The organism is Streptomyces racemochromogenes, assembly GCF_044129415.1.
Classification (GTDB): Bacteria; Actinomycetota; Actinomycetes; order Streptomycetales; family Streptomycetaceae; genus Streptomyces; species Streptomyces racemochromogenes_A.
This window is the reverse complement of sequence record NZ_JBBDHD010000026.1, coordinates 1-57,671: the sequence shown is the minus strand read 5'-3', so window position 1 is coordinate 57,671 and position 57,671 is coordinate 1. Positions and strand designations below refer to the sequence as shown.

The window sequence follows — 57,671 nt, the reverse complement described above, 5'->3', positions numbered from 1 at the left end:
CACGCTGAGGCCGGCGTCGCAGCGGAGCAACTGCAGGTCCACGGGCCCGTCGTAGGGAAAGAGGACGTCAAGGTCCTGACCCAGTGCCGACGCGATCCCCGGGAGCTTCTCCCCCTTGGGGAACTCCTCGCCGCTTTCCCATCGCGCCACGGTGGGGCCGCGGACGCCTACCTTCGCGCCCAACTCCTTCTGGCTGAGCTCCTTGCCCCGTCTGACAGCTCGCACTCGGCTGCCGTCGAATTGACGTGGCACATGTACTCCTGCGACTTGGCGGTCTAGACCTCGGCTGGCGATGAGAGAACCCTAACGGAAACCGGCTTGATCGATCCATGCATCTAACGTACGTTTCTGTATCGCGCACCTGATGGTGGGGCTCTGCTCGCGCGTCGATCCTATGCCCTGTGGTTAGTCCATCGCTGAACTACCCGCCCTGTACAAGGCGGGTCCACCGGACCCGGTCAAGCAACGGCCCAGGAACCTGGAAGGATCCCACCGATGATCCAGTCTCACCCAGAGGTGTCCAACTCTGGCGAGTTCAAAGGTTTCAACGAAGCCCGGCGCATCATGTGGTGCTACGAGGCTCGCGCCCGCGTCTCCGAGCGGTTCGAGGAGACGAGCTTCCTCGCTGATGTCAACGTCGCAGCGGTCCACGTCGACAACACCACTCGGGCAGATCGCGTGTTCCTCGTGGCGTTCGACGAGGCCGGCCGGCAGGTCGGCGTCGACACGCTCTACGTCGACGGACCGAACCAACACCTGGACGTTGCTTCCGAGTTCGACCATGACTTCACCGGGATGGACGTCGTGCCGGACTCGCAGCTTGACCAGGCCATCTCTCGGGAGAACGGCTGGGTCGTCAACCTGAAGGTGCTGCGCGCGTACGAGCCCGTGGCCGATCGTCGGGCCACGCAGCGCGCGGTGTTCCTGGTGCACCTGCAGGACATGATGAAGAACGGCGAGGTCCGCGGATTCCTGTTTGGTCGCGGTGAGTCCGATGAGGCTGATGCGGCGTGAGGGATCACGATCCCGTCCATCGGGCGACCCCGCCGGTCAGGCTGCCGGCGGGGTCGCCCGATCCCTGTCGCCGTCAAGGCGCTGCGATCTCGCGACGAGGGGGATCGGCACAGCTGATCCGCGCGTCGAACCCGGGTCGAGTACAGGAATGCCGTGGGCCGGCTCACGCGGGTCCGTGAAGAGACGACGACGCCCTGATGGCACTGTCGCGTCGTCATGCCGGTGGGAGGAGCAACGAGGCCCACGCGTCGATGAAGTCCGGATCCGGGATCTTGTTCGCCTCGATCAGAATGCTGATCGGAACCCCCGTCGCCTCTGAGATCGCGGCGAGCGTATCGCTTGGCGCGACGGTGTCCGGCTTCGACTTCGGCGCGGGCTGGGCCGGTGTGTTCGATCCGTTGGGCTCGTCCTCGCCGCCGCGACCGGGCCTCGAAGCCGGACTCGCCCCGCTCTCGTCCTGCTTCCCCGTGGCGCCCTCGCTCGGCTGCTGGGCGCTGCTGCCTCCGGCGTACTTCTCGTCGGAGTTCCCCGGTACCTCGGCCGGGGCGTGATTGCCCCGCAGTGTCCGGCTGAAGCCGCCGTCGGAAGTCGCGAGCTGCGTCAGGCTCCAGCCGGCGAAGAGCGCCGCTCCGCCCGCCATGACGCCGACCGCGATCAGCGGCCCGTTGCCGAAGCCCATCGGGCCGGTGCGACTCCCGGCGGTTGTTCTCGTCTGTGCCGTCGGCTTCGACGCCGGCCCCTCCGGCCCCTGAACCGTAGCCGCCATCCCTGTCCCCACTCCTCTATGAATAGCATGCCGAGTCACTCGCGTGTAACATTAACACTCTAATCATAGTCTAATCCATGTCGATGCAATAAGGAATTGAATGGTAGTGCGAGCCCTGTCCGAGGGAGTCGCCAAGGGCTCCTCGAACCATCGATCGCCAGGCCGAACGCCCGACCACGCCGTCAAGTGCGAGCCGTCGTGACTGTCCATGAATCGGAGCCCGTGCCCCAGTCCGCACCGTGCGGGACTTGAGCACGAGCTGCTCCTTCTCCTGCCTGGCTCGCCTCTCAGGGATGGAGTGAGCCATCATTCGACGTCCATGCAGACTCGACGATGACCCTCGTATGCGAGTCGACAACGAGTCAATCCAGACTGACTATAATGAAGGTATGACTCGCAACGACAAGGCCCACGGCGGCAGCAGTCCCGGCGCCGAGCTCCCGAAGTTCTCTGTCAATGTCGTCCCGACAGACCAGCTCAGGCGCGAGGACCTCGCCACGGTCCTGAACCTCTATCGCCGCGGCCAGGTCACGCCGCTGATCTTCGGAGACGGCAACAAGCCCGAGGCCGCGATCATCCCCTTCGCGGCGTTCGTGCGCCTCATGAAGTACGACCACGCGGCGCACGTCCACGCTGAGGCTGATTTCCAGGCCGAGCTCTCCCATCGCATCCAGGAGTCCGACGCCTCCGGCGAGGCGGGCATGACCGTCGAGGAGCTGGCCGAGAGCCTCGGCCCGCTCGGTCAGCAGTGGGCGGATGACCATCGTGCTGCCCAGCAGAACAAGCGTCATGAGTGAGCGTCGGCCTGTCATCCGCATCCTGCCGACCGCCGGTCTCAAGCAGGACCTCCAGACTCTCCACGACGCTGCGCTGAGGAAACCTCAAGGACCGGAGGGCCGACTCCTGCGCGTGGCTCTCAACCAGCTGGCCCGGATCCAGCAAGGCGCGCCGGGCACGCACCCGCTGGGGTACATGCCCAGTTATCCCGATCTCTCCGATTGTGAGACCACGTACGTCGGCGCAGATCCGAATGCGAAGCCCTCGCACCGGATCGTCTGGCGGGAGCGCGCGCCCCAGGGCCCGGGCGAGCCCGTCATCCGCGAGATCATCGCCCTGGGTGAACGCGCGAACGGGCAGGCCTACTACATGGCCGGCCAGCGTCTGGGCCGCCCTGTGGGCTTCACTCTCGCCGAGCTGGCCGCGCAGCGCGAGCCGATTGCGAGTCCCTCGCGACCCAGGCAGCGCTTGACCGGCAGTTTCGACACGCCATCCATGAACGAGCCTGACCACCAGTTCGAGTGACCTCCACTCATCTCATCCAGGAAGAAAATCCCGTGATGCCTGCAGGTATCACGGGTGTTTTCTTCTCTGCCGGCATCCCCGACCTTCTCTGAGTCCGTGCTGAGGCGTCGTACCGAAGCGCACCTTGTGACCCTTGTGTTCCTGCAGCTAGAAGCGGCCGAAGCTCGTGAGTGTGACCGCCTCACCGCCCCTGACCGCTCCAGTGCCGTTGCCGATCCGGCTAGATTTCCAGATCTGGCTCGATGCCCTCCCGGTCGCCCTTGGGCTCATAGACGACCGACTCGATGATGTTCCGCGTGTTCGGATCGCGGCGCTGGTTCAGGACCTTGTCGTGAGACTCCTCGAACCGCTGCTGCGCCGCCACGCGGTGGGCCGCATCGAGCTTCGCGCCGATGTTGCGCTCTCCGAACTCCATCATCGAACTCAGTGCCGACGTCGCGCCCTGCCGGAGCGCGCTGACGTGCGGCTTGTTCTGCGCCCGCTGCTGCTCCCATCGGCTCCGATCCTCCGGTGTGACGTAGCCGAACATCCGCGCGAAGCGCGATCCGAACCTGACCTGCTGTCCCTCGTTCTGTTCCTGGTTCAAGCCCTTCCTCCTGCTCCTCGTTCGTGTTCTGGGATCGCGCTCAGGTTCGCTGGAAGTCCTCGGAGTCGGCCTCGGCGTTCGGGCCGTCGTTCTGCGGGCCGGCCTCCTGCTCGGCCGACGGACCCGTAGGGCGCGACCGCGGCCTGAGCCGCTGCTCCTCGAAGAAGGCCCCGGGGTCGTAGACCGCCGTCTGCAGTGTTCGCTGCCAGTTCTCTCCGAGGCTCCGCTTCAGCTCCGCCTCCAGATCCGGGTACTTCTCGTTCACTGCCTCCATCGCGTCGACATAGGCGTTGGAGTAGACCCGCTGCTGCTCCTCGGGTGGCAGGCCGTCGATGTCCATGCTCGCGATCATCACCTCGGACTGGTCCAGGCGGTGCTGGAGCGTGGTGGGCAGCCCGCTGGTGTCCAGACCCTGTTTCTGCGCCGCGAAGCCGACCAGGTAGCCGAGCATGTTGCCTCCGTAGGCCTCTTTGTCGCCGCGGCCCAGCGCGTCGAGAAGCGAGGTCTTCATCGTCTCGGCGAGCTGAACCTGGTGGGCGTCCGCGTCCATGGGCCGGCGGAGTGTGAACATCCCGTCCTCGGGCAGACGCCGGCCCAACTGGTCGTGGAACTCCCCGCTCCAAACCGTGTGGACCCGGTCGGAGCCCGCGATCCGCGCCTCGTGTGCGGGGGCCTTGACGATCCGTCCGTGGGCCACGCCGTTGAACATGGTGCGCAGCTCGGGCTCGTACTCCATCCGCTCGCCGATGATCTTTCGGGCGCGCTGGACGACCTCCCGGCGCTCCAGGCCGTCTTCGCTGATCTGCTCGTACAGGCGCTTGCGCAGCGCCCGGTGGCTCTCGCGGATCAGGCCGACGTCCGCGCCCGGCTCACGCATCTTCCAGAAGGCGTTCTCCATGAGAGCGACCTCGGTCATGGCTGCCGAGTCCGTAGTGAACATCTCCCGGTGGCCGCGCTCACGATGCTGCATGGCGTCCAAGCGCGTGCGCCACTTCTTCGACAGGTGGTCACGCGGATCCGTGCTGCCGATCAGGCGCTCGCGCCGGGCCCCGCTCGGCAGGTCCTTGAAGATCCTCTGCCGGTGCGTGACGCCGCTCTCGGCAAAGGCCACCATGCCACGGGTCCGGGTGTCGATGCGCTCCTGGATCTTGTCCTTGAGGGGTTGGAGGTAGCTGTCCATCTCCTTCTTGAAATCCGGGGCGAGCATCCGCATCGTCATCACCATGCCGACCGTCTGGATGATCGAGTTGGCATTCACTCCGCGCGAGAGCGGCTTGAGACAGGACTGCATCATCATCTGCATGTAGACGTGGTGCATGACGCCGAGATCCTGCGTCCGCTCCTCGTCGGTGAAGCCGGGCACCAACAGCTTCGAGTCACGCAGCGAGGCCATGTACTTCTCGCAGGCCAGCCGCGTCTCCGCCCTGAGTTTGAGCAACTGCTCGCGCTGATCCAGGGTCTCGCTCTCGTCCTCGGCCCGGTCGACGTCGATCCCGTGCACGCGGTCACGGTCGGCCATCCGCTTCCGGGTCTTCTCACCGAAGAATGCGCGGGCACGGTCCCGGAGCCGCTCACGCCAGGCGCGCGCACCGTCCGCGTCCTGCGGCCCCGGCTCGTCGATCACCTCGGTGTCGATCGGCTCGTCCGAGCGCGAGTCCCAGCGGGCGTAGGTGTTGCCCCGCGGCGCACCGGTCCGAAGCCGATCGTCGCCAACCGGAAGCACCTTGGTCGCGCGCCGGCGGCCCGCGGGTCCTGTTCCCAGTTCCTTGTGCTGTGCCATCTCAGTACCCCATCCCGTAGTCGTCGTCGACTTCGGGCTGATCGATCTCGATGCTCGGCGTGTAGACCGGGCGCCTCGCGCCCACGACCACCGCATGCGCGGAGCGGCGCTGCGGGCCGCGGGTGCGGGATGCCGCCGCGTCCGGAGAGATCACGTCGCGCTTGACCACCGAGTCATCGACGGCCATCACGGCGTGGTCCAGGCCGTGCCTCTCGGTGGAGCCCAGCCGATCGAGCTGCCACGACATCCGCACCCGAGCCTTCAGAGCCGCCGAGGACGCGAACTGCTCGTTCTTCTCACCGTCGTAGACGCTCTCACGGTTTTTGGCCGCCTCGACCAGATCGGCGAACGTGCCGACGTAGGCCATCCGGTCCATCAGGGTCCCCCGCAGCGACAGGTCTTCTTCCAGGTTGCGGATGAGCCCGGTCGCCGGGTCCTCCAGCGCACTGGCCACGCGGGCCACGTACTCCGGGTTGACCCTGACTCCGAAGCCGTCCTTGGATTCGTAGAACTCGATGAACTGCTTCTCCCACTCCTCGGCCGTGGCCTGGACGGGCTCACCGTCCATGAACGCCGTGCGCCATTGGCCCGGGCCGACACGTTCGATGCTGCGGCCCCTCCAGAGATCACGGCCGGGGCCCTGGAGCATCGCGTATTTGTGCCGGGCCTCGGCAGCGTCGTGCTTCGCCTGCAGGATCGACTGGGTCACCGGGTAGGTGACCTCCAGGACGGCCTTGAGATCCTCGCCGCGCAGCGCGCGCACGGCGCGCTGGCTGAACGAGCCACCCAGGCCGGTGCCGTGGGTCTTGATCGCCGTGGCGAACATCGAGGCTTCCTGGTCGGATTGGGTGATGCCGGGCGTGCCCTGTGCATCGCCCAGGTTCCGGGCGTAGTCCTCCAGCTTCTTCTCGCTCCCCTTCGCGCCGGTCTTGACGCAGACCTCGCGCACGCTCTGCAGGTGTGCCTCGCGATCCGAGAACGTCAGAGCCGCACCGAACTCGCCACGCTGCGCCCGGCGGTACAGCCCGCTCAGCTCCTCCGTCACCGTCTGCTGGGCGAGCCTGATGTCCTGCGGTGAATCCGAACCCGTGATTGCCCGCAGCCGGAGCCGGTTGGCCTCGCTCCGCGAACTCTCCAACTCATGAGCCATTCGTGCGTTCTTGGAGAGCGCGACCTGTGTGTCCAGCGACACCTGCATGGCCAGCGGGTGTGAACCATCGCCCTTGACCACTCCGGTGTCCAACAGGTTGGCCGGCACCGAGAGCTTTGCCAGGGCTTCAGCCTTGGCCGCTTCGCTGTGCAGCTTCACCACGGCGACGGCATCACCGTCGAAATCGCCGTCAAAGCAAGCGTCCATTACCGGGTTGATCGCCGCGCCGGTGAGCCGGTCGTCGATGGCGACCCGCATGTAGCGCACACCGGCGTCACGGAGCACCGGGTCACGCCACACCAGCGCGTGGTCGCCTTCGGTGAGCCCCAACTTCGCAGCCTTGACCGAGCTGAGCGCGACTTGGTCGACGTCCAGCCGAGGGTCTGCGGTCCACACCATCGTCGCCGAGTCGGTGAGCCGTGAGGACATCAGCCCGGTCTTGAAGATGTTGCTCGTGCCCGTCAGCACTCGGTTCTGGACGTCGGTCGTGATCGCTTCGAAGGCACGCTGAGCGCGCGAGACCGATTCGCTCATGCCGCGACGCACCTCGGCGCGCTTCTCGGCGGACAGACCCTGGCCGTCCAGCTGCTCGGCCATGTAGCGGTAGCGGCAGGCCTCCACGAAGACGTCCTGGTAGCTGCGGGTGTAGTCGTGCGTGACGGAGGACCCATCCTCGAACTCCTGACCACTACGCAGATGCGAGGACATCACCGGCAGCTTCCACGAGCTCGTGCTCGCCGTCTCGGTCTGCTCGCCGGTCGGATACGTGAGCGGAAACGGGATCTCCATGTCGCCACCGCGGTCGCCGATGAGGTCGCCGAAGGACTTGCGCATCGCCATGGTGTTCAGTCCCGGGAGCTGGCCCGCCTTGCGCGGCTGCGTGCGCAGCAAGTCCGGCATCGGGATGAACCGACGCTCGGTTCGCTCGTCGAGGCCCTCGGCCTGGCCGATCACGCGCAGCGTGCCGTCAGCGTCCATGTCCATGCCGGATACCAGCAGGTACTCGCGCAGGCTCGACTCGGCGCCGCTGTTGTGGCCGTAGAACTCGCGCATGATCGCCGGACAGTCCTGAGACTGCAGCGCCCACGCCAGTTGAGCGGAGGCCTTACGGCCCTTGCCGGCACGCACCTGCTCGTCGTCGTAGATCTTCGTCTTCTCGTCGACGGCCATATGGGTGACCACGAAGCGCATCTCGCCCAGGGCACTCGGCCGCAGTTCTCCGTTGGGCGAGCGCAGATCGGAGACGTTCCCGCTCATCAGCTCGCGCGCCGAGCCCGCGTTGCGCCGGGAGATGAGGCTGAACGGGCTCATCACCACGTCCAGATCCGGGTTGGCCCGGAACCAGTTGACCTCTTCGACAACGGCCTGCTGCCGCGCGTCGTGCAGAGGCATGTCCCGGTCGACGATCAGCGAGATCACGCCCTTGTTGCCGTGCAGATCCGAGATCTTGTCGCCCACGACGAGAGCGCGCTCCCGACCGCCGGCCCCGCGGATGCGGTGGCGCCCGGCGAATTCCTTCGACACCACGATCGGGTCGTCAGCCGTCCAGCCGCCGAAGGTCATCAGCGCCGTCTTCGCCGGCGCGGTGACCTCAGAGGACTGCATGATCGTCGAGGCCGTCATCTGCTGACGGTCGAACGGGTCGTACCGCAGCGTCTCCAGCTCGGGGAGAGCCATGAGCGGCGCACGCCGTCCGGCCACGCTCTCGTCGCCCGGCACGATCCGACCATCGCTGTCGACCTGGGCCTGAGTGGTCAGGTACCGCACGATGCCCTGGTTGGTCCCGCCTCCGGTCATCACCGGGTCGAAGTAGCCGCTGGGCGCTGCCACGTTGTTCCGGTCCTTGCCGGTGAGCACCGCCATGTTCCGCCCGCCGGTGAGCCGCCAGGCGTCGAAGTGGTTGTCATCAGCCGGGTCGGTTCGGTCGCGCTGGGCCCTGTACTCGGCGTAGACGGTCGAGCCGGCCTTGACCTCGTTGGAGTAGCGCACACGGCGCGCCTCGGTCTGCAGGATCGCTGCCGCCCACTCGTCCAGGTGTGCCCTGATCTCGCCGGTGGACTCGTCCCGCCGGTACGTGGTGGCGCGCTCGATGTAGTCGATGGGGTGCTTGGTGCCGTAAAGCTGTGAGTAGACCGAGTTGAGCGAGGAGGGCTCGCCGGTCTCGCTCCGCCCGGTGATGACGTCACCGGCGATCTGGTACTGGATGCGCTCGTGCATGAGCTGCTCGTAGCCGCGCAGGCGCGTGCGCTCCTCGACCGAGGTCGGAGCCTCGCCCGGAGTCTGGGCCGTGATCGTGGCCTCGTAGCCGGGCACGATCAGGGCGTTCTGCCCGCCGGCGAAGGCGGTGGTGATCTCGCCGTACTCGCCGACATCGAACACCTGGCCGATCTCGCCCGAGATCGGAGTTCCCTTGCCGTCACGGCGAAGCTTCTCGCCACTCCAGCGAATGACGCCGTGATCGTCGACCAGGATCTCGGCGACTGTCGCCGCGTTGCGCTCGATGCTCTCGCGCACCGTGACCCCGATACGCCGCATGAACGCGGATTCGTGATCGGCGATCGGCACCGAACGCTCGGCGTTGAAGCGGACGAGCCGGTCCTTGAACCGGGTCGTCTGGAAGGTCGAGCCCATCATCTCGTCAGGGGAGATCTCGCAACGACGAAGCGCTGAGGCGAGGTTGTCGAGGTTCGACCACTGCCCGGTGGGGCTGGTCATGTATCGCGCCACCCGCTCCGGGTTGAAGCGCTGGTCGACCCACTCGCCGTCGAGGTCGTGGGGCTGCGCCTCCCAGGTCCCGATGAGTTCGAAGGGAACGTCCTCAGCGTGCTGCCGGACCTTCCCGACGGCGGTGCCACCGTAGACAAGGTTGCCCATCTCGGGCGCCTCCTCGGCCTGCAGCTCGCCGATCCCCTCCAGCCGTTGCTGGTACATCTCTTCGGTCGCACCCGGGCGCAGCAGTTCGCTGTGCGCGCCTGTGAGCACGTCCCAGTACGAGCGCTGGATCGCAGCGACCTCGGAGTCAGCCGAGTACTCCGGCGGTTCGATCGCATCCAGCTGTCCGCCGGTTCGCTCCAGCTCCGACTCGGCACGGGCAATGAGTTCCTCGACGCCGAGGGCTGCCCGCAGGTTCTCCCGAGCGCTCTCGACGGCGGTCTTCGCATAGGCCGCGGCCGACTCGGCGTCGAGGAAGAAGGCCGGCAGTGAGCGGTTCTTCGCGTCCCGGCGCAGCATCACCTTCGAGCCGGGCCGAGGGCCGGACTCACCGGGGGCCACGTAGTCGCCGACCACGAACATCGACTCACGGTCAAGGTGGTAGCTGTCGGGCACATCCACCACCATGCGGCCACGGCCGGGCTCCTGGTGCGTCGCGCCGGTCTCGCCGGCGGCGCGCCCCGGAAGATCCGTACGCTCGACGCGATGTCCCTGGGCGAAGCGCAGGAGCTGGACGGCCTCCGCCGGCGAGGGAGAGTAGACCGCCATGCCGCCGGGAACCCGGTGGTTCGTCGAGTAGCGCAGCACGGTGCCGTTGTCGTATATCCGAGCTCCGGCGTACTCCTCCTGGCGTGTGTCGATGAGGCGGATCTCCATGCCGGTCCCAGCGATCTTCGCCTTGATCTGACCTGGCTCGCGGTCGCGCATCACCGCGTAGGACACGCCCTGGGCCTTCAGCTCTTCGAGCAGTGCTGCCGAGCGCGCCACGGCGCGCCGGGACATGAAGCGGTTGCCGTCGACGCGGTTCGTCTGCGGGTTCCGGCCGCCGTCGATGACCCACTCGCGCACCTGGGCGTACTCCTGCCGGCTCATCTTGTCCATGAGCGCGGTGAGTCCCGCGGCGTCGTCGTTCGTCATCGCGCGGCCTGCCTCGAACGGCCGGCCGTTGCCGTCGATGCACCAGAGCACCATGTTTCCGCGCCGCGGGTCGGCCAGGGTCTCCACCTCGCCGCCGGCCACGCGTCCGATCGTCTCGTCCGGCAGGTACAGCAGCGCGGTTCCGGCGCGCTTCACGGTCGCGCGTTCGGACCAGTCGGGGTCATAGGGGCTGATCGGCAGCCGGGCCGACTGGGAGTCGACCTGGGCACCGACACCGGTGACGCGGGTGAACTCCCGCTGCAACTGCTGATAGCGCTCGTTCCGGGGGGAATGATCACCGAACTGCGGCTCGTAGTCGGACACCCTCTCCGCGAACGCCTGGTCGATGGCGGAGAGGCAGTCCGCGATGCCCAGCCGGGGGTCGGCCAGTGCGGTGCCCCGCCGGCCGAGGATGTCGTCGACTCGGACGCGGATCGCCTTGGCCTGAGAGATTGGAATGACCTGTCCGGCCTGCACCCGGGCCTGCTCGACTGCCTTGTAGTAGACGTACTCGTAGAAGTACTTCCGCAGTCCGCGTGCCTTCTTCATAGTCAATCAGCTTCCTGTGGACGCTCCGGCTTGCATAGAGCTTACATCGCCTATCGAAAGAGAGTGGGAAGCTATTCGACAGGTCAGTGCCGGGGCTGTCCATCTTGGGGGAGAGAGGGCCTCGGCACTGGTTGTGATCCTTGTCCGACCCCCAGCGGCCACCGGCTACTTCGAGTTCATCTCGATGGCCATCGCCCTGTCGAACCGGCCGTCGGCCAGCACCTCCCAGCTCGGCAGCGAGGCCAAGTACTGGTAGAAGGCCGAGTGGACCTTCACCGTCGCCAGCGACTTCAGGTCCTCCTCGGTGACGTCCTCCTCCGCGAACACCCGCGAGTCCACGTCCTTCACGTGACCGTTGATCCGGCGGGCGGCCTCGGCGTATGCGTCGGAGCGGATCCGGCTGATGTAGATCTGAGACCCATCGGCGCTGCGCAGTTCGCCGCCGCCGCCGACCGAGAAGTGCTCGCGATCCTGTTCCAACTCGGTCTGCGCGGACTTGTAGGCCTCAGCGATCTCGATGTCCAGGCTTTTGACCTTTGCCGAGCCGTCGGGATTGACCAGCATCTCCTTGCTGATCGTCCCCTCCGCGTAGAGCAGACGCTGCCGCTCGACGCTGACCGCCTGACTCTCGGCGACTGCGACACCGACCTCGACGTTCTCAATGAACTGGTCCTCGTCGAACATGCTCATCCCCTCGTACTCGTCGGGGTCGACGACCACCGGAGCGTTGGGGTCATGGCCCTCGTCCACCGTGGTCATCGTCGTGATGACCTCCATGACTTCGTCGGCGTAGACATCCGGGTCCAGGCGCTCGATGTCGACCTCCCGGTAGCCGTAGATCTCCTTGTACTGCGCCTTCGCGTCCGCGGCCTTGACCGCCTGCCGCATGCGCTTCTCCAGCATCTTCACGAAGTCCGGCTGGTTCATCCGCACGTCGAAGTCCACGGCACTGGACAGCGTCGGGATCGTCTGCAGTGAGTACGTGTGCCCCGGGTGCCTGATCGTGTCCCTCAGTAGCCGGACCGACATCGGCAGGATCGTCTGGTTGCGGTTCCAGATCGGCGCATCGCCGGCCCGGAACACGATCGAGTTGCGCGGCGAGAGGAAGGCCATGTCGTTGTAGCTGATCAGCGGCTCTTCCTTGGTGCTCATCGTGTAGGAGACCCGGCCCTCGGTCTTGCCGCCGATGACCTTGTCGAGATCCTGGCTGATCTGCTTGCTGTCCCTGTACGAGCGGTGAGTCTTGCCGCTCATCTTCTCCAGCGTCTCGATCATCGAGTCGTCCGTGGATTTCAAGAAGACGATGTTCGAGGTGTTGCCCTGCACGATCTTGTCGACGCTCTCGCCGTAGACGTCTCGCAGTTGCTGCAGGGTCTGCAGGATGAGCGTGAACTGCTGCTCCTGGCCCAGGCCGATGGAGAGCATCGTCGCGAAGCCGTCGATGCCCTTGCCCTCCGACTGCAGGTTGCCGAGCTCGTCGAGCATGAACCGCGTGCGGTAGAGCGGCTTCTGGTTCGACTTCGTCATGTACGACTGGTCGGCGCTCACGTCGAACAGCTGCTTGACCAGAATCAGGATCAGTTTCGCGTACTTCATCAGGTGAGGCGGAGTCACCAGGAACAGCGCCTTCGGGGACTCCGAGTAGCGAGACAGTTTCTGCGTGATCGCCCGTGCCTGATACGAGACCTTCTCCGGGTTGCCGCCGCCGGAGAAGTCGAGTCGCGTGTCCGGGTAGAGCGTGTCCCCGGCCTGGAAGGACAGGATCTTCCCGTCCCGAGTGCCACCCTCACGCACCGGCTTCAGCTCGCGCATCACGCCGTTCTTCACGATCTTCTTGCCCGTCACCGGCTCGACCACGTAGTGCCGGCCATTGAGCGAGACCTGGTGGGTCTTCGTGAAGCTGAAGTAGAAGGTGCGCAGCAGCATCTTCGTCTGTGGGTTGACCAGCTCCAGCTTGAGCCAGGCTTCGGCGCCGGGGAACCTGCCCTTGAAGTTGTACCGGGCCCAACCTTCGCGGCCGACGATCTCCTCGTGCTCGAAGTCCTTGCCGAGGTTCCTGGTGAACATCGGGTCCGCGTAGGCGGACCACACGGCCTGTTGACCGACGAGGTGATCGCGCTTGACGTAGTTCGGCGCGAAGCGCACGCCGAGCCGACGCGGGAAGCTCAGGCCGGCCAGGTCGGTGTTCTGCGACGGCTTGCCCGAGGTCAGCGTCGAGATCGTGGGGTCGGTGAAGAACGACATGGCGGTGATCGCGATGCCGTACACAGAGGCGAGCATCTTCTCTGCGCCTGCCATCGAGCGCAGCGCGTTGTGGGCGTTGCCCACCATCGTGCGCATGTTGTTGCGGGGCAGCGCTTCGCTCGCGTTGAAGTACAGGCTGAGCATGTCCTGATCGGCCTTGCCTTCCCACATGAAGGCCCGGGACGCAGCCTTCTCCTGCTCCTCGGCCAGGGCGTCCGCGTCGTTCTCGAACTCGCCTGCCTTGACCCGCTTTTCCAGTTCGGCCTCAGGGTTTTTGATCTTCTTCGAGCTCATCTGCACAAAGAGCTGGTAGCAGTTGTAGAGCGTGACCTTGCCCCAGAGGTCATCGAGCTTCTGCTCAAGCAGCGCCGGGTCCATGTTCAGCACGGCTGCGGCGCTGCGCAGCTCCCGTTCCTCTTCGAGGTAGAAGTCGATGAGTCCGTAGGCCGCGCGCTTGAAGGCGTTGTTGGCGGCATTGGGCCAGACCGGGTCCTCGCCGCCGTCGAGCGGAAAGAAGATCCCGGCGATGTTCTCCACATACAGTGCGCACTTGGTGAAGTTGCCTTCACGCGCTGCGTCGGCCGCCAGCCCCAGGGGGTTGTAGATGTCGGTCTTCATGGAGTTGATCAGGTTGAACTGCACCGGTTCGAACCCCCGCGTGACCAGGGGCACGTAGTTCTTCACCAGCAGCTCGCCCTTGGGGTCGTTGATGACCATGTTCGAGGGCTTCTTCTCGCGCGACCACATGTCGATGACCGGCTCGATGTACGTCTGGCCCTTACCCGCTCGGGTGATGGCCAGCACCATGGTGTTCACCGGCGCGGTATCGACTACGTACGCCCCGGCAGGGCGCTGGACCTCGTACTCCGGGAACGTCCAGTCCTCCTTGATCAGGGCAGCGACGGTCTTGTGCGTGCTCGATCCGAAGCCGAGTTTGTCCCGGTTCTTGCCGTCAGGGTTGTACGGGATGCGTGTGGCGTCGTACTTCTGCCGCAGGGTCTTGTCATCGGGGAGGCCGGAAGCCTCGAACAGCTCGTCGCCGAAGACTTCGTCGATGATCGGCAGGGTCCGCGTCAGCGGACTGCCTTCGTCGTCGTCCATGACCTCGCCGGCGTAATAGACGAGGTTCCCCTCCTCATCGGTGACGTCCTCCTTGGCGCGCTGGGCGACCTCGACGGTGCCCAGACCCTTCTGCCTGAGCATCATGTGGCTGAGCATCGAGCTGACCTGCACGCTGGAGTGAGCACCGGCGTCAGGGAACCAGTCGTAGTTCTGCTGGATCTCTTCCGGCAGAGCGATGTGCTGGTCGTTCTGGTACTGGTTGATGTCGCTCGTGGTGTTCATCAGGTTGGCCGCGGCGACCCTCCGCGAGAACCACGTGCCGATGGCCAGGGCGACCATCAGACCCGAGCCCAGCGTGATGAAAAGCTTGAACCCCGAGACCTCGGCCAGCTGCTCTCCGACCGTCGTCGCGCTCTTCTTGGGCTCAGCCGGCCTGCCGCCGCCGAGCTTGCCGTCCTTCGCCGCGGTAAACCAGACGGGGACCGGAACAGCCTCAGCGCTGGGGTGACACTTCGCCTTCACGTCCGGGTTGCCGTCCTGGGTCAGGGGTCGGTAACACTTCACGACCGAACCGCCCGCACCCGTCATGGTGTCCTGAACGTAGTACGCACTCGGCGTGCCGCTGCCGCTGCCGGACACACCCGAGCCCACGAACACGCCCACCGAGAGCACCGCCGCGGCGATGAACGAGTAGAGGACCCAGGCAACCACCGTCACCAGCACTCCGGTAATCACCGCGACGACGATGCCCGGTCTGGTCGACCTCAGGGTCAGGAACTTGCTGCGGTCCAACTGCTGGTTGTCGTGGACGTCTCGGTTCGTCAGCGTCTCGCCGGGCTCCCGCGCCGAGATCTTCTCCCAGCTGCTCGCCTTCGGCCGTGCCGCCTTCCGTCTGTTCGTGGCCATCGTGATTCCTTACTCTCGACCCTCGCCCATTTCGCTGTCCCGCTGTCCGTTGCGCCCGGCTGCGCAGACGACGACGGCGCATGGGGAACGCCCCCCGTGCGCCGTCAGATCACCCCGTCGGTCATGACCGGATCGCTCAACGGATGTAGAGCACCCCGACGATGAAGCCGGCCACACCCATCAGGAGCGAGAGCGTGACGATCATGACGACGAGGATCTTGTTCGAGCGGCTCTGCATCTCGGAAGCCCGCGCCAGCTCGTTGGCGTAGGCCTCCTTGTCGGCCTGCATCTCCGTCAGACGGGCTTCGTACCGCCTGGCCGCCGAATCCTCGACCGTCGTCAGCTGCTTGAGCAGGTCGGTGACCCGCGTCACCTGGAAGTTGGTCTTCTCCTTCTCCAGGTTGAGGTTGTGCTGCCACTCGGCGTCCCGAGTCGCCATCTGCGTGATGGCGTCCTTGCGGTTGCGTTCGAGCTCGTCCTCCATTCGGCGGATCCGGTCGGCGTGCTCAGAGCGCATCGATTCCAGGAGGTCCTGCTGTTCCCGGCGCAGGATGCCGATCTCGTCCGTGGTCCGCTGGTGCTCGGCCAGCGCCTCAAACTGGGCGATGTCCGCCTTGCGGTTGTCGTCGACGATTCGCTGGATCTCGGACTTCCACCGGCTCAGGCGCTCTTCCTCGGCCGCCAGGTACTCCGACTGCCGCTCGGCCAGCACCTCGAATATCCGCGTCTGCCCGGTCTGCATCTTCAGCGTCGCGTCCGACCGCCGGACCCGCAGGATTTCCTGCTGGTTGTGCGCGTGGGTGTCCTCGATGTCCCGCTCGATCCGGGCAACGGAGTCGATCTGCTCGCGCTCCATCCGTGAGCGGTTGCGCTCCTTGTACTGCAGCTCCGCCGCAAGCGCCGCCTGCTGGGCCACCTTGGCGGCCTGCGCCTCATAGTCCTTGGCGATCTCCGCCCGGCGGGCCCGGGCCTTTTCCTCCCTCTCTGCCTGCCGCTGCTGGTGCTCAGCCTCAGCCGCGTCCTTCAACAGCTTGTACCGGGAGCCCTCGCGGTCGGTGGCCACCGCACGGATGACCTGCTCGGTGTGCGCCGACATGAGGTTGACGTAGAGCGCACGCAGCTCGACCTCGTGCGCGGAACGGAGCTGCGTCAAGTCCGCGTTGGCCTGCCGGTTGAGCTGGGCGACCTGGTCGCCGAGCCACTCGGTCGCTCCCTCGGGCACGGCGATCTGTACGACCGGTGCGCCGATGGCGAAGGTCGCGTCGAACTCGTCGAGCCGGACGTCCAAGTCCAGCTCCTCGGAGAGGAACCGGCGGGCGATGACGTCGCGTACCTGGGCCTGATCCGCCAGCGGCACGGCGTCGCCGGCTTCCTGGCGGTCGCCCTCGATGTCGTAGCCGGCGTCGGTCTCGTCGAAGCCCTCGTAGCCGGTCACCTCGTCGCCGTCGTAGTCCGGCTCCGACTCGACCGAAACGGTGCCCACGTCGTCCGCGTCGAACACGGGTGCGTCCACCCGTTCATCGTCGTCGACGACGTCGCTGAAACGCGGCGCGTCGTCCAGGTCCTCCTCAGGCCCACCGTCACCGGGGATCTCATCGAAGATCGCATCCCCCTCGTCCTCATCGAGGAGCGCCGGGGTGGAATCGGCGGTCCCAGCCTCGGCGACCAGGCCGCTGTGTTCTTCCCACGCCTTCTTACCCACGGCTTCTTCGAGGGGTGTGATACCTGCGGCGACGAAGCGCGCCTGGGCGAAGGTCGCATCGTTCACCAGATCGACGAGCAGATCGCCGCCGGGCTGCTGCCACACGACGGCCCAGGCGTAGGTGGCACCGGTGAGCAGCGAGTACTCCTCCATGCGCGCGAGAGTCTCGTCGGTGGGGATGATGCCGAAGACCTCCTCTTCGAGCATCTCTGCCGTGGCCACCGTGCGGATCTGGTCGGAGGTGATGAGCTCGATGATCGAGCCCTTCGCCTCGTCCCGGCCGTGCCGCATGCTCAAGCCGCCGATCTCCTCGGCAGCAAGCACGAGCATCACCCAGGCCGTGCCGCTGGGAAAGACGAACGGAGTGTTCGACCGCAGCAACTCGACCGCTGCCGGGATCGCCGTCTCTCTCACCACGGAGGCCAGAAGCTCATTGGGCTTCTTCTTCCGTTCCTTCTTCTGACGGACCGCCGCCGCTCCCAGAATGCCCATCGATGCCGATCCCCTCGCCGAAAGAACACAGTCCGCCTGGTTTACGAGCATCCTATCGCCGCCTTGTCGAGGTAAGCAACTATAGGGCGTCTAATGGCTATTGACTTGCCAGTCGACTGGGCCGTGCCGGCCTTTACCGACTCATCGCACCGCACTGACCTCGATGTAGGCATCGGAACTCAGCAGGTTCTTGTCGTCGCTGACCAAGTCGCCGACGACGTCGATGCGGATCCGTCGCTCCGAGGGGTGCTCGTTGAGGAAGGTCGCCACCGCGGTCGTGACCTCGTCGGTCAGCCTCGCCACGGCCGCACGCGCGCCGCCGGCATCGGAGTCGGTGTCACCCTTGTCCTCGATGAGGTACTGCAGCACCCTCGCATCGACATCGACCCGCACGTTGTGCTTGATGAACACCTCCTGCACCATCTGCCGAAGCTTCTTCCGCACGATCTTCTGCTGCGTCGCCAGCGACAGCGGCTGGAAGGGTACGATCGCGTCGATGCGGCCCAGCAGCTCGGGCGGGAACCGGTTGTCGCCCGTCGTCGAGGAGATGGAGCGGCGGATCAGCTTCTCGTACTCCCTCAGCTGTTTGCCCGAGCCGGTGTCGTCGGCGGCGTACTGCGAGATGCTCTTGTAGATCTCCGTGCCGGCGTTCGTCGTCAGAACGATGTACGTGTTGAGGAAGCTCACTTCGCGGTTGTTGTCGTCGTTGAGCCGGCCGTCGTCGAGCACCTGCAGGAGCACGCGCGTGACCATCGCCGAGGCCTTCTCGACCTCGTCGAAAAGCAGCACGGCGTGGGATAGGTCCCACACCCGCTTGGTGAGTTCGGAGCGGAAGGCCGCGAATGACGAGTCCTCGGCGTACTCCGTCATGTCGAAACGGATCAGGTGCCGCTGGTCATCGCCGAACAGCAGCTTCGCCAGCTGCTTGGTGAGTTCGGTCTTGCCGACGCCGGTGGAGCCCGTGAACAGCAGGCTCGCCATGGGCTTTCCCTTGTCGTTGAGGTCCGCCACCGCCAGCTGTAGGCGACGCGCCACCGCGCCGGTCGCCCATTCCTGGCTGAACACCTTCTCGTCCAGCTGCTTCTTGATCTTCGCGCCGTCGACCTTGAAGGCCACGTTGACGTTCAGGGTCTCCATGAGCACGTCCGAGAGCAGGTCCCGGTCCATCGGCCGGTGCGTCAGGCGAGACCAGCCGACCATGGAGTCGAGCACGAGGATCGACTTGCGCGGTTGAGCGCTGGCCGGCATGTAGCGCTGGGTGTACTCGTAGATCTGCCGGAAGATGTGGTCGTCGTAGAACTCGTCGGCCACCCCATATCGTTCCGCCATGCCCTGCAGGATCTTGATGGTCGTCGACTGGTCGGGCGGGTTCAGGTTGATGCGTTGCAGTCGCTCGACGAGCGGCTGGTTCGGCGAGATGTGCTTGTGGAACTCCTCGTAGGTTGTCGCCGCGATGATCCTGATGCCGCGGGTTCCCGATGCGGCGAGGACCGGCTTGATCGCCTCGACTGCGGCGTCGGAGAGCTGGGCGACCTGATGGAACTCGTCGATGAAGAGGACCAGTTCGTGCTTCTCGTTTCTGACGAAGTCCTCCGCCTCGTCGAAGAAGCCCTTGAGGATCGCGGCCATGTTCTCGGCGGTGCCCGCCTCGGAGATCATGCGCGCGGGGTCCACTTCCAGGTAGAGGCGGTCCTTGTCCACCAGCATCGTGGCCTGGACCAGGGCCGTCTTGCCTGTGCCGGCCTCGGCCAACAGGAGCGCGTTGCACAGCTCGGGACGGCTCAGCGAGGCCAGCAGCTGTGTCGTCTCGTGCTCGCGGCCGACGATGTCGCGCTCGGCCTTCTTCAGTGGCTCCGAGAGTGTGGACAGGAGCCGGTAGCGCTCGTTGAGGTGCACCTCTTGAAACATGCCGCACAAGACCTCTCGACAGGGCTGGCGTTTCGACTGCGAAATCAGTCAAAACCTATCATGAGCCGCACTCGATAGGGCGCTCAATAGGGGCCGAGAAGAGCTTGTGAGGGCATTCGGATGTGGGGCTTGGAAGGCGGCCGCGCGATCAGTGCTCGACCTCTCGTGGTCGTAGGTCGCGAAAGGCCCCTGGATGTCATTCCAGGGGCCCTTCGAGGGCTTGACTCGGCCTCGCCCTTGGTCTCAGCCGATTGTCGGCTGGTCGACCTCGACCTCGGTTGCCTGCTCCCGCCCGGTCTCGGGAGCCGAAGTCCGAGCCTGTGACTCCCTGGCCGCGGCCTGGGCCTCGCGGGCTGCGCGCATGGAGGCCGACTGGCGGTCCAGCGTTCTGCTGTCGACCATGAACTCGGATGCCTCGACGGACTTGGTGTTGACCACCAGGCCGGTGCCGCGCGTCGCGGGCATCACATTGCCCTTGAAGCCGTAGATGGTGCCGATCTCGTTGCCGTCCTTGTCCAGGATCGGCTCGGTGTTCGGCCCCGCGGCCTCGGCGATCTCCTCCATCTGACGGGTGGAGTACGGGGCGCCGTTGGTGTAGCGGACCTTGCCGTCCTCGCCCTGAACCCGATCGGACTTCAGATGCAGGTTCGTCTGCTTCGGGCCGCGCAGGTCTCGCGCGTCAAGCTGGACGTCGGCGTACTGGGACGTGCGATCCCTGGTGAAGCCCTTCTTGTAGGCTATCGCGATGAGGTTGACTCCGGTCATCGCGCCCGGGCCCTTGAGAAGTGCCATGATCTCTTCCCTCCACTTGTCCCCACTGTGATCAGCTCGTCTGTCAGGGCTCAAAAGCGGTTGAGATGGACGGCTGATGCGAGTCGAATGCCATCTCGGTGTCTGCTGTGGCCACAGCCTGATCGACTCGGGCCTGGACCTGCACGACCAGACCGGCGTCCAGTGAGGAAGCCTTGGTCCGCCGCATTCCCTCGGCCTGTTCGCGCCCGGCGCGCAGCTCCGCGATGCTGGAACGCAACATGAGCGAGCCGGATCGCCGGCCCGTCTGCTGGGATGTCAGCTCCCGGGACACCCGTGTCATCGCCGCGACATCGTTCACCGGCAGATCGGCAATTGCCTCTGCCTGACCGGACTGGTCCAGGTAGTCCATCGCCGCGAGCAGCAGCCGTCGGCGATCCCTGGCTGTCTCGACGAAGGCCTGGTGTGCGCGCGGCCCGATGCGGACGTCGGTGACGAAGTCGTAGCCCAGGTGATGTAGATCCAAGCCCTTGACCTCGTCGAAGTCATACGTGGTACCGGCGACCACCGTGAAGTCCGTGCTGACCGCGTCCGTCTCCGTACCCGCCCGATGCTCGGCGCTCGACCCCACGCGCAGCACCAGGCCGGAGGAAGCGAGATCGGCCCGGAGGCCGTGCAACTTCCGGTCATAGGACTGCTTCATCGTCCGAATGCGCGCGTCCAGCACCGCCCAGCCGCGCATGCCCTCGGTCAGGAGCCTGCCGCCGGGCTGACCGTAGATCGTCCGGCCCAGATTCTCGGCCTCCTCGGAGTCTTTCATCCGCTGCAGAGAGGCATCCGCGCGCAGGGCCATGAGCGAGAGCAGCCGCCGGCCGTAAGCCGCCACGTCCTGCTGCTGCTCGTACCATGCGCCCGCACCCCCGACAAAGGGCAGGAAGTGCCGGTACTTGCTCATCAGCCTCCAGTGGTAGCCCTCCTCGAAGCGATAGAAGTCGTAGAGCGGGCGCGAATCCTCGGCGGCCACACCGGCCTTCTCGGCCCGTTCCCACTGGTGGGTGAGATCGCGGTAGACCCCGACCTTCTCCCGGTGATGCCGTAGACGTGAGGCGTAGCTGCGCAGCCGGAAGCCGAAGGAGACCAGATCGGCTTCCGTGTTCTCGTGGTCCCCCTGACGATCTGCAGCCAGCGCCGCCATCTGCCGGTAGTCCATCCCCATGACTTCGAGCATCGGCGTGCGCACTCGCAGTTCCGACTCCGGCATGGCCCGAAGCATCCGGTAGATGCCGTTGACGGCGCGCTCCGTGATCTGCGTACGTCCCTGCTCGACCAGCTGCTGCCATTCCTCCGTGCTCAGAGACTCCTTCGCGCGGCGCTCGTTGGCGTAGTCGACGATGCGCTCCATGGCCGCGGGCATCGGGGACCCGGCACGTTCCAGCTGCTCCTTCACGAGTTCGGTCACCAGCTGGTTCGCCTTGCGCATGCGAGCGTCGTCCGAGCCGGCGCGCCAAAGCGTTCGGTCCCCAGGCAGGCAGGCGACCAGAAACTGCGGCAGGGACTCGGCACGGATTCGCTCGTGCGCCCACCGCTTGATGAAGGTGGTGACGTTGCGCCGCTCGTAGCCGACGGCGCTGGAGAGGTGAGCGACCGCCTGCTTCTCGTGGAGCCAGGCATCGACGCCGCGGCGGAGCCGGGACTTGTGCCGGTCCAGTAGCTTGCCGCGCTGCGTGCCGTTCTTCGTCACCTGGCCCCGGCCGCCGTCGACCATGGCCAGGTGGCAGTGCACGTGCTCGGTGTCGACCTGGATGACCCCCACGTACCGCAGGTCGTCGAAGCCGCTGGTGCCCGAGCCCATCCGCTCCAGGCCGTACATGATCGCCATGCGCAGCTTCATCTGATCGATGTGGCCGCGGTAGTCACCGCGGGCTTCGCAGCGGAAGTCAACGTCGATGATCTTCTGCTTCCGCAGGTACTCCTCGTCGAAAGACAGCACGGTCTTCAACACGGTGTGCCCCGCGTCGAAGTGGTGCTGGATGTCCTTGCCGGCCGCCTTGAGCTGTTCGTCCGAGAGCGAGACCGAGCCGTAGCCGAAGGCCACGCCGCCGTCGCCTTGCGCCTGGCGCATCTCGTGCTTCGTCGCACCCCGCGAGATGCCGACGCGCTCGACGGCGGACTCCCGCGCCGTGTAGCGCAGGATGAAGTCGTCGGTGCGCAGACGCTGGATCGGAGCCAGGGACTCCGTCGCCTGCGCGCGGGCCATGTAGCGGGTGACGTAGTCGCCCGGCGTCGCGCCGCGCGATCCCTTGCCGCCGGGCAGCGGCACGCTGAACTCATTCACGATCACGATGTCCTGCTTCAGGCCCATCGTCGCTCTCCTTCCTGTCTCGCCACCGATGCACTACGGGCCCCGCCTGCTGTCAGCCGGCTCCCCGGGCCGCGCACGTCATGCCGGATCCGTCCTCAGGAGCCCAAGCTCTGCTCGTCGTCAACACCGAAGTCCAGATCGGCCGCACGCTGGGCCACCTGGAGCTTGCGCTCGTCCAGGCTCGGGGCGGGCTCGACCTCATGTCGGCGTGCCTCCTCCTCCAGGTCGGGATCGAGGTTCAGGTCGCGTTGCGCCTCACGGGTCGGGACCGAGGAAGCGGACGGCTCCCCCTGCTCTTCAGCCTTGTGCAGTGGTGCAGCCACGCGCTCCCGGTAGAGGTTCTCCGTGGTGCCCTCGGTGCTCGCACGCTCGGTCTGGTACTGCTCCCGTTCGGCGGCGATCTCCGCCTCGATCTGCCGCAAGCGTGCGTTCATGCCGTCAGCCACCGGCGCTGCCTCGGGCGCGGGCGCTCCGACGACCTGCTTGGTCTCGGTGTCCAGGCCCAGCTCGTCCTCGGTGAACAGCGGGTTGATCGCGTCCGAGCGTGACTTCAGCCCCCGTGCGTCGACTACGGCCTCGGCCCGCGGGACGCCGTCCTTGGACTGGTCGGCGAAGTAGCCGGCGAGGTCGTAGCCGCTGGACTCAAGATCGATCTCCAAGCCCCCGATGCCGTGGATCCGGGTGAAGACCACGGGCACATCGCCTTCGGTCTGCACCTCCGACGGAGCGAGGACGAGCACGTCCGCCGTGGCCGGCAGCTCCCACTCGATCCCGGTGACCTGCTCGGGCACGGTGAAGCCACTCGTGAAGTATCCCTTGCCGGCCAGCACCACCAGCTGCTGGTCGTCGAACTCGTAGAAGGCGTCCACCTTCTCGCCCTGGCCGGGGGAGTAGATCACCTGGGATATACCGAACGGCAGGGCCTTCGCAGGGGTGACCGAGCGCAGCTCGCCCGTCATGTGCAGATAAGGACGGTAGTTTTCCTCCCGGCCCCGATGCTTGAGGTCGAGCGATTCGACCATGACGCCGAGCTCGGCGACCACCCCCTCCAGCCGGTACGTCTCCACTCCTCGTTCACGCAGGACACGGTGGGCCCATACGTCGTTCATCGTCAGTCCGGCGGTGCGCATCACTTGCTCCTCTTGCGGTTGGTCCTGCTCTGGTTGGGGGTCCTGGTCGTGGCCTCCGGTGTGACGTCGGTCCCGGTCGCTTCGGCCCGGGCGTCCTGGATCTTCGCGATCATCCGTGTTGCCCAGCGCCACATGCCGCGCATCACGACGATCTCGCCCGCGACGAGCAGTGCGACCAGGAAGAGGAGCGGCATCAGCCACATGGCGATGGTTCCATCCGCGCTGAGCGCAACCCGGGATGCGCCCGACTGCCGGTGCAGCCATGCGCCCAGCAGCGGGATGATGACCACGGCCGTGATGCATGCCAGCAGGTAGTCGGCGAGAAGGACGACGGCCCGGAAGAACCCCGCCCACACCACGACGGAGAACCCACCGGCCTGATTCCTCGGAGCCAGGCGCCGCCATCCGGTGCGAGGCTTCGCAGCCGTGGGCTCCTTCTCAGGCTTGGCCGTGGTCTTCCTCGCCGCCGAGGCCGTGCTCGTCGGGACAGTCGTCTCGGTCTTCTCCAGGGCCTGAGTCGACATGTTCGTGTCCTTACGTCTCGTAGGGGGCTTCTGGGGTGCGTGCCGAAACGGTGGGTGCTTCGCTCACCGTTTCGGCTTGGGGGAGGACTGTTCCCCGCCGGCCCCGACGAGGGCGTCGCGGGTCTTGCCGGAGGCCCGATAGGCGTCCAGCGATGTCGCCGTGCCGTCCTGAGAGGTGGAGTAAGTGAGGACCACGAACTCGCTCTTGGCGGCGCTGCCCTTGTCCGGCCCGACGCGAACCGGATCCAGACGGGCCACCCCCGTGTAGGAGTAGTTCAGGCCCTGCACTCGACTCACATGAACGTCCAGATCGGCAAGCGCGTACGTCGTCCCGGTGCCCTTCGTCGCTCCGGTCGCAGCCATCCACTCCGGCACGAACTCGGTCAGTACCCGGGACTCGTGGTCGAGGAAGCCGTAGCGCGCGTCGAGTAGCGCCTGCTGCTCCTTGACGGTCCGGCTCGACGCCGAGCTGTCCGTGAGGCCGAGCAGAAGGGACCGGCCCGTCGTCCTGTCACGGTTCACCCGCTCGATGTCCACGCCCGGCAACCGGGCCAGCAGCGCCGTGTGCCGTGCTGCGAGCTCGGTCCGGGCGTCGCGGAGGTCGCCTTCGAGTTTCTGGACGACCGCGTTGTCCCGGGTGTCCGAGACCGCCGGACCGTCGCTGAGCAGGCCGGCTCCGAGTGTGACCACCGAGAGCGCGAGCAGCGCCCCGGTGCCGCCGAGCAGGATCCTCCCGGCGTGCAGGCGCAACCTGTCGTTGACCTCCTCCTTCACGGTGCCCGCACCTCCTGCTCCAGAGCCTTGCCCGTGACCGTCGTACCGGTCCGGATGTTCACGAACGCGTTGCGGACCACGTCGTAGTCGGCGCGGGCCCAGGCCAGCACCGCCGGCTTTTCGCCCGCCCCGGTCCTGGTCTCCATCGCCAGCCAGGTCACCGCAACGGTGCCGTCGTCGTTGACCAGATAGGGCACCTGGCCGGCCCACTCGAAGCCCGAGTCGAAGCTCATGGGGATCCCGACGCCGGCTGGCACGTCCTTGTCGCCGGCGAGCAGGTACCACGGACCCAGGTCTTCCTGGTGTACCGAGGGGGCGAAGTAGGGGAGGAGATTGCGTAGCGTCGACTGAGACGTCGCCGCGTCGAGCTTGCCGCCGTCTGCCGCCACCTTGGGCGTCAGGTAGCGGTAGTCGTTCTGCAGCTTCGCGACTTGACCAGCCGCCCTCAGGGCCGCGGTCAGACCACGCTCGGCGTCGTCGGCCTTCGGTAGCGCCGCGGTCTTCGCCTCGGTGATCCTGAGCTGCTCCCGCAGGGAGGACACCTCCGGTACAGCCGTACCGCGCACCGCGCTCTGGCCGTCGGACATTCCTGCGGAGAGGAGGAAGCACAGCAGCGCGCCGACACCCATGCCCAGACCGGCCGCAACGGTGCGCTTGCGCAGGCTGCCCGTGGGCTCCATGCGCTCAGCAGTGTCCGCTCCCTCCTGCGAGGACCTGGACGTCGCGACGAAGCGCGTCTTGCGTACCGCGGACCCGCCCGACTCATCGGTCTGTGTCGACGCCATTGTTCCTCAACTCGCCGTTTCACTCAAATGCCAGTCCAACTCTATCAGTGAAGCGAGTCGAAAGGGCGTCTGAGTCATTTGGAATGGCGAGTCTCGCCGCTCGCCGGCACGCCGGAGAGGTTCGTGACCTTGCCCTGGGCGTCGACCGTGACGAAGAGGAGCGCGCGCCGGTACGCCGTGACACTGGCTTTGCTCGCCTTGTTCTGGGACGTCGCGTCGGAGGTGACCTCGACGTCGGCAAGGACGGCGTAGGTGTAGACGCCCGCCTTGGCGTCGATGACCTCCACGTCCGGATCCGCGCCGAGGGCCGAGTTCAGGCCAACCGCGTCGATGTAGTGGTAACGCCGCCCTTGGGAGTCCTCGTTGAACCTCGACGGGGGCATGAACGACTTCAGGAACATCTCGTTCTCGGTGAGGTCGAACCGACTCTTCAGCCTCTCGCGCGCAGCCTCGTAGCTCTGCCCCGAGTCCCACGTGAAGACCATCGAGAGCAGCGACTTGATGCGCTCACGGTCGGTGCTCAGTCGACTCCGGCTGACACCCAGGGCCGCCATGACGTCCGCGTTCACCTGCTCGGCGTCACTCTTCCGGACAGCCGCCAGATGTCCCTCGACAGCGTTGATCCGGGCTTCCTGCTCAACCAGGGCCGTGTGCCGGCTGCTCCAGGTCACTCCGCCCACCGTCGCGACCACCGTGAGGACCGCTGCCGTCCCCAGGACCGAGAGGTTGCGCCGGAGGAATCCCCGCCGCGCGGGTGCTGCCGTCTGCTCCGTCATCGCTTCCCGCCCGCCTCCTGTGTGCCCGTGCCGCTGAGTTCGGGTACTCCGGACCCGGCCGGCATCCTGACCGCCGGGTTCTCGTGCGGAGCCCCGGCGGCGGTTACCACGAGGGCCACGTGGTCGAAGGCCCCCGCCGTGCCATTGCGTACGTAACGCGCGCTCGCCCAGGCGAGCACCTCGCCGCTCGTCGTGTCCCGGCACAGCCAGATGACTTTTGCCTGGTTCGTCGCGCCGGAGCCGCCCTTCACGCTCAGATCGGGCATCACCGTCTCGACCTTCCATGCGTACGTGCTCGGGGCAGCTGCCTTGTCGCCGTCGTAGCGGATGTACCAGGCGTGGCGCGGATCGATCTCGGTGGTCGCGTCGAACGGCGTCAGCGACGACGTGCCGTACGCCTCCTTGTCACTGACGAGGAAGGAGTTCTTGCCGAACAGCGGCGCCAAGTCCCGTCGGTGCTCGACGATTTCCAGCGTGGCCTGGTTCGGAGCCCCGTTCTTCGAGCTGGGCTGGACATCGGCCTGGTGGTACAACTCGGCGAAGGTCTGCTCACCCGCCGCGACCTTCTTCGCGTCGGCGGCCGCCGCCTCGGCGAGCTGTGACAACTGCGCGCCGATGTCCGCCTTCGCGGGCTTGGACCGGGCATCGTCCAACTGTTGCGTGAGCTGGAGGATCCGGGCCTTGTTGTCCGCTGTGGTCGTCTTGAAGCTCTCACCGGTCACGCCCGCAGTGATGACCAGGGCGAGGATCCCGGCACTCATCACCGCGGTGACGCCGCGGCGGAGTAGGCGCGCCTTGTCCGCCGGGACGCGGGCCTGCCCCTTCTCTCGCCGGCGCATCATCCAGCCCGCGAAACGCTCTTCGAGCTCGACTCCGGTGACCTTTGTGTGCGTCTTCGATACCGCGGGCTTCTCCCTGGGCGTCGACTCGCTCTCCTGCTCCGATCCGATGCCCTCGGACTCGACAGGGGTTGTCGTCACGGAACGCTCCTCACTCCGGGTTGTTCTCGTAAACGAGTGAAGCCTATATCAAAAGCCATTCATGGCCGAGTGTGGATTCATTCAGTAAGAGATGCCGCGCATCAGGCCGTTTTGATCTTGTCGGAGGTGAGCATCGCATCCGACATGTCCACGAACTTCCAGCCTGCGGCAGCCAGCCGCGCCGCGCTGTCGACGCGGACCCGGCCCATGAAGGCGCAGTAGCCGGCCTCACCGAGGATGACCTTGTCCCCCTGGACGCCGAGCACCACGAGGGTGTGGCCGACGGAAGTGGATCCCGGCCCGGACCCGACCGAGTAGGGGACGGGGGTCGACTGCATCGTCTTGCCGGTCTCCCTGGCGATCGTGTAGGCCGTCTCCTTGCCATCACCGGCCGGGTAGGCCTGGAACGTCGTGTATTTGTTCACGAAGTAGGTCGAGAAGCTGACGCAGTTCATCGCGTGGTTGTCGCCGCAGGAACCGGGGCCGCCGCCAGGGCCGTACCGGTCGTCGAGGAACTTGTCGCCCTCCTTGTTGAAGAGGTCGACGAGGGCCTGGGCCTCCTCCTGCGTCATCCCGCCGTCCTTCGGAGAGACGGAACCGCGGGCCGTGGAGGCGCAGTTTCCCAGGATCGTGTCGATCCCGTTCGATATGTTGTCGATGATCCCGCCGACGATGTCCTCGACGCCACCGACGACCGAGCTGTCGACCGACCAGCCGCTCATCTTGCCGAACCACATCTCGGCGTTGTCGCCTCGTACAGCGAGCCCGGCCGCGCCGTCGGCGGAGCGCTCCCAGTTCGCGTGAAAGTGCAGCGCCGCCGTACGCGGCGAGCCCTGCGACTTCCTGAGCATGTCCTTGAAGACCGCAACGTCGCCCGGGTTGTCACCATCGGCCATGAAGGCCAACTGGGCCTTGATCGTGAACCAGTCGACGCCCTTGCGCTGCGCGTACTGGCGCAGCAGCGTGTTGCGGCCGAACGTCCACTGCCCAAGGCCGATACCGTTGTCCGTGTTCTGCGCGGCGCCGGCCTTCGCGGCGGTCATGGCATACGTCCCCGTCGGAAAGTTCTGCACACTCGTCGGGTCGATCCCGGACTCCTGCGACCAGTTCCCGAGGATGCCCGCGATGTTCGCCTTCGGCATCCCCCAGTGGCTGAGTACCGAGTAGATCTCCTTGGCGTTCTTCTCCACGTTCGCCGGGACTGTGGCACCGGAACCGTTGCCGACGTTGTCCGCGTTGACGACGCACGCCGCCCTGTTCGCGTTGATGCTGCCCTCGGTCAACGCCGTCGAGTTGAGGACACCGGTCAGGACCGTGCCCAGCAGGGCCACGGTGGCGGTCAGGGCGACCGCACCCGACAGCGCTGCCGCTACAGGGGCCATCGTCGCAGTGACGGTGATGCCCAGGGCCGCGCCGACCCCCTTGGCCAGGAAGCTGCCGATCGCTATGAACGGTGCGGCGATCGCATGACCAACCGCCTTGAGGATGTTGACAAAGAGAATCCACAGCAGCTTCCCGGCGTTGACGGCCATCGCCATGGCTGCGAAGAACATGGACTTGAGCCAGTTCAGTAAGGCCATGGCCATGACCAGGCCCATGGCCGGCGGAGCAGCGGACGCACCACCGCCGATGGCGACGCCCTTGGCCGCCTTCGCGCCCAGGCCCCCGTCGTCCTTCGTCGCACCGCGCTCGTAGCCCGTGCCGCCGGCACCCAGCTCGCGCTGGTCGGCCGGCTTGGCGTCCGGGCTGCCGCCGGTGGCCTTGGACACGCCTTTGACCGTGTCCTGGGCACCCTCGACAGCGAGGTTCTTCGCTGCACCAACGGCGGCTCCCGGAAGCCCGCCGGCCTGTGCGCCGGCCACGGCACCGGAGACAGCAGCTCCCGCGTAACGCCCGGCGTTACGACGGGCCGCGCTGCTGCCGTCTCCTTCGATCGCCTTCTGGGTCGCGCCTCCGGCCAGGTTCCCGGCGACGCCGTTCATACCCTGCTTGATCGTCGCCCCGGCGTTCGCGGCCCCGGCTGTCTTGCCTGCGGTGTCTGCACTGTCCGGTACCTTCGACCCGGCCTCCGCCATCTTCGGTCGCGCGGTGTTCGCCGTGCCGGATGGGTCAGAAGGACCGGAAGGACGAGAAGGGCCGGAAGGAACAGGAGGACCGGAAGGGTCAGAAGGGCCGGGAGGACCGGAGGGACCGGAAGGACGGGAAGGACGGGAAGGACGGGAAGGACGGGAAGGACGGGAAGGACGGGAAGGACGGGAAGGACGGGAAGGATCAGCCTCCCGCCCCGGGAGCTGCTTGGGCACGGCGGTCTTGCCCCCAGGAGGCTTCTCGATGCCCTCCGTTCGGGTGGGCGCCGCCGCCTCCGTCCCGCTGTTCCGGCGCAGGGGCGCCGCCGAATCGAGGCTCTTGGTACCGCGACCCTGCCGGGGCATCCTCTGACTCGCCGACGTGTCCGGCTGGTCCTTCGTCGTCCCCGTCTCGGAGCTCCGATTCGGCTGGTCGGCGGCCATGCTGTTTTCCTTTCCGGCTCAATCCAGGTAGCAGGATCCGACACTTCTCCGCCGCACTCAGTGGAGCGTGGTGAGGAAGTCTTTGTCGTCACGAACGGTGCTGTTGGACTGCACGTCCCGCAGACTCACGTCCAGTCGGAGCAGGTCGAGTGAGAGGTCCGACTGGTACTTGGACTTGTTCGCTGAGTAGGTTTGATACGCATGTGAAAGGTTGTTCATGATGTTCATGAGCGGGCGCATCGTCACGTCGGAGGACTGGTAGTCCTTGGTGAGGCTGGTGCCGTCCGAGAGAATCCACTGCATGTCCGAGATCTGCTGAATCGTCGGATCTGATCCCTCGTCACGCTTCTTGGCGAACACCTGGGCGTAGCTCTGTCCGGCCGGCGCCAGGGCATGGAGGTAGCCGTCGTAGACGTTGCCTGTACGCCAGTTGAGGCCGAAGCCGCCGCGGGTGACGTGCTTGGTCTGCAGCGCCAGCGTCGAGACACCATCCTTCGCCTCGGCTGCGGAGACCCCCGTGATCTTGTCGGTGGCGATCGAGGCCGGAACGGCCGGCGGACGCAGGAACAACCCGTCGATCTTCGTCGTCTGCAGGTCGGACGTATAAGACCGAATCTGCGTCAGATTCGCGCGCATCTCGACGAGCTTCTGGTCCAGGGCCTTCCTGGCCTCGGTCTCCTTCTTCTTGAGCGCGACCCCGTAGTAGGCCTGCGCGGGATCGAAGGTCGGAGCGTTGAGCGCCGCGATCTTCTGGACCCCGGACGCACCGGGGTTGAAGAAGACCCGCCACTGGTCGTACTTGGTGAAGGTCTCGTCACCGGCCAGCTTGCCGCTGGCCTGCTTCGGCTGGGTTCCGGGCGCGGTGAGTTCGGCATTCGCCCGGACCGTCAGATTCAACACCTGACGGTCGAAGGGCCGGTCGGCGTTCAGGAGGACCCCGATGTAGCCGGTCGAGCCGAAGGCGTAGAGGGATCCCTTGATCCCGCTGGTGCTGACGGGCTCGCTGTTGAGTGAGGTGTCCGACCCGAGCAGGAACGCCCTGTAGTCCGCGGCGTTGTACGAGATCTGAGCGGTCGGGCTGAAGTGCATCATCACGAGCGCCTTGTTGCCGCGCTCGTTGGTGTAGACCCCGTCCACGGTGCCGTCGAGATTCGTCTTCGACGTTTTGAAGTCGCTGGTGTACAGCGCCGTCTGTGACAGCGAGTCACGTCCCGCCTGGTATGCCGAGACCCCTGATGCGCCGATCGCGATCGCGCCCGTGACCGCGAAGATGCCGAAGAACACCCCAAAACGCTCGATCGCGTGGTGCGAGTCAAGCTTGAACTTCCTGCTGAAGCCCAGCGCCTTGTTCCTGATCCCCATGTTCTGCTCTCTTTCGCGCCTGCACCGTGCTGCGACCCGGGTATGGCGAACCGGGTCGGAAGAGGCCTTGCGCCTCAACCGGCCCGGTTCGCTCGATGGCCCGTCACCGTTCGTGTGCGCAGTCCGTGACGGCCCCTTACTTGGAAGGGCCGCTCAGGAATCCGGTGACCTGGTCGAAGGTCTGCGCGATCACCGTGCCGCCGCCGAGATCCGTAATGGTCTGCTGGCCGCCGGAGCCGATCGTCGAGATCAGCGTCCAGCCGCCGGTGCCCAAAGCTCCGCCGACGAGAACGAGGAGCGCGATCGTGCCCCAGCCCTGCTGTTGGCCGGCGGACTGCGGGTTGGCCATCAGCTTCTTGATCAAGAGCACGCCGCCCCAGACCAGGCCGACAACGCCGAGCAGCATGAGTACAGAACCTCCCCAGAGCTGCACCTGGGACTTGGCGTTCTGCAGGAAGCTGGTCAGGTCCCAGGCAGCGCTCGGCAGGGGTGCCTGTGTGAGGACGGCTGCCCCGTCGGTCTTCGGCATACTTCTTTCCTCTCGCCTTTCGATTCATTCAGTGGTGTGACATCGAGTCGCAAGGCAACAAGCGCTGACTACCTGCCGCGGCAGGTGGTGATAGGGGCCGAGTAGGTCGATGGCGTCATCGACTCCTCTTGCTGACTCGTATAGGTGAGCATCCTGAGTGGATAACGTACACCATTCGAATCGTCGATCGTAGTGGTGTGTCAGATGTATCGATAGGCCATCGAAAGGATCTCGGGGGTGAGGCGAATCGACGTCGCGGTGTGTGGTCGTGGAGGTGGCGCGCGACCGTTGAGGTGCGACGGGTGGCTGTGGAATCCGCAGTTCGGGATGTGTAAGGTGCTGCTCCAGCAGTGCCGCAACGTCTGTCTGCTCGATTCCGAGGTGGGCCGCCCCCGCCTGCCCCCGTCGATCGCGAACTTGACCAGGAAGTGTCAAACCGCCATGAACCCACTGCCCGGTGACCTTTTCGCCCGTCGGCTTCGTCAAGAGCGCGAACGCCTCGGCATCAGCCAGGCAGAGCTGGCGCGCCGTATGGCCGCACTGCTTGGCGCGAACGTTGACTCCACTGCCATCACGCGCATCGAGCAGCAGACCCGTGCGGTCAGGCTCGATGAGGCGGTCACCGCTGCCGAGGCTCTCGGGGTTCCGCTGATCACACTGGTCAGCGACAACTACGCCCGGGAAAACGAGGCTGAGATCCAGAAACAGCTCGCCGAGCTCGCCATCGCCGAGCAGGAGCGGGAGAGGCTGCTGCAGAAGATCCACCGGATCACCCAGACCATCCAGCAACTCTCCGCCGAGCGGGAGGCCTTCCGCTCCCACGCGCTGAGCGTCAACCCTGAAACCGCCGGCGACCACGAGCTCGACCCGGAGACCCAGGCCGCTCTCGATGTCCGGATGCGTGATGTCCGCAACAAGCCGGCGGGAGAGGGCGCAGGCCCAGGCCCCGGCGCATGACGCTGTGCGGGCGGCCGGGTTGAACTTCCGGTCGCAGACGTTCACCGTCCCGGTTTCCGCCACCGGCCGGCCTGGTGATCCGGCGGATCCTTCCCGGCCGCTCGACGTGCCGGGGCGGCATCGCGTGCAGCCGTAGTGTCCCAAATCACCAAGACTGTCGGGCAGTTCGGATAGGATCGCAGGTATGGGAATCGACTGGGAAAACATCCTCGGCACAAGCGGGAACGGTCTCGACGAGGCATACGACAGGGCGGTCTCCTCGGTCGTCTATGGCGAGGCCGCGGAGGAGGACCATCGGCCACTCCCGGTCGGCGAAGAGTCCGACGACACGGATGGCCTGCGCTGACCCGAGGGCGCACGCAGAGACTGCCCGATGAGCCATCGTTGCCTGTTGGGCTTGGTCCGCTCCGGCGGGCATTGGGGATCAGAGGCTTCCGCCCCGTAAGGAACCGGTGGTCAAGCGTGCCATCGGGAACCCCGCCGGCCGACCGGCCTGCCGATCGTGGAGCGGGACTCCGAACGGGACGCGCGCAGGGTGCACCGGATCGACTGGGCGCAATACGAGTCGGCTCGGAGCCGGCAGCACTCCGCAGGCAGGCTGGGCGTCATCGCCCCGGTGGCCGCCGCAGCCGCGAGGACGAGCGCGTCCGTCAGAAGGGGCGCGTCGACTCCCGCGAGGGCGGCGACGCTGCCTGCAGGTCGGGCGTCGAGGGACGTGCCGCCGGTGACCAGCCGGATCGACGTCCGCTGGTTCCGAGAGCTCCTGGGCTCACGTGCCTGCGGACCACACGGACCGTCGCCCTCGCGCAGGCGGCCGACTGCGCAGGATGTTGCCGTGCGAAGACCCTCAGCTCGGGGACCAGTGCCGGGGACCAGCGAACGGCCTTTCGCGCGTTCCGAGGGACAATGGAGGAGACGCGTTCCGGGCGGGGGCCGGCGGCGGGCCGGTGTCGCGCGGGACGTCCCGGGCTGTCCCGCGGACAGGCCGGGCTCCACAGGAGGCGACGGCATGAGCATGCGGATTCCCGGCGAGGGCCGGTACGAGATCACCGGCGAGCACCTCGACGACCTCGACCAGGTGGACACCACCGCCCCGCAGGCGGCGGCCTGCGCACGAGACACCGCTCCCCGCCGCGGGCCTGACCCCCGGGCGGGTGTGTGATGCACAGCCGTTTCGAGCCCGACCGGCAGCTGACCGCCCGCATGGTGGTCACGATGTTCCTGCTCGGCCTGCTGTACGTGGCGTTCATCGCGGCGCTGGTCGCGCTGCTGAAGTCCGTCGTCCTGGTCGTCGTCATCGCCGCCGCCATGCTGGGCGCCCAGTACTGGTACTCCGACCGGATCGCCCTCTACGCCATGCACGGCCGGCTCGTCACGCCCGAGGAGCAGCCCCGGCTGCACGGAGTCGTCGACCGGCTGTGCGCCACCGCGGACATGCCCAAGCCCCGGGTGGCCGTGTCGCAGACGGACCTGCCCAACGCGTTCGCCACCGGCCGCAACGCCGACAACGCCGTGGTCTGCGTGACCACCGGCCTCATGCGCCGCCTGGAGACCGAGGAACTCGAAGGCGTCCTCGCCCACGAGCTCTCGCACATCGCCCACCGCGACGTGGCGGTGATCACCGTCGCCTCGTTCCTGGGCGTGATCGCCGGGCTCGTCGTCCGCTTCGCCTTCTACTCCCAGCTGTTCGGCGGACGTGATCAGCGCGACCAGAACACGGCCGTCGTCTTCGCGGCCGTGATGGCGGTCTCCGCCCTCGTCTACGCCGTCAGCTTCCTGCTCATCCGGGCCTTGTCCCGCTACCGCGAGCTGGCCGCCGACCGGGCCGCGGCCATGCTCACCGCCAAGCCGTCCGTCCTGGCCTCGGCGCTGACCAAGGTCAGCGGCGACATCGCGCGCATCCCCACCGAGGACCTGCGCACCGCCCAGGCGTTCAACGCGTTCTTCTTCACCCCCGCCCTCGGCCCCGGCACCGCGGTGGCGAACCTGTTCTCCACGCACCCCACCCTGGAACGCCGCGTCGAGGCACTCGCGGAGCTTTCCGCGCGGCTCGGCGAGGCCGGCGGCGAACCGCGCTCCGGGACGTGACCACGGGGCCGGAAGGGAGCTGACGCCGATGGGTTTCCTGGACGTCCTGTTCGGCCGGAGCAAGCCGGTCACGCCCGACCTGGACCAGCTCTTCGGCCTGCCCTCGGCGGCGGTCACCCTCCAGGCCGCCCTCGGCTTCACCCCGACCGGAGCGGGCTCCGTCTGCTTCGCCGCCATCGAGGGCGGCGCCTTCGCCCAGGTCCGGCAGGAGGTGCGCGACCTCCTCCTCGCGGACGCCGAACGCGCCGACGCACCGGTGGAGTTCAATGCGGACGAGTACGGGTACTCGTGGCTGGTCTCCCGCCGCCGCCCCGACGATCTGCCCGCTCTCGTGGGCGACCTGCACGCGGTGAACACCGCACTTCAGGACAGCGGCTTCGGCCCGCAGCTCCTCTGCTCCCTGGTCGCTTTCAGCCACCCCGAACGGCGCCCCCTCGCCCTGGTCTACCTCTACAAGCGCGGCACCTTCTACCCCTTCGCCCCGCTGCCCGGAAACAGACGCGACAACCCCCTCGAACTCCAGGTCAAAGCCCTCCTCCAGGACGACCTGCGCATCGAGCGGGACCTGACCCGCTGGTTCCCGCTGTGGGGCGCCCCCGCCCTGTGAGAGGACGCCACCGCCGGCGCGGCGGCGCGTCGCCAGGGGACGGCCGGGAGCGGCTGGGATGCTGGCCCGCATGGCTTCCCACGGCACGCCACCGCGTACGACGTCCCCTCGGGCCACCCTGGTGGCACTCGCGTCCGCGCAGTTCCTCATGGCCCTGGACAGCTCGGTCATGAACGTCTCCATCGCGACCGTCGCGGAGGACGTGGGTTCGACCGTGACGGGGATCCAGGGCGCCATCACCGCCTACACCCTCGTCATGGCGATGTTCATGATCCCCGGCGGGAAGGTCGGGGCCCTGATCGGCCGCAAGCGGGCGTTCATGATCGGTGGCGTGGTGTACGGCTGCGGTTCGTTCACGACCTCGATCGCCCCGAACCTGCCCGTGCTGCTGCTGGGCTGGTCGTTCCTGGAGGGCGTCGGCGCGGCCCTGATCCTGCCCGCCATCGTGGCCCTGGTCGCCCAGAACTTCGCCCCCGAACGCCGGCCGGCCGCGTACGGCCTGGTCACCGCGGCCGGTGCCGTCGCGATCGCGGTGGGTCCGCTGATCGGCGGCCTGGCGACGACCTACTTCTCGTGGCGCTGGGTCTTCGCCGGCGAGGTGGTCCTCGTGATCGTCATCCTGCTGCTCTCCCGGCAGGTCGCCGACGCCCCGGCCGAGGCCCGGCCCTCCATCGACTTCGTCGGCGCCCTGCTGTCCGTCCTCGGCCTGGGCCTCTTCGTCTTCGGCGTGCTGCGGTCCGGGGTGTGGGGCTGGTTCCTGCCGAAGACCGACGGACCGTCCTGGCTCGGGCTCTCGCCCGCGGCGTGGCTGATGGGGGCCGGGCTGTTCCTGGTCTGGGCCTTCCTCACCTGGGAGCGCCGCGTCGCCCGGAGCGGCCGGGAGCCCCTCGTGGACCCGGGCCTGCTGGCCAACCGTCAGCTGACCGGCGGTCTGACGATGTTCTTCTTCCAGTACCTGGTGCAGATGGGCGTGTTCTTCCTCGTCCCGCTGTACCTGTCGGTCGCGCTCGGCCTGTCGGCCCTGTCCACCGGGGTGCACATCCTCCCGCTGTCGCTGACCCTCATGGCCGCGGCGATCCTGATCCCGAAAATGCTGCCGGACGTGTCCCCGCGCCGGGTGGTGCGACTGGGGGTCCTGGCGCTGCTGGCCGGCGCGGTGGTCCTGATGGCCGCCCTCGACCTGCACGCGGGCCCCGAGATCGTGACCCTCCCGCTGCTGCTGATCGGACTCGGTATGGGCGCGCTGGCCTCCCAGCTGGGTTCGGTCACCGTGTCCGCCGTGCCGAACGAGCGGAGCGCCGAGGTCGGCGGCGTGCAGAACTCCGTGACCAACCTCGGTGCCTCGATCGGGACGGCGCTCGCCGGATCGGTCATGCTCGCGGTGCTCACGTCCTCGTTCCTCACCAGCATCGAGCAGAACCCGGCGGTCCCGGACCCGGTCAAGACCCAGGCGTCCGCGGAGCTCGCGAGCGGGGTCCCCTTCCTGTCCGACGCCGCCCTCAGGACCGCCCTCGACCAGGCGGGCGCCAGTCCCCAGGTGTCCGAGGCGGCCCTGGACGCCAATGCGCAGGCCCGGCTGGACGGGCTGCGCGCCGCGCTCGGGATCCTCGCCTTCACCGCGCTCGTCGCGCTGTTCTTCACCCACCGGATCCCGACCGCCCAGCCGCGCTCGCCCGGGGGAGCCCCCGCCCCGCAGGGGTGACCCCCGTACCCGAGTACTCCCGTACCCCCGGACGTGCGGCGCCGGTACGCGGTGTGCCGCGTACCGGCGTCCGGTGCCCGAGGGGGCGGGGGAGGGGACTGGGCGGGTGGTGCGGGCCCGGTCCCGACCCGGGGCTTCATGGTCCCGTCATCGCATGTCCTCCGGGGAGATGATGCACAGCGCCCAGATGACGAAGCCGCTGAGGGCGATGGAGACGATCGCCCAGAACGGGTAGTAGGGCAGGGACAGGAAGTTCACGAGGATGACGAGGGACGCGATGACGATCCCCGCGATCCGCCCCCACAGCGGTGCCTTGAAGAGGGCGGCCCCCACGACCACGGCGATGATGCCGAAGATCAGGTGCAGCCATCCCCAGGTGGTCAGGTCGAACTGGAAGACGTAGTTCGGCGTGTGGACGAACACCTCGTCCTCGGCGATGCCCATGATGCCGCGGAAGATCCCGAGCACTCCGGCGATGAGCAGCATCACGGCGGCGAATACCACCAGCCCTCCGGCGGCCGCCAGGGCCGTGTCGGAGTGGCCCCGAGGCGTGGTCGGTGTGTGTGCCATGGTGATCCTTCTTCTTCACGGGCCGGGGCCTGGGGCCCGGCCGGCCGATCCGGGGGCGGGCGCTAGCGCAGGATCTTCTCCTTGGCCCGCTCGTACTCGGCGTCGGTGATGTCCCCGCTGGCCCGCAGCTGCGACAGCTTGGCCAGTTCGTCGACCTGGCTGCCGGAGCCGGCCGTCGCACGGATGTAGGCGTCCATGTCGGCCCGCTGCTCCTGGACGTGCTTGATCTCGCGGGCACCCATGCTCTTGCCGCGGGCGATGATGTAGACCAGGACGCCCAGGAAGGGCAGGATCACCACGAAGATCAGCCAGCCGGCCTTTCCCCATCCGCCCATCCCGTCGTCTCGGAAGATGTCGATGATGATGCGGAACAGCAACATGAACCACAGCACCCACAGGAAGATCCACAGGACCGTCCAGAACGCACCCAACAGCGGGTAGTCGTAGGCGAGGAGCTGGCTCTCCATCGTGCGCCTCCTTCTTCCAGCACAGCGACGTGCGGGCGGGGCGGCCCCCGCCGATCGCCTTCAGGATCGGTGCCGGGGCGGGTGGTGCCTTCACCCGCGACGGGTGATTCGAGGGGCCCGTGGCGGCCCCGCCGCCGGACGCTAGCCCGGGTCCCGGGTGCCGGAGGTCTGGCGCCGGACGGCCGCCTCCACCGCGCCGAACAGGATCCGCGTGGCCACGCCGACGGCCAGGACGTTGACCACCATCTGCGTCATCACCAGGACGCGCGCGGGCTCGGTACGGGCCACGATGTCCCCGAAGCCGACCGTGCTGAAGACGGTGAGCGTGAAGTACAGGGCGTCGGTGCGGGTGAGGGACTCGCTGAAGCTCCCGGGCGTGGTCTCCTCGATGACGAAGTAGGTGGCCGCGTACATCAGCAGGAACAGCGGCATCGTGGTGGTGAGCGCCTCGATGGCCCGCAGCCGGGGGTGGGCGGAGCGGGCGATCGACCGGATCTGCAGGGCGAAGACGGCCGTGACGGCGCTCAGGCCGACGACGAGGTCCCTGACGTCGACGTCGCGCCGGGTGAAGGGGAGCAGGAAGTACGCGGAGACGAGGACCGTGATCGTGGCCAGGCACCGCAGGGCCACGACCAGCGCCGCCCGGCCCCGCCGCTCCCGCCGCTCCTGCCGGGGTGCCGCGGCCGCGGCGGGCGGGGTGCCGTCGGGGGTGGGGTCCGTCGCGTCCATCCCGGCCTCCTGCCCGACCCTCGCCCGTCCTGGGTGACAGCATGGACCACGCCGTCACGGATGACGGGGATACGGTGCCGTGGGTCCCGGTGTGCACACGGATGGGCGCGCGCCGCCGTCCCGTCAGTGCGACAGGGCCGACTTGGCGGCCACGATGACGGCGCCCAGCAGCAGGTTGAACAGGGCGGACACGGCGACCAGACGGCGCGGCGCCCCCGCGCGCACCGATCCGGCGACGGCCCACCCGATCTGGCCGCACAGGGCCACGCCCAGCGCCAGCCACACGGTCCCCTTGACGTCGAGTCCGAACAGGGGGCCGAGCCCCAGGGCGACGGCCGGCGGCACCGCGGCCTCCAGGATGGACCGCTCGTCCCTGCACACCGTCCGGAACTCGCGCCAGGTCAGGTGACCGTTGGCCAGGGAGATGCCGAACAGGTGCGCGTAGACGTGCGCGATCCAGAACACCAGGCCCGTGCACAGCAGCAGCCCGGCCAGCTCCCCCCGCGGGTAGGGGCCGCCCGGTACACCGGCCCCGACGATGACGGAGGCGGCCAGCATCGACCCGTAGACGGCGCCCATGTAGTCGACGGGTGCCCGGTCGGGTGAGCGGTGCCAGTGCCAGTGACCCCTGTGGGGCGCGGCCGCACCCGCCGCACCGGCCGCCGTCCGGGCGGCGCCCCCGGGCGCGGCGGGCGGCTCCGGGCGGCGGCGGCCCGCCGCCCGTCCCACCGTCAGGGCCAGCCGGCGCACACCGGCCCAGTCCATCGGCACGCCGGCGCGGTTCCCCGGCCGGCGCCTCGGTACGACGACGCGCAGGGCGCCGGGCTCCACACGGCAGCGCACGGGAGCCGGCAGCATGATCGACTCGCCGTCGATGCCGACGCGCACCTGCGGCGCGTCGGAGTCCACCTCCACCTCGCGCGCGGTCAGCGAGGTCAGCCCCGTGGAGCGCGCGCCGCGCAGGATGCCCGCGGCCTGGGCGGCGTTGTTCACCTTGATCGCGAGGACGCCGAGGACGCCCGTGTCGAGCCGGCTGCGCCGGCCCAGGCCCGCCGGGTCGCCGGTCCCGTAGGGATTGTTGCTGACCAGGACGGCCTGCGGGGCGTCGACCGCGGCGCCCCCGGCCCGCACCGTCAGCCGGGGGCCGGTGTGGCGCGCCAGCAGGTCCGGCAGCAGGCTCAGCGTCGTACGGATCTTGTCGTCGCGGTACGCCGGGCTCTGGACCACCTCGGCGTAGGTGCCGAAGGAGGCGTTGTTGACGAAGGCGCGGTCGCCGACGCGGCCGAGGTCGACCCGCAGTTCGACACCGTCGGTGAGGGCGTCCAGGCAGGTGGACGGGTCGCGCCGGTCCAGCCCGAGGTCCATCGCGAAGTGGTTGCGGGTACCGGCGCTGATGACCAGGAACGGTACGCCGCGCTCGGCGGCGACGGCGGCGACGAGGGCCTGGGTGCCGTCGCCCCCGGCGACCCCGACGAGATCCGCACCGCGGTCCACGGCCCGGCGCGCGAGCTCGGCGACATCCTCGTGGCGGTCGGGGTCGAGCAGCACCACCTCGGCGCCGAGCGCCTCGGCCTTCTCGCGGAGCCGGAAGGCGCCGACCTTCCCGCCCCCCGACCGCGGGTTCATGATCAGGAACGGCTGCCGCGGCCGCGGCGCCGGACGCCCGGGCATGCGCGACCGGCCCTCGTCGGCCAGGGCCGAGCGGCCCGCCGCCACGGCCAGCCCCCACAGGGCCACCGCGCACAGCACCACCCACAGCAGCTCCGCGCGCACGTACGAGACGATCACGGCCACGGGCGACGCCACGGCGAGGACCAGGGCCGCCCAGCGGATCGGCCCGCGGTGGGCCAGGAACAGCCACACGGCCGCCGCCGTGACGGCCACCCCGGCCACTCCCACCGCCACCAGGACGATGCCGCGCAGCCCGGCGAAGACCAGCATGACGACCAGCGCCGCCGTACCCGCCAGCAGCGCCAACCGGGCCTTGGCGTGCATGCTCACGCGGCCCACCTCCACTTCCCGACGCACCACGACCCCTCCATTGGCCCCCGCGCGGGCCGGGTCCGCATCGCCCGGGCCGGGCGATGTGCGCGGCGTGCGATCAAGACGGCGGGACGTGACCATGGAGGGGCACTGCTCGGGGCCCCGCCACCGCTCCCCAGCGGCTCCGGCGGCGGGCGCGGACACGGACACCAGAGCCGGAGGAAGGCCCGGCCCATGACGAGCCGCCCCACCGGGGGTATGACCTCATGACCGTGCCTCTCACCGGCGACCCCTTGCTGGCCGCCAAACTCGCCGTGCCCTGCCACGCCCCCGGCCTGGTGCGCCGGCCGCGGCTGCTCAACCGGCTCACCCTGGGCACCCGGGGGCCCCTGACGCTGATCACGGGAGCGCCCGGGGTCGGCAAGACCGCCCTGGCCGCCTCCTGGGCCCGGTCCGCGTCCGCCGCCGACCCCGTGGTCTGGGTGACCGTCGACGAGGACGACACCCCGGGCGTCTTCTGGGCCTACGTCGTCGAAGGACTCAGGCGCTCCGGGGCCCTGGCCGGGGACGACCTCGGCACACCCGTCTGCGCGGACGAGGTCGACCGGTCTCTGCTCGTCCGCCTCGCCGCCGCGCTCGAACTCGCCCCCGCGCCGCTCGTGCTGGTCGTCGACGGCCTCGACAAGGCCCGGGGCGGCGCCGTCCCCGACGGCCTGCGGTTCGTCTCCGAGCACGCCGGCCCGGCCCTGCGGCTGGTCCTCGTCAGCCGGGAGGACCCGCCGCTGCCACTGCACCGCTACCGCGCCGAGGACCGCGTCCACGAGATCCGCGAGCACGACCTGGCGTTCACCCGCAGCGAGGCGGTCCAACTGCTGCGCGGTCAGGGGGCCGCCCCGGACGACGAGCTCGTGGACGTCCTCCTGGAGCACACCGAGGGCTGGGCCGCGGGCCTGCGCCTGTGCGCGCTCGCCATGGCGCGCTCCGACGACCCCGCCGCCTTCGCCCGCTCCTTCACCGCCTCCGAGCAGGCGGTCTCCGACTACCTCCTCACCGAGGTCCTCGCCGCCCAGCCCGAGCCGGCCCGCGAGCTGCTGCTGCGCACGGGAGTCCTGAACCGGGTCCACCCCGACCTCGCGGCGGCCCTCACCGGCCGGAGCGACTCCGGCCGCATCCTCCAGGACCTGGCCCGCTGCCACGCGTTCGTGGAACCGCTCCCCGGCACCCGGTGGTACCGCTTCCACCCCCTGTTCGCCGAGGTCCTGCGCGCCCACCTGCGCAGCAGGCAACCCGAGCTGGAACCCCTGCTGCACCGCCGCGCCGCCCGCTGGTACGCCGGACAGGGCCGCAGCGCCGAGGCGGTGGAGGAGGCCGCCGCCGGCGGCGACTGGAGCTTCGCCGCCGCCCAGACCGTCCAGCACCTGCTGGTCATCCCCCTCCTCGCCGGCTCCGGGACCTCGCCGTCCGCCGACGACTTCTCCCGGATGCCCGAGGACGTACCGGGTACCAGGGCGGCCCTCGTCGCGGCCGCCTGCTGCATGGCCCGCCAGGACGTCGCGGGCTGCCGCTCCCGGCTCGAACGGGCCGAGGAGGCCCCCGGCGCCACCGCCCTGGAGGCCGAACCGGCCGACGGGCTCACCGCCGCCCTGCTGCGGCTGCTGTCCGCCCCCGGCGCCGCCGACGACCAGGCCCGCCGGGTGGCCGAGCTCCTGGCACGCGTACCGCCGGAGGAGCGCGCCCGCCACCCCGAGCTGGAGCCCCTGCGCCTCTACGGCCAGGCCTGTGCCCGCCTGCGCGGCGGTCGCCTCCAACCCGCCCGCGAACTCCTCGAACAGGCGGCCGGGGCCTGCTGCGGGGACACCGCGGTCCTGCTGCGCCACCGGTGCCTGGGGCGGCTGGCCCTGGCCGACGCCGCCGCCGGAGAGCTGGCCCGCGCCGAGGAGCACGGGGCCGCCTCCCTGGCCCTCGCCGACCAGCACGGCATCCCTGATTCCCACCGCTCCGGCGCGGCGGGCCTGGCGCTCGCCGCCGTGGCCCTGGAGCGGGAGGAACTCGCCGCGGCGGCCGGCCACCTCGACCAGGCGGATCTGCTCGCCGACACCCGGCGCGACCCCGACCTCGTCATCGAGCGGGCGGTGCTCCGGGCCCAGTTGCAGATCGCCCGGGGCGGCTGGGAGGCCGCTCTCACCCACCTCGACGGCCACCTCGACGGCACGGCCGCCGCCTCCCCCGGGCCGGCCGCGCGCCTGGCCGTCGCCCACGCCACCGCGGCCCTGGCCCGGGGGGACGTCGACGCCGCGGCCGCCGCCCTGGACCGCGTCCGGCCGGACGACGCCCCGCCCTCGCACACGGTGGCCCTGGCACAGGTGCGGGCCGCCGCCGACCACCCCGTCCAGGCCCTGCAACTGATCGAGACCGCGGAGGAGTCCGAGGCGGTGACCGTGCCCGACCGGGTCCGCCTGCTCCTGCTCCGCGCCCACCAGGCGCTCCTCGACGGACACGAGGACACGGCGCGCGACCTGCTCGTCCAGGCCCTCGACACCGCACGCCCCGAGGGACTCAGACGGCCGTTCACGGAGGCCGGCCCCTGGGTGCGGCACCTGGTCCGCGGCCTTGACGGGCGCAGCGGCTCCGCCGCGTGGCTCGGCACCCCGCACGCCCCGGCCGACCGGCCGGTTGTCGAGGAGCTGAGCCCGCGTGAGCGGGAGGTGCTCCGGCAGGTGGCGCGGATGATGTCCACCGACGAGGTCGCCGCCGAGCTCCAGCTGTCCGTCAACACCGTCAAGACCCACCTGCGCGGGATCTACCGCAAGCTGTGCGTCTCCCGCCGGCGCGACGCGGTGGAACGCGCCCGCGAACTGCACATGCTGTGACCCCGCCGCCACCCGCGCGGCCGTTCCTCACCTGCGACGGGTGAGGTGCCGCGGCGGGCCGGCGGCCACGATGGACGCGGCGGGCCCGACCGGGCTGCGGCGACTGGGAGAGAGGGACGGCTGCCCATGCGCTACGAATTTCGGATCACGGGCCGCGTATCCGAGCCCGTCGCCCATGCCTTCCCGGAGCTCCGGGAGTTCCCGGCGGCCCGTCAGACCCTCTTCTTCGGCACCGTGACGGACGAGGCACACCTCTACGGCCTGCTCGGACGGTTCCGGGACCTGGGGCTGCACGTCGAGGAGATGCGGCGCCTGCCCGACTGACCGGGCACGCTCGCCCAAGACCCACGCAGGCAGGAGGCGGGAGCACCGTGACCACGTTCCCAGTCGCCCCGGGCGAAGCCCCCACACCGGCCGACCGCGCCCAGCGCGGCAAGGCGGCGCGGGCGGCTGTACCCCGGTCCGGCCAGGCCCTGTTCGACCCGGGGCCCGACCGGCCCGACCCCGTGGAGGTCCTGCTGGCGCAGGCCGCCTCACGGGTTCCCGAACTGGTGCCCATCCGGCACGGGCGCATGCTGAAGTCACCCTTCTCCTTCTACCGGGGCGCCGCCGCCGTCATGGCCGCGGACCTGGGGCGCGCACCCCACACGGACCTCACCGTGCAACTGTGCGGAGACGCCCACGTCATGAACTTCGGCCTCTTCGCCTCGCCCGAGCGCTCCCTCGTCTTCGACGTCAACGACTTCGACGAGACCTACCCCGGCCCCTTCGAATGGGACGTCAAGCGGCTCGCGGCGAGCCTCGCCGTCGCCGGCCGCGAGAACGGGTTCACCCCCCAGGACCGGGCCGCCGTCGTGGCCGAGGCCGTCTCGGCGTACCGGCGCCGGATGCGGCGCCTCGCCGAGATGCGCGTCCTGGACATCTGGTACGCCCAGGACGACTCCGAGGAGCTCCGCCTGATCGCCGCACAGGGCGGCGACCGGGTGCTGCGCCGCACGGACCGCACGCTGGCCAAGGCCCGCAGCCGGGACCACCTCCAGGCCCTCGCCAAACTCACCCACCGCGTCGGCGGGGAACTGCGCATCGCTCCCGCCCCGCCCCTGGTCGTGCCCCTGTCCCACGTGCTGGGTGAGGGCGGCCGCACGGACCAGGACACCGTCGTGCGCGGGCTCATCGAGGCGTACGCGCAGAGCCTGGCGCCCGAGCGCCGCGTACTGCTGGCCCGCTACCGCCCGGTCGACGTCGCCCGCAAGGTCGTCGGCGTCGGCAGCGTCGGCACCCGCTGCTGGATCGTCCTGCTGACCGGCCGGGACGAGGACGACCCGCTCCTGCTCCAGGCGAAGGAGGCCCAGGAATCCGTCCTCGCCCCCTACACCGCCCCCGCGGGCTACGGGAGCCAGGGCCTGCGCGTGGTGGCGGGGCAGCGGCTGATGCAGGCCGCCAGCGACATCTTCCTCGGGTGGATGCGGGTCACCGGCAACGACGGCAGGGAGCGCGACTTCTACGTCCGCCAACTGCTCGACTGGAAGGGCTCCATCCGCGCCGAGACGATGCGCCCGGAGGGCCTCAGCCTGTTCGCCCGGGCCTGCGGCTTCTCCCTCGCCCGCGGCCACGCCCGGTCCGGCGATCCCATCGCCATCGCCGGCTACCTCGGCATGGCCGACACCTTCGACCGGGCGGTCGCCGCCTACGCCGAGGCGTACGCCGAACAGAACCTGCGCGACTACGACGCGTTCCTCGAAGCCGCCCGAACCGGCCGTGTGGCGACGGCCGAGGGCTGACCGACCGCCCGCGGGCCGCGGCGGCGGGCACCGAGAAGAGGAGGACGAACCATGGACCCGACTGCCCCGGTCCCCTCCGGCCCCGAAGGGCCGCACCCCCCGCTCAGCGCGGAGGAGCGCGCGGAATACGCACGGCTGCGCAAGGCCGCCTCGGTTCGCCACCGGCGCCTGCACTACGCGGGGGCCTCGGTCCTGCTGCTGCTCGCGCTCCTGCTGTCCCCGCTCGCCGTCGTGTCGGCCTGGGTGGACGACACGATCACCGACACGGACCGGTACGTGCAGACGGTGGCGCCCCTCGCCGACGAGCCCGCCGTGCAGAACGCCGTCAACGACAAGCTGACCGCCCGCGTGGTGGCCAACGTCGACGTCAAGGCGATCACCGAGGCCCTGGGCCGGGCCCTGCAACAGGCCGACGCGCCGCCCCTGGTCGTGGAGAAATCGCAGGCCCTGGAAGGCCCCCTGAAGAGCGCCCTCACCTCGGCGGTCCACGCCGTGGTGGCCAAGGTGGTGGCGAGCGACCAGTTCGACACCGTCTGGACCGAGGCCAACCGGCGGGCCCAGGCCGCCGTGGTCAACGTGCTGACCGGCGAGGGGTCCAGCGCCGTCGCGGCCAAGGGCGACACGATCGTCCTCGACCTCGGCACGCTCACCGACCAGCTCAAGCAGCGGCTGACCGACGCCGGGTTCGAGAAGGCGTCGGCCATCCCCGAGGTGGACAAGCAGATCCCGCTGCTCAAGGTCGACAAGCTGGACAAGGCCCAGGACGCCATGCGGCTGCTGAACGTCGTGGGCGTCTGGCTGCCCGTGGTGGCCCTCGCCCTGGCGGCCCTCGCCATCTGGTGCGCCCCCGCCCACCGCGTGTGGCTGATGGCCACCGCCATCGGCGTGGGCGTGATGATGGGCGTCCTGCTCGTCGCCCTGGCCGTGGCCCGGAGGATCTACCTCGACTCCGTGCCGCCGGAGACCCTGCCGCCCGACGCCGCCGCCGTCATCTACGACACGCTGGTGCGCTTCCTGCGGGAGAGCGCCCGCACGCTCATCGTCGTCGCCGTGATCACCCTCCTGGCCGCGTACCTGTACGGGCCGGGGCGCGGCGCCCGCGTCGTGCGCACCGAGGCGCGCCGGGCCACCGGCGCCGGAGGCCGCCACCTGCAACGGCTCGGCGTGCGGACCGGTTCCACGGGGCGGTGGCTGGCCGGGCACGGGGCGTGGACGACCGGCGTGGTGATCGGGGCCGGAGCGCTGACCCTGCTGCTCTGGAACCATCCGACGCCCGCCGTCGTGGCCGTCGTCTTCGGGATCGTGGTCCTCGTCCTGGTCCTCCTCGGCGTCCTGGCGGCCGCCCCGGGCGACGGGGCGCCCCACGGAGCGCAGCCCGGCCGCCCCACCCGTGGCGGATGATGCGGACGGACGGCGGACGGGGGAGCCTGGAACAGCCAGGCAGGCGCCGCCCCGGACACCGGGGCGGCGGTCCGCCGGAGGCGCGGGCCGGGACGAGGGTCCTCGCCTCCCACTGACCCGACGGCGCCCGAGGAGGCGCGTGATGGCGGCCACCCCGGAGGGGGCGCCCGAGGTCCTGCTGCGCGCGATCGTGCGCAGGCCGGACCGGATGCCCGAACTGCTCGCCGGCTTCGCCCTGCGCCACGCAGGACCGCGTGCGGCACGGAGCGTGGCCCGGCTGCGCGCCGAGCGGCCCGAGGCGGACGCCGGCGCGCTGGGCGCCGCGGCGGTCGACCGCGGCATCCGCAGGACGGTCGCCGAGGGGGCCTTCGTCGGCGGCCCGTTCCTCCTCTTCATCCCGGTCGCGTTCTGCGCGGCGCTGCTGAGCCAGGCCCGGACGACCCTGGAGCTGGCCGCGCTGGCCGGACGCGACCCCACAGCGCCGCGGCGGGCCGCCGAGCTCCTGGTGCTGCAAGGGGTCTACGCGGACGAGGACGCGGCGGAGCGGGCCCTGACCGCACAGGAGGGCGGCGGCGGGCCGCCGGAGCCGTCGGGGGACCCGCCGCGGCGCCGGAGGTCCGCGACCCTGATCGCGCTGACGCTGCGCATGGCCAAGCTCCTCGGGCTGATGCCGCCCCGGGCCAAGGACGGCCGGCCGACCGCCCGCGAGCGGCTCGGCATGGCGGGCCGCTGGGCCCTCCTGGGGCTGACGTTCCTGGTGGGCACGGTGGTCCCGCTGGTGTGGCTGCCCTACATGGCGGTCTCCTACCGCAGGGCGAGCCGCCAGGTCCTGGGCCGCGCCGCTGCGTACTACCTCACCGACGCGCCGCTGCCGCGCCAGCGCGGCTCCGGCTCGCGTCTGGAGCCCGGCATGCTGGCCGCCGTCGCCCGGGCCCTGATGTTCGTGGGTGTGCCGGTGCTCCTGGTCGCCGCCGTCGACCTCGGGGTGGCCGGGGGCACCTGGCCGGTGGCCTCCGCCGTGGTGGTCGCGCTGACCCTCCTGTCCGGCTGCGTGTGGCACGTGCGGCGCCGTCGCCGCCGCTCGGGGGATTAGCATGTGCGGACCGACCAAGACCAAGTTGAAACATGAACATCGGCTGAAGAATTGATATCTGCGATATCGCGAGCGGTTTCACGAACGGACGGGGGAGACGGGGAGGTGCCCCGGAGCCGGGCCCGGGTGGTGCTGTGGGCTGCCGCCGCCGTGGTGGGAGTCGGCTTCCTCGTCGCCCTGGAGATCACCTCGCGCCACTACGGCACGCCGGGCCCGATCACCGCCCAGGCGCGCGAGGTGTTCTTCCCGCCCCGCTCCGGGACGGTGCTCTACGCCGCCATGACGCTGATGCTCGTGGCGCTGACCTGGCGGCAGCGGTTCATCGCCGTCGGCGCCGCGGTCGGCATCGACCTGCTCTTCTGGCTCGGCCGCTGGGCGGCCGGCACTCCGACGATGTTCGGCAACGGCGCCCTGATCGTCACCCTGGCCTGCGCCGTCATCGCCGTCACGCGCCGCACCGGCCGGGAGCGGACGCTGCTGCTGAAGGGCGTCGGGCTCGCCCTGCTGCTGGTGGCCGGCCGCAAGACCGGCTACACCTGGCTCGACATCACCGCGAAGACCCGTCCGATGGTGCTCGACCAGTACGTGGCGACCGCCGACCACGCCCTCGGCAACCCCTCGTGGGTGGCCGGGAGGATCGTGCGGGCCACCGGCGCCGTCGGTGAGCACGTCCTGGACTGGGTCTACATCCAGCTGGCGGTGGGCGCGGTCGTCGTCGCCCTGTACCAGCTGCGCCGGGTGGCGGCCGAGCGCCGTTTCCCGACCCACCACCTGGTCCGCACCTTCCTGGTGATCGGGCTGCTCGGACCGGGCATCTACATGGTCTTCCCGGTGGTCGGGCCGATCCTCGCCTACGGCGCCGACGGCGGGCAGTGGGCTCTGGCCGACCTCTGGCCGAACACCCCTCCGCCGCTCGGCACCCCGCAGGCGATGCCCTTCGACGGATTCACCCCGCGCAACTGCATGCCGAGCCTCCACACGGCGTGGGCGACCGCGATCTTCATCCATTCCCGCAAGGGCCCGCGGGCCCTGCGCTGGCTCGGTGCGTTCTGGCTGGTCGCCACGCTCGGGGCGACGCTCGGATTCGGCTACCACTACGGCGCCGACATCCTCGCCGGCGTGGTGTTCACGGTCACGATCGAAACGGCGCTGCGCGCCTTCGACCGCGGCTGGGAGCGGCGCGGGACCCTGCTCGCCTGCTACGGCGCCGTCGTCTTCACCGTGCTGCTGCTCTCCTACCGGTTCCTGTCGCAGCAGCTGGCCGCGCTGCCGTGGCTGGGCGGACCGCTGCTCGTCCTGGCGACTGCCTCGGTGGTCTACGGCTACGTGCGCACGGCCGCGCTGTGGGACCGCGAGCCCCTGCCGGGAGCCGTGCCGCAGCCGCGGCGCGCGGCGCAGCCCGAGCTGGTCTGAGCCGCGGACCCCTCTTCGGAGGGCTCCGGCGGCTCGTCCGTCAGCAGGCCCGTCCTCAGGGTCTCCAGGGTCCGGCTGAGCAGCCGGGACACGTGCATCTGCGAGATGCCGAGCCGTTCGCCGATCTGCGACTGGGTGAGCTCCTGGCCGAAGCGCAGCGACAGGATCTCCCGGTCCCGCTCCGGCAGCTCCGCCAGCAGCGGCTTGAGGGACTCCAGGCATTCGATGCGCTCGTAGACCGGCTCCTCCTCGCCCAGCGGGCGCTGGGCGGTACCGGAGTCGGCGTCCTCCTGCGCCGGCGCGTCGAGCGAGCGCGAGGCGTACACCTGGGCCGCCCGGCGTCCCTCGGCCAGCTCGGCCTCCGTCAGCCCGAGCCGGACGGCCAGCTCGGCGTCGGTGGCGCCCCGGCCCAGGTCCTGCTCCATCTCGTCCGAGGCCTTGGCCAGGTTCAGCCGCAGCTCCTGGAGCCGGCGGGGGACCTTCACGGCCCAGCTGGTGTCGCGGAAGAAGCGCTTGATCTCGCCGGTGACGGTGGGCAGCGCGAAGGTGGTGAACTCCACCCCGCGGGTGACGTCGTACCGGTTGATGGCCTTGATCAGGCCGATCGTGCCCACCTGCACGATGTCCTCGAAGGGCTCGCTGCGGCCGCGGAAGCGGCGGGCCGCGTACTTGACGAGGCTGAGGTTCAGCTCGACGAGGGTGTTGCGCACGTAGGAGTACTCGGGCGTGCCCTCCTCCAGGGTGCCCAGCCGGTGGAACAGGGCCCGCGACAGGGTCCTGGCGTCGGTGGTGCTGGCCTTGAGCGGCTCGGCCAGGATGTCCGCCACCGGCTCCCCCAGGGGTGTCACCGGGGGCTCCTGCGGCGGACGGGTATGGCAGGCGCCGCACGGGGCCTCGGGTGCGGGGCGGGTGCGGGTCTGCCGGGTGCTGGTCTGATGGATTCGGGTCATGGAACGGACCTCCGGCCCGTGTAGGTATCACGTGATTCATACCCGTTCTATCCGATATGACCCTTTCCTTTACGCGGTGCCTCAGGAGACCCGCACCACCACCAGACTGGTGTCGTCGTCGGTGTCCCCGAGAACCGCCGCCATCAGCCGGTCCGCCAGCTCCTCCGCAGGGCCCGGCCGCAGCCTCTCCGCCGCCCTGCGCAACGCCTGCAGGCTCTCGTCCAGCCCCACGTGCCGCCGCTCGATGAATCCGTCCGTGTACAGCAGCAGGGTGTCCCCGGAGCGCAGCTCGGTGTAGGTCTCCCCGTACCGGGCCCCCGGCAGCGCGCCCAGCAGGACGTTCGCCGCGCCCGCCATGAACCGGGCCCGCCCGCCGCGCAGCAGCAGGATCGGGGGATGGCCGGCCCCGGACCAGAACAGCGAACGGTCCGCCGGGTCGAACAGGGCGCACACGGCCGTCGCGGTGGGCTGCCCGGGCGTGTGCAGCGTCACGTCGTTGAGCCACTCCATGAGCCGGCCGGGAGGGTTCCCCGTGAAGGCCAGACCGTGCAGCGCCCCGCGCAGGGCGATCATGGCGGTGGTGGACTCGATGCCGTGCCCGGCGATGTCCCCCACCGTGACCAGCACCTTGCCGTTCGGCAGGGACTGCACGTCGTACCAGTCGCCGCCCACCCGGTACTCCGCGGCGGCCGGGCGGTAGCGGGCCGCGACCCGCAACCCGGGCGGGGTCTCCAGGGCGGGGGCCTCCGGGACGATGGCGTGCTGGAGCCCCAGCACCAGGTGGTCGCGCAGCTCGGCCTCGGTGCGCGCGGCGGACAGCTGGTCGTACGTGGCGGTGAGCGCCACCTCCGTGTGGTGCTGCGCCGAGACGTCCTGGAACACGCCGACGATCCCGGTCAGCGCGCTGCCCGTCAGCACCGGCTCGGCCGCCACCCGGACCCGGCGCACCCCGCCGCCGGGCCGCACCACCCGCACCAGGACCTGCCCGCCCTCGTGCCGGTCGGTGAGCGAGGCCAGCAGGCCGCCCAGCCGCACCGAGTCCTCGGTGTGCAGCCGCGCCCCCAGGGACCGCAGCGGCACCGCCGGGTCCTCGGGGTGCAGCCCGAACACCGGGTACGCGTGCGCGCTCCACACGGTGGTGCCCGCGACGAGGTCCTCCTCGAAGACCGCCAGCTGGTCCAGCCGCGCCAGCGCCCGGGTCACCGGCGGGCCGCGCCGGTCGTCGGCGTGCCACAGCACCGCGGCGCGCCCCCCGCCCAGCGGAAGCACCCGGACCTCGGCCATCAGGGGCGCGGTCGCCGTCCCCGCCTTGGCCGGCGGCGCGTGGGAGGGGGCCGCCGGCAGGGAGGGGACGTACTGCGGGGCGCCGGTCGCGTTCGCCCGCGCCAGCAGCCCGACCAGCTCCTCGTAGACGGCGGGGAAGAGCTGTGCGACGGGCCGCCCCTCCGGCGAGGGCGGGGGCGTCAGGACGCGCAGCGCGGCCGGGTTGAGGTAGTCCACGGTGTGGGCCCGCCCGAAGCCCACGGCGTCCCGGTCCCCGGCCGGGACCGCCACGCTCACCAGCATCGCCGGCAGCACCAGCTCCGACAGGACGGCGGTGAGGCGGGGCACCGCGCCGGCGCCGGCGCCGGCGTCGGCGCGTTCGAGCACCTGGCCGGCGGGACGGCACAGGGCGGCGGTGGTGGCACGCAGCCCACTGTCGAGGACCCGGGCACCGGGCCAGACGACCAGCGCCAGCCCGACGCCCTGGCCGCCGCGGTCCAGGGGGACCAGCCCCCGCGCCGCCTCCGGGCGCGGACCGGGAAGCCGGCCCTCGGCTCCCGGGCCGTCGGGGAACCACGCGGGCAGGCCCACCGCCAGCGCGCGGTGCAGCGGCCCGCCCGTCTCCGGCGGCACCCACCGCCAGTGCGCGGCCTCCAGGGGGGTCGCCCCCGCCTGCCCGGCCAGTTCCAGGCAGTCGGTCTCCGTACGCCGCCACAGGTAGACGGACTCGGCGCCGAGCCGCCGCAGCCCGCCCTCCAGCAGGGCCGACGCCGCCGCGGCGGCCGTGTCGGAGGTCAGCACGGCGGTGGTGCCCCGGCGGATCCGGCGGGCCTCCGCCGTCGGCACCGCCTCCGGGGCCCCCGGGACCGGGTCGCGCGCGGCGTCCGGGCCGGCGGCCGCGTTGAGGATGTCCGCCGCGAGGTCGGCCGCGCTGAGCCCCGTCGACACGGCCAGCCGGACCAGGTGGTCGGCCGCCTCGTCGGGGGACAGGGACAGCTGGGCCATCAGCACCCCGCAGGCCAGGTCCAGGAGGCTGCGCCGGGCCCGGTCGGCGTGCAGCGCCGCCACCTCGGCCGTCAGGTCCGCGACGGCCGAGGTGAGTCCGCTCTCGGGCAGGGCCATGCCGGCTCCTCAGCGGGGTGTGAGCCAGGTGCGCAGGGCGGTGAGCAGCCGGTCGGGGGCCACGGGCTTGACCACGTAGTCGGACGCCCCGGCGGCAAGGGCCTCCGTCCGGTCGCCCGGCATCGCCTTCGCGGTCACCACCACCACGGGCAGGTCCGCCAGCCCGGGCATGGCGCGGATGGCCCGGGTGGTGGCGTAGCCGTCGAGACCGGCCATCATCAGGTCCATCACGACCAGGTCGACCTCCGGGTGCGCGGCCAGCAGCCGGATCCCGGCCTCGCCGTTGTCGGCGGTCAGCACCTGCATCCCCGCCGACTTGAGCACCTCGGTCAGCGCGTAGACGTTGCGGGTGTCGTCGTCGACCAGGAGCACCGTCCGGTCCCGCAGGCCCTCCTCGTCGACGGCCTCGGGGGGCGGGGCCACGGAGGCGTCGTCGTCCCGCTGTCGGCCGGACCCGCCCGGGGCCTGCCGGGACTGTGCCCTGCCGTCGCGTTCCGGCAGGTAGAGGGTGAAGCAGCTGCCCCGGCCCATGGTGCTCTCGGCGGTGATGGTGCCGCCGAGCAGCTTGGAGACCTCGCGGCTGATGGACAGGCCCAGTCCGGTGCCGCCGTACGCCCGGTCGACGCCGGTGTCGCCCTGCTGGAAGGCGTCGAAGACCGATTCCAGCTGCTCGGCGGCGATGCCGATGCCGGTGTCGATGACCCGGAAGGCGAGCACGGGACCGGTGCCGCGCAGCGGGTCCGGGACGTCCTGCGGGGCGGTCTGCTGCACCCGCAGGGAGACCCCGCCGGTCCGGGTGAACTTCAGGGCGTTCGAGACCAGGTTGCGCAGCACCTGGCGCAGCCGGGCCTCGTCGGTGACCAGTCCCTCGCCCGCCGACGGGGCACGGCTGACGGTGAACTCCAGGCCCCGCTCGTCGGCGACGGGCCGGAAGGTGACGTCCACGTAGTCCAGGACGCGCTGGAGGGAGACCGGCTCGGGGTGCACGTCCATCCGGCCGGCCTCCACCTTGGACAGGTCGAGGATGTCGTTGATCAGCTGGAGCAGGTCGGAGCCGGCCGAGTGGATGACGGCCGCGTAGTCCGCCTGCTTCTCCGTCAGATTGCCCTCGGCGTTCTGCGCGAGCAACTGGGCCAGGATCAGCAGGCTGTTGAGCGGGGTGCGCAGCTCGTGGCTCATGTTGGCCAGGAACTCCGACTTGTACAGGGAGGCCCGGGCCAGTTCCTGGGCGCGTTCCTCCAGCTCCTGGCGGGCCTGCTCGATCTGGTGGTTCTTCCGCTCGATGTCGCGGTTGCGGTCGGCCAGCAGGGCCGCCTTGTCCTGGAGTTCGGCGTTGCTGCGCTGGAGCTCGCGCTGGCGGGCCTGGAGTTCCCCGGACCGCGCGCTCAGCTCCGCCGTCAGCAGCTGCGAGCGCTCCAGCAGTTCGTCGGTGCGGGCGTTGGCGGTCAGGGAACTGACGTTGACGCCCAGCAGTTCGGTGCACTGCTCCAGGAAGTCGCGGTGCAGTGGCGCGAACGGGCGCAGCGACGCCAGCTCCAGGGCGCCGAGCACCTGCCCCTCGAAGACGATGGGCAGCACGATCAGGGTGCTGGGGTCGGCGGAGCCCGTGCCGGTGTGGACCGGCGCGTACCCCGGCGGCAGTTCGTCCACGACGAGTACCCGGTGGTCGGCGGCCGCCTGGCCGACCAGGGACTGGCCCACGCGGAAGCGGCGGGAGGCGGCCGTCGGGTCGTCGGGCAGCCCGTACGAGGCGATGGCGACGAGTTCGGGCCCCCCGGTGCCCCCGTCGCCGTCGGGGCCGCCGGGGCCGTCCTGGGCCAGGAAGAAGCAGCCGTACTGCGCGTGGACCAGCGGCGGCAGCTCGCGCATGATCAGCCGGGCCACCGTGGTCAGGTCGCGCCGGCCCTGGATCCCGCCGGAGATCCGCGCGAGCTGGGTCTTGAGCCAGTCCTTCTCCTCGTTGGCCCGGGTCGTCGCGCGCAGCGACTCCACCATGGAGTTGATGTTGTCCTTGAGGGTCCCGACCTCGCCGGGCGCCTCGACCGCGACGGTACGGGTCAGGTCGCCGCGGGCCACGGCGCTGGTGACCTCGGCGATGGCCCGTACCTGGCGGGTGAGGTTGCCCGCGAGTTCGTTGACGTTCTCGGTGAGCCGGCGCCAGGTGCCGGACACGTCGGCCACCTCGGCCTGGCCGCCGAGCCGGCCCTCGCTGCCGACCTCCCGGGCCACCCGGGTCACCTCGGCGGCGAACGAACCCAGCTGGTCGACCATCGTGTTGATGGTCGTCTTCAGCTCCAGGATCTCCCCGCGGGCGTCCACGTCGATCTTGCGCGTCAGGTCGCCCTCCGCGACGGCCGTGGTGACCTGCGCGATGTTGCGGACCTGGTTGGTGAGGTTGTCGGCCATCGAGTTCACGTTGTTGGTCAGGTCCATCCAGGTGCCCGACACTCCGTGGACGGTGGCCTGGCCGCCCAGGTTCCCCTCGGTGCCGACCTCCCGGGCCACCCGGGTGACCTCCTCCGCGAACGAGGACAGCCGCTCGACCATCGTGTTGATCGTGTCCTTCAGCTCCAAGAGCTCCCCGCGCGCGTCCACCCTGATCTTCTGCGTGAGGTCGCCCCTGGCCACCGCCGTGGCCACCTGGCTGATGTTGCGCACCTGCGAGGTCAGGTTGTCGGCCATGCTGTTGACGGCGTCGGTCAGCTCCCGCCAGACGCCCCCGACCGGCGGTACCCGCGCCTGCCCGCCGAGCCGCCCCTCGCCGCCGACCTCCTGGGCCACCCGGGTGACCTCGGTGGTCACCTGGGACAGCTGGGCGACCATGCCGTTGAAGACGGCCGCGATGTTTCCGGGCAGGCCGCCGGCGTCCTCCGGAAGCCGGGTGTCCAGATTGCCGTCGCGGACCGCCATCAGGCCCGCCAGCAACTGCTCCAGCGTTCTGTCTGTCTCGTCCATGGTCAGTCCCGAAGAGGAGCCGTCGCCTCCACTGTGACACGGGTGGGTTCCGTCCGGGCGTCTGCCCGCGCCGGGCCCGCGTACTCCGAACCGGTGCGGTGCCGGACACCGCACCGGCGTGCCTCCGCCCCGGGGCGCCCGGCGGGCCGGGCGGCGCGGGTCACCGCCGGTCACGGGACGCGCTACGCCGAGGCGGTGGTGGTGGCGAGGGCGTCGACGACCTCGGTGAGGCGGCCGTGCCGGCGCAGCACCGCGCGCTGCCGGTCGGCCCCGCTCCCCTCATGGCGCAGCCGGCGCAGCAGGTCCTCGACCAGGGCCAGGTCCCCGGAGGCCTCAAGTCCAGGCGCCGCCCGGGACAGGAGGCGGTCCACCAGGGTGCCGGCGGGCAGCCGTTCGCCGCTCACCGGGTCCAGCCCCCAGCCGTGGAGCCCCTCGACCGCGGCCAGCTCGTGCGCCGCGCGCAGCCGCCGGTCGGAGACCTCGGGGGGCGGCTGCCGGTGTTCGGCGTCGATGAGCAGTGCCTGGGCGAGGCCGCGGACGAGGGCCGTCAGCAGGACCACCGTGTCGAGGTCGGCGTTGGCGTCGGCGACGCGGATCTCCAGGGTGGGCACGTGCTCGGAGGGGCGCGCGTACCAGTACAGCATCCGCCGGTCCATCAGGACCCGGTGCTCCACCAGCGCGGCCACGTACGCCTCGTACTGCGCCTCGCGCATCACCGGGGCGGGTCCGACGGTGGGCCAGCGGGAGAACGCCTTGTAGCGCCAGCTGTCGAACCCGGTGTCGTGGCCCAGCACGAAGGGGGAGTTCCCGGTGAGGGACTGCAGGACCGGCAGCCAGGGGCGCATGTGGTGGGACAGGGACAGGGCGGTGGCCCGGTCGATGGTGCCGAGGTGCACATGGCAGCCGCACACCAGCCCGTCGTACGGTCCGACGAGCGAGGCGAACGTGCGGGCCATGCGGCGGTAGCGGTCGGTGTCGGTCACGGTCAGCGGCCGCAGGGGCGGCACGGCCGGAGTCCCCGTCGCCACCAGCCGGCAGCCGTGCTCCTCCGCGGCCGCGCCGGCCACGCGCCGCAGCCGCGCCAGCTCGGCCCGCAGCCCGGCCGTGTCGGCGACGGGCCGGGTGCACACCTCCACCTGGGCGGCGAAGAACTCGGTCTGGACCTGCTCGCCCAGCTCCTCGGCGGCCGCCGCGATCACCGCGGGCGCCCGCTCGGCCGGCCGCCTGCTGACCCGGTCGACCAGCAGGAACTCCTCCTCCACGCCCATCGTCAGCGCACGCATCAGGCTCTCCTCGCTTCGGACCGGGCACATACCCGCGTGGGCGGGGCGCAGTCGCGCGCAGGCGCGTTCAGCGGTCGTCGCGCATGTCGTACAGGTCCTCCTCGTCCAGGTCCCTCATCACGTCGCGCAGCGTCGCGTCCTCCCGGCCCCGCTCGTGCGCCACCTCGCCGGGGCTGCGCGGCCGCCCGCCGGTCCGCGGCTGCCCGGGACCCGGCGCACGCCCCCGGCCCCGCTGCCCGCGGGCCTGGCCCTGGTCCTGCTGCCGGTCCTGGTCCCGGCTCCTGTTCCCGTCGTGCCGGTCGCTCATGACGCACACTCCTCGCACCCCCCTTAGAACGTACTCCCCGGCGTTTGTCCGTACCTCTCCTGGGAAGACGCCGACGCGCCGCCCCGTGGTCTCGAACGCGGGGCGGACCACGTGTCCGGCCGAGAGGCGGCGGGGTGCCGGGCGGACCACGATGGAGGGGAACGGGCTCGGTTGGGAGTGCGTGCCTGATGGACGAGGACATCCAGGTCGACGACCTGATCGACAGCGCGGCGCAGGCCGCCGGCGGCTGGCTGGGCTCCCTGGGGGGGGGGGGGGGGGGGGGGGGGGGGGGGGGGGGGGGGGGGGGGGGGGGGGGGGGGGGGGGGGGGGGGGGGGGG

43 protein-coding genes (1 of these 43 running past the window's edge) are annotated in these 57,671 nt (G+C 69.6%); 15 read left to right on the top strand and 28 right to left on the bottom strand.

The window, feature by feature from the left end:
• A protein-coding gene (locus WDV06_RS13210; protein ID WP_395509887.1) for a helix-turn-helix domain-containing protein crosses the window boundary here: on the bottom strand, positions 1-225 show its 5' end (the start). It extends 624 nt beyond the left edge of the window; only the first 225 of its 849 coding nucleotides appear in the window; it begins with the start codon at positions 223-225; its stop codon lies off the left edge, out of view.
• Between the two features lie 270 nt (positions 226-495).
• Between WDV06_RS13210 and WDV06_RS13205 the strand changes: the two genes are divergently transcribed.
• Positions 496-1,014 (top strand): hypothetical protein, encoded by a 519-nt coding sequence (locus tag WDV06_RS13205; RefSeq protein ID WP_395509886.1) that lies wholly within the window; start codon positions 496-498, stop codon positions 1,012-1,014.
• A 214-nt stretch (positions 1,015-1,228) separates the two neighbouring features.
• Here WDV06_RS13205 and WDV06_RS13200 read toward each other — a convergent pair whose 3' ends face one another.
• Complete coding sequence (locus WDV06_RS13200) at positions 1,229-1,693, bottom strand: LysM peptidoglycan-binding domain-containing protein (RefSeq protein ID WP_395509885.1); 465 nt, start codon at positions 1,691-1,693, stop codon at positions 1,229-1,231.
• Between the two features lie 476 nt (positions 1,694-2,169).
• Here WDV06_RS13200 and WDV06_RS13195 point away from each other — a divergent pair, with 476 nt between their 5' ends.
• Together WDV06_RS13195 and WDV06_RS13190 are read left to right on the top strand one after the other, a co-directional pair.
• Positions 2,170-2,577 (top strand): hypothetical protein, encoded by a 408-nt coding sequence (locus tag WDV06_RS13195; RefSeq protein WP_395509884.1) that lies wholly within the window; start codon positions 2,170-2,172, stop codon positions 2,575-2,577.
• Positions 2,537-3,082 (top strand): hypothetical protein, encoded by a 546-nt coding sequence (locus WDV06_RS13190; RefSeq protein WP_395509883.1) that lies wholly within the window; start codon positions 2,537-2,539, stop codon positions 3,080-3,082. The genes WDV06_RS13195 and WDV06_RS13190 overlap by 41 nt, the downstream gene beginning before the upstream one ends.
• Positions 3,083-3,302: 220 nt before the next feature.
• Here WDV06_RS13190 and WDV06_RS13185 read toward each other — a convergent pair whose 3' ends face one another.
• From WDV06_RS13185 to WDV06_RS13105, 17 genes are all read right to left on the bottom strand, one after another.
• Positions 3,303-3,668: a hypothetical protein gene (locus WDV06_RS13185; RefSeq protein WP_395509882.1), complete on the bottom strand. Its 366-nt coding sequence runs from the start codon at positions 3,666-3,668 to the stop codon at positions 3,303-3,305.
• Between the two features lie 40 nt (positions 3,669-3,708).
• Entirely contained in the window at positions 3,709-5,448 is a 1,740-nt protein-coding gene (locus WDV06_RS13180; protein WP_395509881.1) for a hypothetical protein, read from the bottom strand.
• Between the two features lies 1 nt (position 5,449).
• Positions 5,450-10,996, bottom strand: a complete 5,547-nt coding sequence (locus WDV06_RS13175) for a hypothetical protein (protein WP_395509880.1) — start codon at positions 10,994-10,996, stop codon at positions 5,450-5,452.
• A gap of 165 nt (positions 10,997-11,161) precedes the next feature.
• The gene (locus WDV06_RS13170; protein ID WP_395509879.1) at positions 11,162-15,208 is read right to left on the bottom strand and encodes a type IV secretory system conjugative DNA transfer family protein; all 4,047 of its coding nucleotides are present in this window, start codon (positions 15,206-15,208) and stop codon (positions 11,162-11,164) included.
• Between the two features lie 136 nt (positions 15,209-15,344).
• Entirely contained in the window at positions 15,345-17,402 is a 2,058-nt protein-coding gene (locus WDV06_RS13165; protein WP_395509878.1) for a coiled-coil domain-containing protein, read from the bottom strand.
• A 141-nt stretch (positions 17,403-17,543) separates the two neighbouring features.
• A complete protein-coding gene (locus WDV06_RS13160; RefSeq protein ID WP_395509877.1) occupies positions 17,544-19,298 on the bottom strand; it encodes an AAA family ATPase in 1,755 nt (584 codons plus the stop codon).
• 255 nt (positions 19,299-19,553) lie between these two features.
• A complete protein-coding gene (locus tag WDV06_RS13155) occupies positions 19,554-20,102 on the bottom strand; it encodes a hypothetical protein (RefSeq protein ID WP_395509876.1) in 549 nt (182 codons plus the stop codon).
• 43 nt (positions 20,103-20,145) lie between these two features.
• The gene (gene mobL, locus WDV06_RS13150; protein ID WP_395509875.1) at positions 20,146-22,422 is read right to left on the bottom strand and encodes a relaxase MobL; all 2,277 of its coding nucleotides are present in this window, start codon (positions 22,420-22,422) and stop codon (positions 20,146-20,148) included.
• Between the two features lie 95 nt (positions 22,423-22,517).
• Positions 22,518-23,552: a hypothetical protein gene (locus WDV06_RS13145; protein WP_395509874.1), complete on the bottom strand. Its 1,035-nt coding sequence runs from the start codon at positions 23,550-23,552 to the stop codon at positions 22,518-22,520.
• A complete protein-coding gene (locus tag WDV06_RS13140) occupies positions 23,552-24,076 on the bottom strand; it encodes a hypothetical protein (protein ID WP_395509873.1) in 525 nt (174 codons plus the stop codon). Before WDV06_RS13140 ends, WDV06_RS13145 begins: the two co-directional genes overlap by 1 nt.
• 63 nt (positions 24,077-24,139) lie before the next feature.
• Positions 24,140-24,850 carry a hypothetical protein gene (locus WDV06_RS13135; protein WP_395509872.1) on the bottom strand — a complete coding sequence of 237 codons (711 nt, stop codon included), beginning with the start codon at positions 24,848-24,850 and terminating at the stop codon, positions 24,140-24,142.
• Positions 24,847-25,635, bottom strand: a complete 789-nt coding sequence (locus WDV06_RS13130) for a hypothetical protein (protein WP_395509871.1) — start codon at positions 25,633-25,635, stop codon at positions 24,847-24,849. Before WDV06_RS13130 ends, WDV06_RS13135 begins: the two co-directional genes overlap by 4 nt.
• A 74-nt stretch (positions 25,636-25,709) precedes the next feature.
• The gene (locus WDV06_RS13125; RefSeq protein ID WP_395509870.1) at positions 25,710-26,411 is read right to left on the bottom strand and encodes a hypothetical protein; all 702 of its coding nucleotides are present in this window, start codon (positions 26,409-26,411) and stop codon (positions 25,710-25,712) included.
• The gene (locus tag WDV06_RS13120; protein ID WP_395509869.1) at positions 26,408-27,391 is read right to left on the bottom strand and encodes a hypothetical protein; all 984 of its coding nucleotides are present in this window, start codon (positions 27,389-27,391) and stop codon (positions 26,408-26,410) included. The genes WDV06_RS13125 and WDV06_RS13120 overlap by 4 nt, the downstream gene beginning before the upstream one ends.
• 101 nt (positions 27,392-27,492) lie before the next feature.
• Positions 27,493-29,373, bottom strand: coding sequence for a phage tail tip lysozyme (locus WDV06_RS13115; RefSeq protein WP_395509868.1), 1,881 nt, complete (start codon positions 29,371-29,373; stop codon positions 27,493-27,495).
• A gap of 585 nt (positions 29,374-29,958) precedes the next feature.
• A complete protein-coding gene (locus tag WDV06_RS13110) occupies positions 29,959-31,263 on the bottom strand; it encodes a hypothetical protein (protein ID WP_395509867.1) in 1,305 nt (434 codons plus the stop codon).
• 136 nt (positions 31,264-31,399) lie between these two features.
• Complete coding sequence (locus tag WDV06_RS13105) at positions 31,400-31,792, bottom strand: hypothetical protein (RefSeq protein ID WP_042813540.1); 393 nt, start codon at positions 31,790-31,792, stop codon at positions 31,400-31,402.
• A 336-nt stretch (positions 31,793-32,128) separates the two neighbouring features.
• On the opposite strand from WDV06_RS13105, the gene WDV06_RS13100 reads away from it, so the two are divergent.
• The 6 genes from WDV06_RS13100 (at position 32,129) to WDV06_RS13075 (ending at position 37,146) form a co-directional block, all read left to right on the top strand.
• Complete coding sequence (locus WDV06_RS13100) at positions 32,129-32,749, top strand: helix-turn-helix domain-containing protein (RefSeq protein ID WP_395509866.1); 621 nt, start codon at positions 32,129-32,131, stop codon at positions 32,747-32,749.
• A 184-nt stretch (positions 32,750-32,933) separates the two neighbouring features.
• Positions 32,934-33,095, top strand: coding sequence for a hypothetical protein (locus WDV06_RS13095; protein WP_395509865.1), 162 nt, complete (start codon positions 32,934-32,936; stop codon positions 33,093-33,095).
• Positions 33,096-33,758: 663 nt separating this feature from the next.
• Complete coding sequence (locus WDV06_RS13090) at positions 33,759-33,911, top strand: hypothetical protein (protein ID WP_395509864.1); 153 nt, start codon at positions 33,759-33,761, stop codon at positions 33,909-33,911.
• Positions 33,911-34,837, top strand: a complete 927-nt coding sequence (gene htpX, locus WDV06_RS13085; protein ID WP_395509863.1) for a zinc metalloprotease HtpX — start codon at positions 33,911-33,913, stop codon at positions 34,835-34,837. Before WDV06_RS13090 ends, htpX begins: the two co-directional genes overlap by 1 nt.
• Before the next feature lie 28 nt (positions 34,838-34,865).
• On the top strand, positions 34,866-35,444 hold the full coding sequence (gene pspAB, locus WDV06_RS13080; protein WP_395509862.1) for a PspA-associated protein PspAB: 579 nt from the start codon (positions 34,866-34,868) through the stop codon (positions 35,442-35,444).
• 70 nt (positions 35,445-35,514) lie between these two features.
• A complete protein-coding gene (locus WDV06_RS13075) occupies positions 35,515-37,146 on the top strand; it encodes an MFS transporter (protein WP_395509861.1) in 1,632 nt (543 codons plus the stop codon).
• Between the two features lie 147 nt (positions 37,147-37,293).
• Here the strand turns inward: WDV06_RS13075 and WDV06_RS13070 are convergent, their stop codons facing one another.
• The 4 genes from WDV06_RS13070 to WDV06_RS13055 form a co-directional block, all read right to left on the bottom strand.
• Entirely contained in the window at positions 37,294-37,716 is a 423-nt protein-coding gene (locus WDV06_RS13070; protein ID WP_395509860.1) for a DUF7144 family membrane protein, read from the bottom strand.
• A 62-nt stretch (positions 37,717-37,778) separates the two neighbouring features.
• Positions 37,779-38,183, bottom strand: a complete 405-nt coding sequence (locus WDV06_RS13065; RefSeq protein ID WP_395509859.1) for an SHOCT domain-containing protein — start codon at positions 38,181-38,183, stop codon at positions 37,779-37,781.
• 141 nt (positions 38,184-38,324) lie between these two features.
• Complete coding sequence (locus WDV06_RS13060) at positions 38,325-38,912, bottom strand: potassium channel family protein (protein ID WP_395509858.1); 588 nt, start codon at positions 38,910-38,912, stop codon at positions 38,325-38,327.
• Between the two features lie 123 nt (positions 38,913-39,035).
• Entirely contained in the window at positions 39,036-40,907 is a 1,872-nt protein-coding gene (locus tag WDV06_RS13055; RefSeq protein ID WP_395509907.1) for a diacylglycerol/lipid kinase family protein, read from the bottom strand.
• Between the two features lie 254 nt (positions 40,908-41,161).
• Here WDV06_RS13055 and WDV06_RS13050 point away from each other — a divergent pair, with 254 nt between their 5' ends.
• The 6 genes from WDV06_RS13050 to WDV06_RS13025 all read left to right on the top strand — a co-directional run bounded on the left by WDV06_RS13050 (position 41,162) and on the right by WDV06_RS13025 (position 49,453).
• Positions 41,162-43,765, top strand: a complete 2,604-nt coding sequence (locus WDV06_RS13050; RefSeq protein WP_395509857.1) for a LuxR C-terminal-related transcriptional regulator — start codon at positions 41,162-41,164, stop codon at positions 43,763-43,765.
• A gap of 126 nt (positions 43,766-43,891) precedes the next feature.
• Complete coding sequence (locus WDV06_RS13045) at positions 43,892-44,089, top strand: hypothetical protein (protein ID WP_395509856.1); 198 nt, start codon at positions 43,892-43,894, stop codon at positions 44,087-44,089.
• A gap of 47 nt (positions 44,090-44,136) precedes the next feature.
• Positions 44,137-45,546, top strand: a complete 1,410-nt coding sequence (locus WDV06_RS13040) for a DUF2252 domain-containing protein (RefSeq protein WP_395509855.1) — start codon at positions 44,137-44,139, stop codon at positions 45,544-45,546.
• A gap of 51 nt (positions 45,547-45,597) precedes the next feature.
• Entirely contained in the window at positions 45,598-46,947 is a 1,350-nt protein-coding gene (locus WDV06_RS13035) for a hypothetical protein (protein WP_395509854.1), read from the top strand.
• 142 nt (positions 46,948-47,089) lie between these two features.
• A complete protein-coding gene (locus WDV06_RS13030; RefSeq protein WP_395509853.1) occupies positions 47,090-48,040 on the top strand; it encodes a hypothetical protein in 951 nt (316 codons plus the stop codon).
• 105 nt (positions 48,041-48,145) lie between these two features.
• The gene (locus WDV06_RS13025; protein ID WP_395509852.1) at positions 48,146-49,453 is read left to right on the top strand and encodes a phosphatase PAP2 family protein; all 1,308 of its coding nucleotides are present in this window, start codon (positions 48,146-48,148) and stop codon (positions 49,451-49,453) included.
• Here the strand turns inward: WDV06_RS13025 and WDV06_RS13020 are convergent.
• The 5 genes from WDV06_RS13020 to WDV06_RS13000 all read right to left on the bottom strand — a co-directional run bounded on the left by WDV06_RS13020 (position 49,363) and on the right by WDV06_RS13000 (position 57,333).
• The gene (locus WDV06_RS13020; protein ID WP_395509851.1) at positions 49,363-50,403 is read right to left on the bottom strand and encodes a SigB/SigF/SigG family RNA polymerase sigma factor; all 1,041 of its coding nucleotides are present in this window, start codon (positions 50,401-50,403) and stop codon (positions 49,363-49,365) included. The genes WDV06_RS13025 and WDV06_RS13020 overlap by 91 nt on opposite strands.
• A gap of 81 nt (positions 50,404-50,484) precedes the next feature.
• Entirely contained in the window at positions 50,485-52,788 is a 2,304-nt protein-coding gene (locus tag WDV06_RS13015) for a SpoIIE family protein phosphatase (protein ID WP_395509850.1), read from the bottom strand.
• A gap of 9 nt (positions 52,789-52,797) precedes the next feature.
• Positions 52,798-55,857 (bottom strand): hybrid sensor histidine kinase/response regulator, encoded by a 3,060-nt coding sequence (locus WDV06_RS13010; protein ID WP_463668212.1) that lies wholly within the window; start codon positions 55,855-55,857, stop codon positions 52,798-52,800.
• Between the two features lie 68 nt (positions 55,858-55,925).
• Positions 55,926-57,026 (bottom strand): carboxylate-amine ligase, encoded by a 1,101-nt coding sequence (locus WDV06_RS13005; RefSeq protein ID WP_395509848.1) that lies wholly within the window; start codon positions 57,024-57,026, stop codon positions 55,926-55,928.
• Positions 57,027-57,093: 67 nt separating this feature from the next.
• Complete coding sequence (locus tag WDV06_RS13000) at positions 57,094-57,333, bottom strand: hypothetical protein (protein WP_395509847.1); 240 nt, start codon at positions 57,331-57,333, stop codon at positions 57,094-57,096.
• Between the last annotated feature and the right edge of the window lie 338 nt (positions 57,334-57,671).

Excerpts from the sequence above, each read along its gene's own strand:
- WDV06_RS13205 (WP_395509886.1), top strand. The coding sequence starts at position 496 with ATGATCCAGTCTCACCCAGAGGTGTCCAACTCTGGCGAGTTCAAAGGT.
- WDV06_RS13200 (WP_395509885.1), bottom strand. The coding sequence starts at position 1,693 with ATGGGCTTCGGCAACGGGCCGCTGATCGCGGTCGGCGTCATGGCGGGC.
- WDV06_RS13195 (WP_395509884.1), top strand. The coding sequence starts at position 2,170 with ATGACTCGCAACGACAAGGCCCACGGCGGCAGCAGTCCCGGCGCCGAG.
- WDV06_RS13190 (WP_395509883.1), top strand. The coding sequence starts at position 2,537 with ATGACCATCGTGCTGCCCAGCAGAACAAGCGTCATGAGTGAGCGTCGG.
- WDV06_RS13180 (WP_395509881.1), bottom strand. The coding sequence starts at position 5,448 with ATGGCACAGCACAAGGAACTGGGAACAGGACCCGCGGGCCGCCGGCGC.
- WDV06_RS13175 (WP_395509880.1), bottom strand. The coding sequence starts at position 10,996 with ATGAAGAAGGCACGCGGACTGCGGAAGTACTTCTACGAGTACGTCTAC.
- WDV06_RS13170 (WP_395509879.1), bottom strand. The coding sequence starts at position 15,208 with ATGGCCACGAACAGACGGAAGGCGGCACGGCCGAAGGCGAGCAGCTGG.
- WDV06_RS13165 (WP_395509878.1), bottom strand. The coding sequence starts at position 17,402 with ATGGGCATTCTGGGAGCGGCGGCGGTCCGTCAGAAGAAGGAACGGAAG.
- WDV06_RS13155 (WP_395509876.1), bottom strand. The coding sequence starts at position 20,102 with ATGGCACTTCTCAAGGGCCCGGGCGCGATGACCGGAGTCAACCTCATC.
- mobL (WP_395509875.1), bottom strand. The coding sequence starts at position 22,422 with ATGGGCCTGAAGCAGGACATCGTGATCGTGAATGAGTTCAGCGTGCCG.
- WDV06_RS13145 (WP_395509874.1), bottom strand. The coding sequence starts at position 23,552 with ATGCGCACCGCCGGACTGACGATGAACGACGTATGGGCCCACCGTGTC.
- WDV06_RS13140 (WP_395509873.1), bottom strand. The coding sequence starts at position 24,076 with ATGTCGACTCAGGCCCTGGAGAAGACCGAGACGACTGTCCCGACGAGC.
- WDV06_RS13130 (WP_395509871.1), bottom strand. The coding sequence starts at position 25,635 with ATGGCGTCGACACAGACCGATGAGTCGGGCGGGTCCGCGGTACGCAAG.
- WDV06_RS13125 (WP_395509870.1), bottom strand. The coding sequence starts at position 26,411 with ATGACGGAGCAGACGGCAGCACCCGCGCGGCGGGGATTCCTCCGGCGC.
- WDV06_RS13115 (WP_395509868.1), bottom strand. The coding sequence starts at position 29,373 with ATGAACGGCGTCGCCGGGAACCTGGCCGGAGGCGCGACCCAGAAGGCG.
- WDV06_RS13110 (WP_395509867.1), bottom strand. The coding sequence starts at position 31,263 with ATGGGGATCAGGAACAAGGCGCTGGGCTTCAGCAGGAAGTTCAAGCTT.
- WDV06_RS13105 (WP_042813540.1), bottom strand. The coding sequence starts at position 31,792 with ATGCCGAAGACCGACGGGGCAGCCGTCCTCACACAGGCACCCCTGCCG.
- WDV06_RS13095 (WP_395509865.1), top strand. The coding sequence starts at position 32,934 with ATGGGAATCGACTGGGAAAACATCCTCGGCACAAGCGGGAACGGTCTC.
- WDV06_RS13090 (WP_395509864.1), top strand. The coding sequence starts at position 33,759 with ATGAGCATGCGGATTCCCGGCGAGGGCCGGTACGAGATCACCGGCGAG.
- htpX (WP_395509863.1), top strand. The coding sequence starts at position 33,911 with ATGCACAGCCGTTTCGAGCCCGACCGGCAGCTGACCGCCCGCATGGTG.
- pspAB (WP_395509862.1), top strand. The coding sequence starts at position 34,866 with ATGGGTTTCCTGGACGTCCTGTTCGGCCGGAGCAAGCCGGTCACGCCC.
- WDV06_RS13075 (WP_395509861.1), top strand. The coding sequence starts at position 35,515 with ATGGCTTCCCACGGCACGCCACCGCGTACGACGTCCCCTCGGGCCACC.
- WDV06_RS13070 (WP_395509860.1), bottom strand. The coding sequence starts at position 37,716 with ATGGCACACACACCGACCACGCCTCGGGGCCACTCCGACACGGCCCTG.
- WDV06_RS13065 (WP_395509859.1), bottom strand. The coding sequence starts at position 38,183 with ATGGAGAGCCAGCTCCTCGCCTACGACTACCCGCTGTTGGGTGCGTTC.
- WDV06_RS13060 (WP_395509858.1), bottom strand. The coding sequence starts at position 38,912 with ATGGACGCGACGGACCCCACCCCCGACGGCACCCCGCCCGCCGCGGCC.
- WDV06_RS13055 (WP_395509907.1), bottom strand. The coding sequence starts at position 40,907 with ATGCACGCCAAGGCCCGGTTGGCGCTGCTGGCGGGTACGGCGGCGCTG.
- WDV06_RS13050 (WP_395509857.1), top strand. The coding sequence starts at position 41,162 with ATGACCGTGCCTCTCACCGGCGACCCCTTGCTGGCCGCCAAACTCGCC.
- WDV06_RS13045 (WP_395509856.1), top strand. The coding sequence starts at position 43,892 with ATGCGCTACGAATTTCGGATCACGGGCCGCGTATCCGAGCCCGTCGCC.
- WDV06_RS13035 (WP_395509854.1), top strand. The coding sequence starts at position 45,598 with ATGGACCCGACTGCCCCGGTCCCCTCCGGCCCCGAAGGGCCGCACCCC.
- WDV06_RS13030 (WP_395509853.1), top strand. The coding sequence starts at position 47,090 with ATGGCGGCCACCCCGGAGGGGGCGCCCGAGGTCCTGCTGCGCGCGATC.
- WDV06_RS13020 (WP_395509851.1), bottom strand. The coding sequence starts at position 50,403 with ATGACCCGAATCCATCAGACCAGCACCCGGCAGACCCGCACCCGCCCC.
- WDV06_RS13015 (WP_395509850.1), bottom strand. The coding sequence starts at position 52,788 with ATGGCCCTGCCCGAGAGCGGACTCACCTCGGCCGTCGCGGACCTGACG.
- WDV06_RS13005 (WP_395509848.1), bottom strand. The coding sequence starts at position 57,026 with ATGCGTGCGCTGACGATGGGCGTGGAGGAGGAGTTCCTGCTGGTCGAC.
- WDV06_RS13000 (WP_395509847.1), bottom strand. The coding sequence starts at position 57,333 with ATGAGCGACCGGCACGACGGGAACAGGAGCCGGGACCAGGACCGGCAG.